The following is a 56,680-nucleotide window of genomic DNA, read 5'->3' as shown; positions in this document are numbered from 1 at the left end:
ACCGCGGCCATCCCCGTCGTGGCGCTCACGGCCTTCGCGATGGCTCGCGACCGCGAGCGAGTCATCTCGTCGGGCTTCGACGGATACCTCGAGAAGCCGATCAGCGTGCGTGACTTCCCGGACCAGGTGCGCCGGCACCTGCCTGACGACGGCGCGGGACCGTGAGCACCTCGATGGCCGAAGGGGTCCGGGTGCTCGTCGTCGACGACGTGCCGCAGAACGTCAAGCTCATGCACGCGGTCCTGGAGCCACGCGGGTTCACCGTGCTGTCGGCGTCATCCGGAGAGCAGGCCCTGGAGGTGCTCCAGGGCAGCACGGTCGATGTCGTCCTGCTCGACGTGCTCATGCCCGGCATCGACGGCTACGAGACGTGCGCCCGCATCAAGGCCGACCCTCGCACCGCGATGCTGCCGGTCGTCATGGTGACTGCCAGCGGGGAGCAGCAGAGACTCCGGGCTCTCGAAGTCGGCGCCGACGACTTCATCACCAAGCCGTTCGACCAGGCTGAGCTCCTGGCCCGAGTCCGCTCCCTCGCGCGAATGAAGCGGCTGCACGACACCGTCGTCGAACAGGCGAGCGCGCTGGAGGCGTGGAACGCGCAGCTGGAGTCGCGAGTCACCGAGCAGGTCGCAGACCTCGAGCGGCTTGGTCGGCTCCGCCGCTTCCTGTCGCCCCAGATCGCGGGCCTCATCGTCGAGTCGGGCGACGACTCCTTCCTCGACAGCCACCGTCGTGAGATCACCACGGTCTTCACGGACCTCCGCGGCTTCACCGCCTTTGCCGAGACGTCGGAGCCCGAAGAGATCATGACGGTGCTCCGGGAGTACCACGCAACGCTCGGCGAGCTGGTCTTCAAGTACGAAGGCACGCTGGAACACTTCGCCGGTGACGGGCTGATGGTCTTCTTCAACGACCCGGCGCCGTGTCCGGACGCCCCGCAGCAAGCCGTCAGCATGGCCCTCGAGATGCGCAGGCGCGTCGCAGCGCTGGGTCAGACCTGGAAGGGTCGCGGGCACGAGCTGGGCTTCGGCGTCGGCATCGCCCAGGGCTACGCGACGCTGGGACGCGTTGGGTTTGAAGGGCGCTGGGACTACGCGGCCATCGGCACGGTGACGAACGTGGCGGCGCGTCTGTGCTCCACCGCAAAGGCGGGTCAGATCCTTGTCTCTCCACGCGTGCGCAGTGCACTGGGCGACCGCTTCACCACGCAGTCGCTCGGCGCTGTCGAGCTCCGAGGCCTCGCGCGCCGCATCGAGGTCCACGCCGTGATCGGGGAGTCACCGATCGGAGAGCTCGCGACTCTCCACTCGGAAGTCGACCAGCCGCTCGCCGATGAGCCGGTGGCCGAGGAGTCAGGGGTCATGGGGGAGTGACCAAAGGAGCACACATGAGCACGCCTGTCCAGCAATCAGATTCAACCCTCACCCTCGCCGACCTCGACGAGGCGAGCAGGTACGACGCCTTCGATCGGCTACAGGCCCGTCTTCCGGACGTGTGGAGCCTGCAAGGCAGGGCCGTGCCCGGAGAGTCCGTGGTCGTCGTCCCGTCGATGACCGTCGACCGGCTAGGCCCCCGGGCCGCCGCAATGAACCAGGCACTCGAGGAACGGTTCCTGTTCCTGCTGCTGCTCCTTCGCCAACCACGGCTGCGCATGGTGTACGTGACCTCGATGCCGATCGACCCCCAGATCATCGAGTACTACCTGTCGCTCCTGTCGGGAGTGATCCCGAGCCACGCCCGGGCCCGCCTGTCCCTCATCGCGGTGGGGGACTCGTCACCGATCCCGTTGACCGACAAGCTGCTCGCGCGTCCGCGGGTGCTCGCCGAGATCTCGGCGCGGGTGCCGGACAGGAGCCGTTCACACCTCATCCCGTACACCAGCACGACGCGTGAACGTGACCTGGCGCTCTTGCTCGGCATCCCCATGTATGCCGCCGACCCTCGCCACTTCCACCTCGGCACGAAGTCCGGCTGCCGCCAGCTGTTCGCCGAGGCAGGCGTCCAGTTCCCAGCCGGCGCCGAGGACATCCACCGTGTCGGCGAGCTCGTCGAAGCCCTCGTCGACCTGCACGCGCAGCGGCCGCTTGCCGAATGGGCCATGGTGAAGCTCAACGAGGGCGCCTCCGGATCCGGAAATGCCGTGGTCGACCTGCGTGGCCTCGACGGACCTGACGACGCGGGGACGCCTGGCAGCCAAGGAAGCTCGCCGGCATACGGCAACGATCTCCGCGCACGCGTCGAGGACCGCGTCGGCGCGATGGCGTTCGAGGACAGCACGGCAACGCTCGGGGCGTACCTCGACAAGCTGGCTGAGCGCGGCGGGATCGTCGAAGAGCGGATCGTCGGCGACGAGGTGCGTAGTCCCAGCGTGCAGATGCGTCTTCTGCCGAGCGGCGAGCTGGAGATCCTCTCGACGCACGACCAGATCCTCGGTGGCCCCACCGGTCAGCTGTACCTCGGTGCGCGCTTCCCGGCCGATCCGGCATACGCGGTGACCATCACGCGCGCGGCGGAGGCCGTGGGGATGGCGCTGGCGCGAAAGGGAGTCATCGGACGGTTCGCCCTGGACTTCGTCGTCGTGCGGCATGGCCAGGAGTGGGAGGCCCATGCCATCGAGGTGAACTTGCGCAGGGGCGGGACGACGCACCCGTTCCTCACCCTTCAGTTCCTGACCGACGGCCGCTACGAGCCGGACGAGGGACGTTTCGTCACGCCGTCAGGGGCGGTGCGGTATCTCGTCGCGACCGACCACCTCGAGGCCGAGTCGCTTCATGGCCTGCGGGTCGCTGACCTTTTCGATGTGGTTGCCCGGGCCGGCCTGCACTACGACCATGCGCGCCAGGAGGGCGTCGTGTTCCACATGATCAGCTCCATCACCGAGTGCGGCCAGGTCGGCATGACCGCGATCGCGGACATGCCTGACTCCGCCCAGGATTTGTTCGACCGGGCGGAGTCGGCGCTTCTCGCCGAGGCACGAGACTCCCTGTCTCCCCTTCCCGTGCCTCGGTGATGCTCTATGTCTCGCGGGTTGGACGTCGTGGCTCACGGGGCGATCGACGCCGAGTGGATGAGGGCCCCGACGAAGGCCTGGTGCCAGGTGAGGGGTGTGACGGACGCGCGTCCTGAGGTCCCTCCGCAGCTGCACTCCCACGTCCAACCGGTGCGTCGGCCGGACGCCACGCGGCTCACGCGCGGGTGGTGGTGTGCGAGATCGGTGCGATGCCGAGGCTTCTCCGTGGTGCTCATCGTGGGCTCCTTCCCTTGTGCCGCAAGGACTTTCACTGACCACTTCGACGATCTCCCATCACGAGCTCCGCGTCTGTGCGCTGGGCGACACACCGTCCGTGCTCCTGGGCACGTGATCCGCGGAGGTGCCGGCACGTGACGATCGCCGTCGGCCTCTTGTCGGACCTCGAGCCGGAGGAGCGTCGGCGCGTCCTGGCCCGGATGCGCCGGCGGACGTATGCCGCCGGCGAGGTCGTGTTTCACGAGGGTGACCCGGCGGACGCCCTGCACTTCCTCGTCGAGGGCCGGGTGGTCGCTAAGCGTTTCTCTGCCGAGGGTGACCGGGTGGCGTACTCCGTCATCGGGCCCGGGCAGGCGTTCGGCGAGCTCGCCATGCTCGCGCGCGACGGGCGGCGCACAGCGACGATCCAGGCGATCGAGCCGACGACGACTCTCGTCCTGACGTTCAGCGACTTCGAGAGGCTGTGCGCCGAGCAGCCATCCGTGGCACGCCTGCTGACCCGGCTGCTGGCGGCACGGGTCGGACGCCTTACCGAGGCGCTCATGGAGGCTCTGCACACACCCGCCGACCTGCGCGTCGTGCGCCGGCTCGTCGACCTGTTCGGCCTCTACGCCCGGGATGGCGGCCGACCCAGCGCGCTCCCGCTACCGATCACGCAGACCGAGCTGTCCGAGCTGGCGGGCGTCACGCGCCCCACGGCCAATCGCGTGCTGCGTCGCCTGGAGTCTGCCGGGATCGTCAAGCTGGGACGCGGCACCATCACCGTGGTCGACGCAGCGGCGCTACGCGCCGCTGCGGATGGCTCGGCCCGGGCCTGAGCGGAGTGACCGGCATGCAGCCGTTGACGACCTGTCGGGGCGACGGCTGCGCTGCCCCAGGGCTCGGCTAGGCCATACGCTGCGAAGTCTTCTCGCTTCGCGAGGCATGCTGTGACCGGCGCGTCCAGGAGCGGATGGCCCCGACCCAGCGTCCGTGCCCCTGCTTCTTGGCCCGCTGGGTCCGGGCAAAGCTCGCGCGCTGCGCCCGTGCGATGTCCTCGGCGTTCTGCATCGCGAGCACCTGCAGCAGCAGTTCAGGGCTGTTTCCAAAAGTCGTGGGGATCATGGGGATCGACCTCCTGGAGGAGTTGGACTTCTTGATCACCACGACGATGGCGCCATCGAGAACGCCAGTCTGTGCCCGCGGCTACACAGTGGGCATGTTCCCCAAGGGCCAGGCGACACGTCGGCGTCGCCGCCCGGCCGGATCGCGTCGCGACGCCGAGCGACGCTGCGGCATGTCGCCGTCGGGTGCTCGCGTGTTCCGAGTGTGGGTCAGCGGCGGCGAGCGATGGTGAGGCCGTCGTATGCCGTCAGCACGACAGCCTCGACGCGGCCGTCGGTGGCGACGACGTCGTTGAACGCGCGGAGCGCGTCGGTGTTGCGGTCCGTGTCGGCCGGGTCGGCGATGCGCCCGCTCCACAGCACGTTGTCCGCGAGCAGCAGGCCGCCCGGGCGAACCCGGGGCACCAGCTCGTTCCAGTACGCGACGTAGCCCGGCTTGTCCGCGTCGATGAATGCGAGGTCGAACAGATCGTCCTCGGGCAGCGACCGCAACGTGTCCAGGGCCGGCCCGATGCGCAGCACGATCCGGTCGGCCAGCCCGGCGGCGGACCAGGCCTGTTCCCCGATCGCGGTCCACTCCTTGCTGATGTCACAGCACAGCAGCGACCCGCCGTCGGCGAGACCGCGGGCGATGCACAGGCTGGAGTAGCCGGTGAACGTGCCGACCTCGACGGCCCGACGGGCGCCGACCAGCATCGTCAGCATCGTCAGCAGCTGGCCCTGGTCCTCGCCGATCTGCATGGTCGCCGGGTCGCCGAGCGCGGCGGTCTCGGCTCGCAGCCCACGCATCACCTCGTCCGGTCTCCAGCTGCTGTGGTCCACGGCATACGAGCGGACCTGGTCTGTCACCAGAAAGCTACGCACCCCTCGACGCTACGACACCTGGCGCGGTCGGCGCAGGTGACAGGGCGGCCACTCTGTCCGTCCACTCGACAGCGGACAGAATTTCCCAAAACGCCACGAAACTCTGCAAAGGCTGCATACCGTCGCCGGGGGCTCACGCAGGGGGGCCCGCGACCACACGGGAGAGCAGATGCAGAAGAAGTTCACGACCGCCGTCGCCGCGGCGGTCGCCACTGGAGTCATGTCCGCGTTCGCCGTCGCGAGCGCGCCGAGCGCGAGTGCGGTGCTGCCGGCGATCATGATCTACAAGGTCCAGTACGACTCGCCGGGCAGCGACACGGGCAGCAACGCGAGCCTCAATGCCGAGTACGTCGTCCTGAAGAACACGACCCGCACCAACCGGGTCATCACCGGCTGGACGCTGAAGGACAAGACGGGCTACACGTACAAGTTCCCGACGTTCACGCTCAAGGCCGGGGCGGTCGTCACGATCCACACGGGCAAGGGCACCGCCACGACGGCCCACCGGTACTACAACAAGACCTGGTACGTCTGGAACAACACGGGTGACACGGCATACCTGCGCAACGCGTCGGGACGCCTCATGGACACCTGCGCCTGGACGACCAAGGGCGCCGGATACCGCTACTGCTGAAGGCCTGCGGCCGGCATGACGTAGACACGACCGAGGGCCCGTCCGATTCGGACGGGCCCTCGGTCGCGTCAGCCGGATCAGCCGGATGGCTGCGGGGTCGTGCAACCGATCTTCGGGTTGAGGCCGACATAGTTGAGCGGACCGGCGATGATCGTGACGGCGGTCGTGCCGACGCGGCTGCAGCTCGGTGAGGCCGAGCCGAAGTAGCCGCGCTGGAATGCCGCGATGACGCCGATGAGGAGCCAGACAAGGACGACGACAGTGCCGACGCTGACTCGGGAACTCGTGCGGACGCTCATGGTCACCTTTCGTGGAGGCTCGGCGCCGCCCGGATGACGGCGCCCCCGGGTCGCGCGATCGCCCGACTGTTTCTGCGACTCCGGTGCATCAGTCGACATACCCAGCAGAGCGGGCGCACGCTCAGAGCGCGGCACACTCAGCACCGGGCTCGCTCGGCGCGTGCACGGCATACGCTCGTGCTGCCGTAGGCTGTTCCCTCGTGGCTGTGGACTTCACCCAGGAGATCAAGGAACTGCGCACGACGATGGACTCCGTGCGCGGCGTCACCGACCTCGACGCTCTCGGGAAGACCATCGCCGACCTGGAGCAGCAGGCAGCCGCGCCCAACCTGTGGGACGAGCCCGAGAAGGCCCAGCAGGTGACCAGTGCCCTGTCCCGGGCGAACTCCGAGCGTGACCGGGTCGTGGGAATGGACGCCCGCATCGACGACCTCGAGGTGCTCGTCGAGATGGGCCAGGAGGAGAGTGACCAGGCCACCCTCGACGAGGCCGAGCGCGAGCTCCAGTCGCTTCGCAAGGACGTCGGCGAGCTCGAGGTCCGCACCCTGCTGTCGGGGGAGTACGACGACCGCGAGGCCGTGGTGACCATCCGTTCCGGCGCCGGTGGCGTCGACGCCGCGGACTTCGCCGAGATGCTGATGCGGATGTACCTCCGCTGGGCCGAGCGTCACGGCTACGCGACCAAGGTCATGGACACCTCCTACGCCGAGGAGGCCGGCCTCAAGTCGGCGACCTTCGAGGTGAACGTCCCCTACGCCTATGGTCACCTCGCCGTCGAGGGCGGCACGCACCGTCTCGTGCGGATCAGCCCCTTCGACAACCAGGGTCGCCGCCAGACCAGCTTCGCCGCCGTCGAGGTCATCCCGCTCATCGAGAGCGACGACTCGATCGACATCCCCGAGAACGAGATCAAGGTCGATGTCTTCCGCAGCTCCGGCCCCGGCGGGCAGAGCGTCAACACGACGGACTCCGCGGTCCGGATGACGCACATCCCGACCGGCATCGTCGTGTCGATGCAGAACGAGAAGTCGCAGATCCAGAACCGCGCCGCGGCCTTGCGAGTGCTCCAGTCGCGACTGCTGGTCCAGCGCAAGGCCGAGGAGGCCGCCGCGAAGAAGGAGCTCGCCGGCGACATCAAGGCCAGCTGGGGTGACCAGATGCGCTCCTACGTGCTCAACCCGTACCAGATGGTCAAGGACCTGCGCACCGAGCAGGAGACCGGCAACCCGACCGCGGTCTTCGACGGCGACATCGACGCGTTCATCGAGGCCGGGATCCGCTGGCAGATCGCCCAAAAGAAGTCCGAGGGCTGAGCAGCCCGGCCTGGTCCAGCGAATCCAACAGGACAACGGGCCCGTGACCCGGTAGACCTGTGCGCGGAACTACCGCGTCGGGTGGGTTGGCCGGGGCGAGCAGGGGTCCGCGGGAGGCGGGTCGCTGACCTCGTGTCGGTCGGAAGCACCATTCCGACCGCCCCGAAAGGACTCGCCGCATGTCTGCTCTGCTCCGCCGCACCCTGACCTCGCTCGTTGCCCTCGGCGCCGCAGCCGGTCTCGCCGTCGCCCCTGCCGCGGCCGCCCCCACCGCCGCAACCGCTGCCGCAACCACTGCCGCAACCACCGCCGCAACCACCGCCGCAACCACTGCCGCAACCACTGCCGCAACCACCGCCGCAACCACCGCCGCAACCACCGCCGCAACCATCGCCGCTCCCGCCGTCGAGGCCGCCGTCGTGCCCTGCAGCCACATCTCGCAGATCGGCGACAAGAAGGTCGTGTCCGACCTGGGCATGCAGGCTTTCACGGTCCGCCAGTTCATCGGGTGGTGCTCAGACTCGCGCGGCCAGGCGTGGATGAACTTCTCGTCGGTCTTCGTGTGGGACCAGTACCACGACCGCGGGTTCGCCTACCGGGTCTACTCCGGCGTCGTCGTGCGCGGCGAGCCCGAGGCACGTGGCTTCTCGACGAGCGCCAACCGTCAGCAGACCAGCTACAGCGCCCCGGTCCGCACCACCGCGCTCTGCACGCAGGGCTGGGGCAAGATCTTCCGCGCGGGCAGCGAGTCATCTCAGGGGCTGAGCGCGCTCGTCTGCTGACGCCCACCGGCGGCGCGCCACGCCCACGCGCCCGAATTCCCCCGGTAACCACCAGTCGGAGCCGTAGCCTCGTAGCCGATCCAGTGCTTTCCACGCCGTATGCCGGCAGCCCGGGTCCCAGCCCAAGAGCACTACCAGCCGCACCCGTGTACGAGGCGAGGTCCGACGCATGATCCTCTTCGAGAACGTCACGAAGACCTACCCGCGGACGACCCGTCCGGCGCTCGACGACGTCAGCCTGGAGGTGTCGCGCGGCGAGTTCGTCTTCGTCGTCGGCACCTCAGGATCCGGCAAGTCCACCCTGATGCAGCTCGTCATGCGGGAGCAGGACGCTAGTTCCGGCCGGATCCTGGTCGCGGGGCGTGAGCTCGACCGCCTCCCGGACCGCAAGGTGCCGGCCTTTCGCCGCGAGATCGGCTGCGTCTTCCAGGACTTCCGGCTGCTGCCCAACAAGACCGTTTTCCAGAACGTCGCCTATGCCTTGCAGGTGCTCGGCAGCAGCCGCGCCCGGATCCGCCAGATCGTCCCCGAGACCTTGGAGCTGGTCGGCCTCGAAGGCATGGAGAAGCGCCTGCCGCACCAGCTCTCGGGCGGCGAGCAGCAGCGTGTCGCGATCGCCCGCGCTTTCGTCAACCGGCCGCAGATCCTGCTCGCCGACGAGCCGACCGGCAACCTCGACCCCGACACGAGCCTCGAGATCGTGCAGCTGCTCGACCGCATCAACCGCGTCGGCACGACCGTCGTCATGGCCACGCACGACACTGTCACTGTCGACGCGATGCGCAAGCGTGTCATCCGTCTCGACAACGGCGTCATGGTCAGTGACATCGAGGCCAGCGACTACACCACCGGGTCGATCCCACCAGTTCGCTTGAACGGCAACGGAACTGGCGGTGGGCAGTCCGGTGGCCACGACCCGGCATACGGCGAGGGCGTCGACTCCGGCGACGGAGGAAGGGCTGAGGGCGCTGACGACCCTGACGCGCTGCCCCCGATCGGGCGGGACGCGGACCTGCCACGCCCACGCGGCGGGATCCGCAAGACCGACGCCGTCGAGCCGAGCCACCGCTGAGCCCCAGGAGACCCACCCATGCGACTCCAGTTCCTCCTCGGCGAGATCGGCAACGGCCTGCGGCGCAACCTGTCGATGGCCGTCTCGGTCGTCATCGTCACGATGATCTCGATGTACCTCCTCGGCCTGGGCCTCATGGGTCAGCGGCAGGTCGACACGATGAAGGACTACTGGTACGACCGCGTCCAGGTCACCGTCCTGCTCTGCGCCGAGAAGACCCGCTACACGAACTGCGCCGGCGAGCCGACGACGGACGCGCAGCGTCAGGCGATCAAGTCCGAGCTCGACGCGCTCAAGCCGACGGTCAGGGAGGTCTTCTACGAGACCCGCGACCAGGCGTACTCGCGGTTCAAGGACACGTACAAGAACTCACCGCTCGCGCGCGCCGGAGAGTCGTACTTCGCGGACTCCTACCGCGTGAACCTCAACGACCCCAACAAGTTCGACGTCGTCGCCAGCTCGATCAAGGGCATGCCCGGAGTGGCCGACGTGCAGGACCAGAAGAAGCTTCTCGAGAAGTTCTTCACCTTCATGAACACCGTCTCCTGGGCAGCCATCGCCCTGTCGTCGCTCATGGTGCTCGCCGCGGTCATGCTCATCTCGACGACGATCCGGCAGACTGCCTTCAGCCGACGCCGTGAGACCGGCATCATGCGACTGGTCGGTGCCTCGAACTTCACGATCCGGTTCCCGTTCGTGATGGAGACCGTCCTGGCCAGTGTCGCCGGGGCCGTGCTCGCGATGGTGATGCTCTGGGCGACGGTGCGCTACGGCGTCGTGGGCTTCCTGTCCCAAGCGCTCACCGACACGGCCTTCATCGGGGTCGCGGACGTCTACTACGTGGCGCCCTTCATCATCGCGGGCGTCATCGTGCTCGCGTCGGTCACCTCCTGGGTCACGCTGCGCCGCTACCTGCGCGTCTGAGTGCGGCGGCTGTGCGGCATCACCCCGGGCCCACTCGACGAACGACCGCTGACGCACGCGACTCGGCGCAGTCGTGGCCGTCTCGACGCAGGCTGGCAGATCCGGGTGATTTGCCCGGAACTCTCCCCAACTCACGTGACCTGTGGTACCAATGGAACATATGTGGCTCCTGAGGCGTAGAGAGAGGTTGTCTTTCGCGACCAAGCTGACGGCCGCGAGCCTCGTCATGCTGTGCAGCATCTCCGCCGGAGCCGCACTGAGCGCACGCGCCGACAACGTGTCTGACCAGAAGAAGCAGGCCGACCGCCGGATCGCCGCCCTGGGCCAGCAGCTCGAAGGCACCAACGCCGCCCTCGCTCGCGCCTACGTCAAGCTCGAGCGCACGAACGCAGCCCTCCCCGTCGCGCAGCAGCGCGTCTCGGCCGCGCAGGCCGCGCAGGCCCAGGCGCAGGCCGCTCAGGCCCAGGCCGAGGCCACCGAGGCCCGCGCCATCGACGCCGAGGCCCGGGCCCGCGCCCACAACGAGGACGTCGCCCAGAAGCTCGCGGTCGCCCAGGCCAACGAGCAGCGCGCCTCCGAGAGACTGGCCAAGAGCTCATCGGACCTGGTCAGCAGCCAAGACGCCCTCGACTCGTATGCCGCCGAGGTCTTCCAGGGCTCAGGGCAGGAATCCCAGCTCGGGCTGGTGTTCGGCTCGACGTCGCCGGAGGACTTCGCCAACCGGCTCGTCATGGCCGACACCGCCAGCGCGGTCGCGAGCGACACCATCGACAAGCTCGCGGCCATGACAGCCGACAACGTCTCGACCCGCGCCTACCTCACCTCCGTGCGTGCCGAGATCGCCGAGCTGAAGCGCCAGGCCGAGGCGGCCCTGCGCAACGCCGAAGCCGCGTCCGCCGCAGCCACCCAGGCCAAGAACCAGTCGATCGTCGCGAAGAACAACGCGGTGACCGCGGCCGGCAACGCGGTCGCAGCCCAGACGTCGCTCCAGCAGCTCAAGACGCAGCAGGTGACGCAAGCCGCCGACCTCGCCCAGCAGCGAAAGAACGTGGCCGAGGACCTCGCCGCCGCGCAGGCCGAGTCGGCCCGGCTGCAGGCGATCCTCGTCGAGCGCGCCCGCCAGGCCAAGATCCGTGAGCAGCAGCGCCTGGCCAAGCTGCGGGCAGAGCGGGCCGCCAAGATCCGCGCCGAGCAGGCCAAGGCGGCCGCGGCCCGCAGGAAAGGGCAGGTCTACGTCCCGAGGATCCCGCCGTCGGTGCCCGGCGACTCGACGCCTTCGAACTACCTGAGCCGCCCGGCGAACGGGCCGACCACCTCGGGCTTCGGCATGCGCTGGCACCCGATCCTGCACAAGTGGATGCTCCACGACGGGCTCGACTGGGGCATCCCCTGCGGGACGCCGGTGTATGCCGCCGCGCCGGGAGACATCATCCGCGCCGGCTGGCGCGCGAGCGGGTGGGGCAACCAGGTCGTCATCGACCACGGCATCCACCGGGGGGTGGACCTCGTCACGACCTACAACCACCTGTCGAGCATCGTCAAGTGGGGCGGGCACGTGAACCGCGGCCAGCTCATCGGCTACTCCGGCACGACCGGGTACTCCACCGGCTGTCACCTGCACTTCGGCGTGTACGAGGACGGCACCCCCGTCAACCCGCTGAAGTGGCTCTGACCCGGCGCGACGCGCGAAACTGGCTCTGAGAGGCCGACGCCTTCGGGGTACGGTTGGCCTCGCTGTCACGCCGCACGAGTCAGGAAGGACGGTCCGGTGCCCAAGGAGAAGGGGCGGTCGCTCATCGCGAGCAACCGCAAGGCTCGCCACGACTACCTCATCGAGGACACGTTCGAGGCCGGCATCGTGCTCTCCGGCACCGAGGTCAAGGCGCTCCGGATGGGCCGTGCCTCGCTCGTCGACGGGTTCGCGATGTTCACCGGCGACGAGCTGTATCTCGAGAACGTCCACATCCCGGAGTACCTCAACGGGACCTGGAACAACCACGCCCCGAGACGCAAGCGCAAGCTGCTGCTGCACCGGTCCGAGCTGGACAAGATCGCGCACAAGACGCGCGAGAGCGGGCGCACCATCGTGCCGCTGTCCCTCTACTTCAAGGACGGCCGGGCCAAGGTCGAGATCGCGCTCGCGACGGGCAAGAAGGAGTACGACAAGCGGCACGCCCTGCGCGAGCGGCAGGACCGGCGCGAGGCCGACCGCGCGATGAGCGCTGCCAACCGCCGCCGCTGAGCCACGAACCGAGCCCGACTGCGGAACCGGCAGACTGTCTGGCGCGTCCGGTGTCAGGATGCAGTGTGCAGCGCTTCGACCGCCTCGGGCCGGACGCCACATCCCTCGACGTGAAGGGGTACCGATGACCGGATCGACCGCATTGCGGACGCAGCGGCAGCGCGAGCGCGGCCTGCTCGGGGTGCACGGGATGCTCAACGTGCTCGGCGTGCTCGGCGTGCTCGGCCTCGCCGTCGCCGCGATGTTCCTGCTCGTCCTGCCGGCGGGTGCGGCGCACGCGGCGGAGTCGACCGGCGAGGCGATGCAGAAGTACGACGCCCTCTTCGAGCTGAAGCCGGACGGCAGCGTCGCGGTGACGGAGCAGATCACGTGGCGTTTCCCGCAGGGGGCCCAGCGGCACGGCATCGTGCGCAACATCGTCGTCCGCATGGGCTACAACAACGAGGAAGGCAAGTACCGCTACTTCGACATGACCGATGTCGACGCGTCGAGCCCCAGCGGCGCGCCGGCCGACTTCGAGGTCAGCGACATCGGCGCGGCCAAGCAGATCCGGATCGGCAACCCCAACGAGCTGACGAGCGGCACTCAGGTCTACGTCGTCAAGTACACCCTGCACAACGTCCTCAACCCGATCACGGCCGACGGGCAGCCGGCGACCGGCCAGGCGACGGCGCAGACGGTCGAGCTGTTCTACAACGTCTTCGGCACGAACGAGCTGACGCCGCGCGAGAACGTCCGGGTCACGGTCACCGCGCCGGCGGCCTCGACCGCCGTCCGCTGCTTCCAGGGCCCGAGTGGTTCGACTGATCCCTGCTCGGCCGCCTCCGGCAGCCCGGCGCTCTTCTCGGCGAGCAACCTGGCATCGGGCGACGCCATGACCGTGGTGGCGTCCTACCCGGCCTCGGCCTTCGGCAACGTGCACCCTGACGTCCGTGAGGGCGACGCCAGCTCTTCGATCGGTTCTGACGCTGCACCGGCCGCGAACGCCGCCGCCTGGGTCGGTGGCATCGGCGCCCCGGTGCTGGCCCTGGCCGTGATGGGCACGCTGGTGTGGACGCGCGGCCGTGACGAGCGCTACGCCGACCTCACTCCCGGCCTGTCTCCGGCATATGGCACAGGAGCCGTCGGCGACGGCACGCCGGCAGCGGCGACGGTCCGCGGTGGCCGCCCGACCGTGGCCGTGCAGTTCCAGCCCCCGGCCGGGGTTCAGCCGGGTCTGGTCGGCGTCATCGTCGACGAGACCGCCAACCCGATCGACGTCTCCGCGACCGTCATCGACCTGGCGGTCCGCGGGTTCCTGCGGATCGAGGAGAACGACTCGAGCGGCATGTTCAGCCGCACCGACTGGACCCTCACGCGGCTGGCCCCACCCGCGAACGAGGGGCTGCTGCCCTATGAGCGGCGCCTGCTCGACGGGATCTTCAGCAGCCGCGGCGACGTCGTGCAGCTGTCCGAGCTGAAGAACACCTTCGCGAGCACGCTGAAGTCGATCCAGTCGCTGATGTACAAGGAGGTCGTCACCCGCCACTGGTTCCGCAGCTCGCCGCAGACGCAGCGTGGCGTGTGGCAGGGCCTCGGCATCATCGTCGCCGTCATCGGTGGCGTCATCCTCTTCTGGGGCCGTCCGGCTCTCGATGCGATCCTCGGCGCGCAGTTCACCGGCGGCATCGCGCTCGGGGTCGGTCTCGTGGTCGCGGGCGGGATCGTGTGGTTCCTCGGCGGCAAGATGGCGGCCAAGACGGCAGAGGGCTCGGCCGTGCTCGCTCAGTCGCTCGGCTTCAAGGAGTACCTCACCACGGCCGAGGCGGGGCAGATCGAGTTCGAAGAGGCGAGCAACATCTTCAGCCGCTACCTGCCGTATGCCGTGGTGTTCGGTGTCGCGGACCGCTGGGCTCGCACGTTCGCCCAGGTCGCCGCGGCCGCCGAGGCGGCCGGGCAGCCGCTCCTCATGCCTACCTGGTACGTGTGGAGCGGCGCCACGTTCCCCGACTTCACGAGCATCGCCAGCGGCGTCGACTCGTTCTCGACCACCTCGACCGGCACGTTCACCTCCACGCCCGGCTCCTCGGGCGGGTCCGGGTTCTCCGGCGGCGGCTTCTCCGGCGGTGGAGGCGGCGGCTCGTCATCCGGCTCGTGGTGACAGCGCCCGACGCCGCACTCGCCCCGCTGACGCTCGCTGCTCCCGGCAACACACCCCGAAACCGTTCGCTGATGTGAGTTGCAACTGCCATCAGTTCACGGTTCCCGGGTGTGTTGCCAGCGGGGGTGGGTTGGGGTAATGGTCAGGCATGCCCAGGAGCGGCGAACCGCTGCACGACGCGCTCGAGCTCTACCGGCGCAAGCGCAACTTCACCCGTACTCCGGAGCCGGCGGGCGCTGTCGCACAGTCGGCGGAGGGTGCGCGGCGCTTCGTCGTGCAACGGCATCGCGCCCGCCGGCTCCACTACGACCTGAGGTTCGAGATCGACGGCGTGCTGGTCAGCTGGGCGGTGCCCAAGGGCCCTACGCTCGACGCCGATGTGCGCAGGCTCGCGGTTCACGTCGAAGACCACCCGATCGAGTACGAGATGTTCGAAGGCGTCATCCCGGCGGGCGAGTATGGCGGCGGAGATGTCATCGTCTGGGACCGGGGGACCTGGCTGCCTTACGGCACAGACGATCCCGCGGCCGCGGTGCGCGACGGCAGCTTCCACGCCGACCTGGATGGGGAGCGTCTCAGGGGCCGGTTCGTCCTCGTGCGCAGCGACGGTGACGGGGACCGGAGGGGTAAGGACCAGTGGCTCCTGCTCCACAAGCACGACCGGTTCGCCGTCAGCGGTTGGGATGCCGAGGACCACGCGACCTCGGTGCTGAGCGGACGCACCAACGAGCAGGTCCGTGCCGCTCCCGACCGGCTCTGGCGCTCGGATCTTCCTGCCGCCGAGGCCGAGATCGTCATCGGTGAGCCTGTCGACGGGCCGAGCGAGGATGAGCTCGAGGCCCTGGGCCGGCTCGAGCGGGAGGGCATCTGGACGGTCTTCGGGCGGCGGCTCCGAGTGACGAACCTCGACAAGGAGCTCTTCCCCGGCCGCGACGGTGAGCCTCCGGTGACCAAACGCGAGCTGCTGGCGTACACCGCGCGAGTCGCGCCCGTCGTCGTGCCATACCTGCGTGGCCGCGCGCTCAACCTCCACCGCTTTCCCGACGGCGCTGCGTCGAAGGGCTTCTGGCACAAGGCACTACCGGATCGCGCTCCGTCGTGGCTCCCGCGGTGGGAGAACCCCGACGCCGACCCGGGCGAGACTCGGACATACCTCGTCGTCGACGAGCCGGCCGCGCTCGTGTGGGCCGCGGGCTTCGGCGGCCTGGAGTGGCACCCATGGACCTCCATGACGGCTGCACCGGACTCGCCGACCTACGCCCTGTTCGACATCGACCCCGGGGAGCAGACGTCGTGGGAGGACGTCCTCGCGCTCGCCCGGCTGCACCGGGCGGCCTTCGAGCACCTCCGGGTCCGCGCCTACCCGAAGGTGACGGGGCGGCGCGGCATACAGGTGTGGGTGCCGATCGCGAGGGGACCGACCTTCGAGGAGACACGGGAGTGGGTCGAGCGCGTGTCGCGAACGGTCGGCGCGGTCGCGCCCGAGGTCGTGAGCTGGGAGTGGCAGACCAGCAAGCGTCAGGGGAGAGCTCGGCTCGACTACACGCAGAACGCGGTGAACAGGACCCTGGTCGCGCCGTACAGCCCGAGACCGGCACCGGGCGCGCCCGTGTCGGCGCCGATCGGCTGGGACGAGCTCGACGACCCCGACCTGCGGCCCGACGGCTTCACGATCCGCACCATCCTGGACCGCCTGGAGCGCGAGGGCGACCTTTTCCGGGGAGCACTGCTCCAGGACCAGCCCCTGCCGCATCTGCACTGACCACGACCCGCGCTGAACCCGGTGCGCGAACGCGGTGCTCGGTCTCGGTGGATCAGGTGATGACGACGAGGAGGTCGCCACCCTCGACCTGCTGATGGGTGCCGATGGCCACGCGCGACACGGTGCCACCGGTGGGTGTCGTGATGTTCGCCTCCATCTTCATCGCCTCGATGGTGGCCACGACCGCCCCGGCCTCGACGGCATCGCCCTCGGCCACAGCCAGGGACACGACCCCGGCAAACGGCGCTGCGACCTGGCCCTTGGCTCCGACGTCTGCCTTCTCCGCCGACTTCACGTCGGCCTCGACCGACCGGTCGCGCACCTGGATCGGGCGGAACTGGCCGTTGAGCGTGCACATGACCGTCCGCATGCCCTTGGAGTCGGCGTCGCTGATCGACTGGATGCCGAGCAGCAGCCGCTTGCCCTGCTCGATCTCGACTTCGTACTCCTCGTCCGGCTCCAGGCCGTGCAGGAACTCGACCGTGCCGAGCACCGACAGGTCGCCGTAGGACTCGCGCGAGCTCTCGAACTCGCGAGTGGGGCCGGGGAAGAGCAGCTGGTTCAGCGCGCGACGCGGGTCGTCGACCAGCGCCTTCTCCTGGTCGGCCGTCAGCTCGGTGAGCCGGGGCCGGGCCTGCCGGCCGGCGAGTGCCTTGGTGCGGAACGGCTCGGGCCAGCCGCCGGGCGGATCGCCGAGCTCGCCGTTGAGGAAGCCGATGACCGAGTCGGGGATGTCGTACTTCTGCGGGTCCTGCTCGAAGTCGGCCGGGTCCGCGCCCGCTCCGACCAGGGCGAGCGCGAGGTCGCCGACGACCTTGGAGCTCGGCGTCACCTTGACGACGTTGCCGAGGATGCGGTTCGCCGCGGCATACATGTCCTCGATGGCTTCGAACCGGTCGCCGAGGCCGAGCGCGATGGCCTGCTGGCGCAGGTTGGACAGCTGGCCGCCGGGGATCTCGTGGAAGTAGACCCGCCCGGTGGGGGAGTCGAGGCCGGACTCGAACGGCTTGTAGAGGTGGCGGACCGCCTCCCAGTACGGCTCGAGCGCGAAGACGTTCTCGATGTCGAGGCCGGTCGGCCGGTCGGTCCCGTCGGTGGCCGCGACGAGCGCGGACAGCGAGGGCTGCGAGGTGGTGCCGGCCATCGTTGCGGTCGCGGCGTCGACCGCGTCGACCCCGGCATTGATCGCCGCCAGCAGCGTGCCGATCTGGCCGCCTGCAGTGTCGTGGGTGTGCAGGTGGACCGGCAGGTCGAAGCGCTCGCGCAGGGCCGTCACGAGGCGGGTCGCGGCCGGGGCGCGCAACAGTCCGGCCATGTCCTTGATCGCGAGGACGTGGGCGCCCGTGGCGACGATCTGCTCGGCCAGACGCAGGTAGTAGTCGAGGGTGTAGAGCGTCTCGCCGGGGCTCAGCAGGTTGCCGGTGTAGCACAGCGCTACCTCGGCCACGGCGGTGTTCGTCTCGAGAACGGCCTCGACGGCGGGACGCATCTGGGCGACATCGTTGAGGGAGTCGAAGATCCGGAAGATGTCGAGGCCGGTCGCCGCGGCCTCGCGCACGAACGCGTCGGTGACCTGGGTCGGGTACGGCGTGTAGCCGACCGTGTTGCGACCTCGCAGCAGCATCTGCAGGGGGATGTTCGGCATCGCCTCGCGCAGCGCGGCGAGCCGCTCCCACGGGTCCTCGGCGAGGAACCGCAGCGCGACGTCGTAGGTCGCGCCGCCCCAGGCCTCCACCGACAGCAGCTGCGGTGTCAGGTAGGACACGTGCTTGGCGACGTGGAGCAGGTCGCGGGTGCGCATGCGGGTCGCAAGCAGCGACTGGTGCGCGTCGCGGAAGGTCGTGTCGGTGACCGCGACGTCCTTGGCTGCCCGCAGCTGGGCCGCGAACTCGGCCGGCCCGAGCCGGCGCAGGCGGTCCCTGGCACCCGCGGGCACCGGCGTGCTCGGCAGGGCCGGGAGCTTCGCGCGCGGCCGGACCCGCGTCGTCACGGGACCGTTCGGCCGGTTGACGGTGACGTCGGCGAGGTAGGTGAGCAGCTTCGTCGCGCGGTCGGCCGGGACGCGCGCGCCGAGCAGCTCGGGCCGCTGGTCGATGAACGACGTCGTCGCCAGCCCGGCCTGGAAGGTCGGGTCGTCGAGCACGGCCTGCAGGAACGGGATGTTCGTCGAGACGCCGCGGACACGGAACTCGGCCAGGGCTCGCTGCGCCCGCCGGACCGCGATCGGGAACGTCATGCCCCGACACGTCAGCTTGACGAGCATCGAGTCGAAGTGGGCGCTGATCTCGGCGCCGACGAACACGGTGCCGCCGTCGAGGCGGACGCCGCTGCCGCCGGCGGAGCGGTAGGTCGTGATCGTGCCGGCGTCCGGGCGGAAGCCGTTGGCGGGGTCCTCGGTCGTGATCCGGCACTGCATCGCGAAGCCCTTGGTGCGGATGTCCGCCTGCCGCAGGCCCAGCGACTCGAACGTCTCGCCCGAGGCGATCTGCATCTGGGTGACCACGAGATCGATGTCGGTGACCTCCTCGGTCACCGTGTGCTCGACCTGAATGCGAGGGTTCATCTCGATGAAGACGTAGCGGCCCTCCTCGCCGAGCAGGAACTCGACAGTGCCGGCGTTGACGTAGCCGATGGACCGGGCGAAGCTCACCGCGTCGGCACACATCTGCTCGCGCAGTGCCGGGTCGAGGTTGGGCGCGGGAGCGATCTCGATGACCTTCTGGTGCCGCCGCTGGAGAGAGCAGTCCCGCTCGTAGAGGTGCACGGTCTCGCCTGTGCCGTCGGCCAGCACCTGCACCTCGATGTGCCGCGGGTTGACCACGGCCTCCTCGAGGTAGAGCGTCGGGTCGCCGAACGCCGACTCGGCCTCTCGGCTGGCGACCTCGAGGGCCTCACGCAGCCCGTCGCGGGTCTCGACGCGGCGCATCCCGCGACCGCCGCCGCCGGACACGGCCTTGACGAAGACGGGGAACCCGATCTCGTCGGCCGCCGACTCGAGGGCGTCCAGGTCGGTGCTCGGGGCGGACCCGCGCAGGGTCGGCAGGCCGGCCTCGCGGGCCGCGGCGATCGCGCGAGCCTTGTTGCCGGTGAGGTGCAGCACCGATGCCGGCGGCCCGATGAAGGTGATGCCGGCGGCGTCGCACGCCTCGGCCAGGAGCGGGTTCTCGGAGAGGAAGCCGTAGCCCGGGTAGATTGCGTCGGCGCCCGCCTCGACCGCCTTGGCCACGATCGCCTCGTAGTCCAGGTAGGCGCGCACGGGATGGCCGGCATCACCGATCTGGTAGGCCTCGTCCGCCTTCATCCGGTGCTCCGACTTGCGGTCCTCGTACGGGAAGACGGCGACGGTGCGTGCCCCGAGCTCGGTCGCGGCCCTGAAGGCACGAACGGCGATCTCGCCTCGGTTGGCGACCAGGACCTTGCGGAACATCAGACCTCCAGGGGTGTGGGGGCGTGCGCTGGCAGCCTAGTGGCGCGGGCCGCTCGTCCGCGGGGGGCGACCCATTCTGAGACGGCGCCCTGCGGGAATGGCTTGGACCGCCCACACGTTCCTCAGGCATACTGTGGTTCGCAGCAGTAGCAGCAGTAGTTGACAACTGAACAGCGCGATGTGGACACCCTCATGGGGGTGATCGGTTTCGACGGTGGTTGACGCATCAGGGGAAGCGGGTCGAGGATGCAGGGTTATCTCGTAAACGCTCCTTGCAAACCAATAGGTGCCAACGTTAAGCGCACCGACCTCGCCCTCGCCGCCTGAGCGAGCCCCGAGGTCTGTCAGCCTGAGGTAGTTTCCGACTCAGTGCCTGGCATCAGCTAGGAAACTTGCTGCGCAGTCATGTTCGGGGGGCTGCGTGGGACTCCAACTCAACTGGGCCTGTCAGGGAACGTGTGCGCGCGAGCCCTGGGGCCGAGAAAAGCCATAGCGCACTGCACCCGGAGAAGTCCTGGTGTCTTGCCATCGGACGCGGGTTCAATTCCCGCCACCTCCACCACCTGTGCCCACATCGCGTTGTCCCAGCTGCATGACAAGAGGGCGCCTCCCCGTCGGGAGGCGCCCTCTTGTCGCATCTGTGGCAGGCGCCGCGGCGGGCGCAGCGTCGGTCAGGCCTCGGCGGCCGAGCCGGAACCCTGCGCGGCGAGCTGCTCCTTGATCGGAGCCATGTCAAGCGCCTTCACCTGGTCGATGACGTCCTGGAGCGCCGACTGCGGGAGTGCCCCGGGCTGGGCGAAGACGAGCACGCCTTCCTTGAAGGCCATGAGGGTCGGGATCGAGGTGATGTTCGCCGCGGACGCGAGGGCCTGCTCGGCCTCGGTGTCGACCTTGCCGAACACGATCCCCTCGTTGTCGTTGCTCGTCGATGCGGCGTCGTAGACGGGCGCGAACTGGCGACACGGGCCGCACCAGGACGCCCAGAAGTCGACCAGGACGATGTCGTTGTCAAGGACGGTCTTCTCGAACGTCTCAGCGGTCAGTTCAGTCGTAGCCATGTCTCTCCCAACGGCTGGGCCGGTTGCGCTATTCCGTGACCTTGCTCACCACCGTACGGGCGGGGTATGCCGTCAGGCGAGCGCCCAGGTCACCGTGACTGACGCGACGAGGTCGAGGTCGCCCCCTTCCACAGGCATGCCCCCGGCGTCCATCGCCATCGCCATCGTCTTCATCCGCCTGCCGGCCAGCGGCATCGCCCCGGACTCGGCCACCCCGAGAACTGCGCCGAGCTCGCTACCCGACAGGGCGGCATACTGCTCCGCCTTGGCTCTCGCGTCGGCGAAGGCCGCGTCACGTGCCTGGCCCAGCCCCTCGCTGCGGTCGGCGACGTCGAGCCGGACCTGGTCCACGAGCAGCGCGTTGCCGATCTCCGCCGCGGCGGCCTCGAGGATCTCGCCGACGGCCTCGAGCCGGCGCACGGTGACCGCGATCCGCTGCTGAGCGGTGAAGCCGACGGCCACGCCGGTGTTGTCCCAGCGCTGGTTGACCCCAGCGTCGAGGGTGCGGATGTCGGCGTCGGCGACCCCCTTGTCCCGCACGACCCGACCTACCGCGGCGATGCCCTTGGCCGCTCCGGAGAGTGCGGCAGCGACGTCGTTGGCGTCGTGGCCCACGCGCAGGTCGAGCCGCACGACGTCGGGCGACACCGACGCCCTTCCGGTGCCGGTGACGGTTACGGTTCGCTTGCCCATGAGTGGTCCCCTCGCTCCTGGCACGCGGTCGCGGGGAATGCCGGACCGTCCCAAGGAAACCTACCTACACTGCGAGCCCATGACGAGTGTCACCAGCGCGAGGTCGGCCACGGCCGCCCCGACCGGCCGCCTCGCCCGCGGCCTCGCCGTCGCCGCCGTGGTGGCCCAGCTCCTCGTCCTCTACTGGCCGGTCGTCACCGTCGAGGGACCCGTCAGCTGGACCGACAAGGTCGTCCACGCGCTCGTGTTCGCGATCCCGACGTATGCCGTCGGGAGGGCTTTCGGGTCTGTGCGGCTCGCGGTGGTGGTGTTCGCGATCCACGCCCCGGTGAGCGAGCTCATCCAGCATTTCCTGCTGCCAGGCCGCACCGGCGACGTGTGGGACGCCGTGCTCGACCTGGTCGGTGTGGCCCTCGGGGCCGCCGCGCTGATGGTCAGGGCACGGCGCCGGCGCTGATAGAATCGCTGAATCCGACTCCGAGGTCCCCTCGGATCACGACGGACGAGACGGCGCCGGTTGATGCCCGGCGGGCGTGTTGTCCGACGAGGTGACACCCCAACCGGAAGATCGCGCCACCGGCGCGGCCCGGCACCGACGCGGAGCGGATCCGATCACCGGACGGCACAGATGCCGGGCACCGGTACACACGGGCGCAGTCGCTGCGCCTGAGGCTCGTCTGCATGGTCGTGGTGTGACTCACGGCTCGAGACGAAGTCTGCTCGAGTCGAAAGAGTTGAACACGCATGTCCAAGAAGTCTGACTCCAGCGCGCCCAAGAAGGCCCGCTGGACCCCCGCCGAGAAGAAGGCTCGCGCCGCCACGGCGGCCAAGAAGCCGCATCGCGGCCAGAAGCCCGGGACCGCCGGCAAGAGCTCGCGTCCCATGTCGGCTGCCACGGCACACGTCGGCGGCCGTGAGTGGCGCGGCCCGCGCGACGAGCACCGCTCGTCCGACCGCGGCGACCAGCGCGGCTACGACCGCGGTTATGACCGTCGCGATGACCGTCGCGATGACCGTCGCTCGGTCGACCGTCGTGACGAGCGCGGCTACCAGCGCCGTGACGACCGCGGTTTCGAGCGTCGGGACGACCGCCGCTCGTTCGACCGTCGCGATGACCGTGGCTCGGTCGACCGCCGGGACGAGCGCGGCTACCAGCGCCGTGACGACCGCGGTTTCGAGCGCCGGGACGACCGTCGCTCGTTCGACCGTCGTGACGACCGTGGCTCGGTCGACCGCCGGGACGAGCGCGGCTACCAGCGCCGTGACGACCGCGGTTTCGAGCGTCGCGACGACCGTCGCTCGTTCGACCGTCGTGACGACCGTGGCTCGGTCGACCGTCGTGACGAGCGCGGCTACCAGCGCCGTGACGACCGCGGTTTCGAGCGTCGCGATGACCGTCGCTCGTTCGACCGTCGCGACGACCGCCGGGACGACCGCGGCTACCAGCGCCGTGACGACCGCGGCCACGACCGCGGTTTCGAGCGTCGCGACGACCGCCGTTCGTTCGACCGGCGCGACGACCGCGGCTACCAGCGGCGCGACGACCGCGGCCCCTCCGACCGCCGCGACGACCGTGGCTTCGGTCGGCCGCGCATCGACCGCGACACTGACCGGTTCGCTCCGGCGTCGTTCGAGGACGCCGAGGCCGAGCGCATCGAGGCCGACACCTGGACCAAGGCGACCCGGACCCCGGTGACCGAGGGCCCCGTCGAGGTGGGGGCCGACAACGGCTTCGCCGCCCTGGGCCTGCCCGAGCTGGTCGTCGAGCGCCTCGCGCGTGACGGCATCACCTCGCCGTTCCCGATCCAGGCCGCGACCATCCCGGATGCGCTTGCCGGCAAGGACGTCCTCGGTCGTGGCCAGACCGGCTCGGGCAAGACGCTCGCCTTTGGCCTGCCCCTCATCACCCGCCTCCTCGAGGCCGGCCAGAAGCGCGAGGCGCGCCGCCCGCGCGCACTCGTCCTCGTGCCCACGCGTGAGCTCGCGATGCAGGTCTCCGACGCGCTGGAGCCCCTCGTCCACGTGGTCGGCCTGCGCCACAAGCTCGTCGCAGGGGGCCTGAGCTACACGACCCAGATCAACGCGCTCAACAAGGGTGTCGACATCCTCATCGCCACTCCCGGTCGTCTCAACGACCTCCTCGAGCGTGGCGCCGTCGAGATGGACTCGGTCCGGATCACGGTGCTCGACGAGGCGGACCACATGGCCGAGATGGGCTTCATGGCCGAGATCACGACGATCCTCGACCGCATCCCGGCCGAGGGCGGTCAGCGCCTGCTCTTCTCCGCCACGCTCGACAACGGCATCGACAACCTCGTCGAGCGCTACCTGTCCGAGCCCGTGATCCACTCGACTGACGACGCGACGGCCTCCGTCGAGACGATGGAGCACCACGTGCTGCTCATCGACCCGATGCACAAGAAGGTCATCACGGCCGAGGTCGCAAACCGACCCGGCCGGACGGTGGTCTTCTGCCGCACCAAGCTCGGCGCCGACCGGGTCGCCGGCCAGCTGCGCGAGCAGGGCGTCATGGCGGCTGCGCTGCACGGTGGCCTCAACCAGGGTGCCCGCAACCGCGTGCTCGGCGCCTTCCGCGACGGGACCCTTCCCGTGCTCGTCGCGACCGATGTCGCGGCCCGTGGCATCCACGTCGACGACGTGTCGGTCGTCCTTCAGGTCGACCCGCCGGCAGACCACAAGGACTACCTGCACCGCTCGGGTCGCACCGCCCGCGCCGGTGACAAGGGCACCGTCGTCACGCTCGCCCTGCCGCACCAGCGGCGCACGATGGAGCGGCAGCTGCGCGACGCGGGGCTCGACATCGCGCCGGTGAAGGCGGCCCCGGGCGACGACATCATCGCGGCCACCGGCGCCACCGCCCCGTCCGGCGTGCCGATCGCCGAGGAGGACTTCCAGCGCCTGCTGGCCGGACCGAAGCAGCACCGTCGGGGCCCGGCCGGAGCCCGGGGGCCGCGGCAGGGCTCGCGCGGCGGTTTCCGCCCGCACCACGGGGCCGGCCACGACGAGCGCCGTGGGCGTCGTCACGACCGAGGCGGCGACCGGCTGGTCTCGCGCTGGGGCGACGACGAGCGCGGTCGCCGCGGGGCGCGCTTCTGATGGGTTGCCGGTGTGGAAGGCTTGGGCCGTGAGCTCGACGTTCCACACCGGCCGCCTCCTCGTGGCGACCCCGTCCGTCGGGGGCGACGTCTTCCACCGCTCGGTGATCCTCATGCTCCATCACGACGACGGCGGCGCCCAGGGCGTCGTGCTCAACAAACCGCTGTCGGCAGAGGTCGACTCGGTGCTGCCCGGGTGGCAGCGGGTCGTGACGGCACCGCACGTGCTGTTCCAGGGCGGGCCCGTGTCAACCTCCTCGGCGCTGGGCATCGTCACCGTGCCGGGCGACGAGCCCGAGCCGCTCGGGGTGAAGCGCCTGTTCGGGTCGATCGGGCTCGTCGACCTCGACGTCCCGACGCCGGTCGTCGCCGCCGAGCTCGCCGGGATGCGCATCTTCGCCGGCTACTCCGGCTGGGAGTCGGGACAGCTCGAGAACGAGATCCGGCGCGGCGACTGGTACGTCGTCGACGCCGAGGTGCGTGACGCCTTCACTGCCGACCCGCAGCACCTGTGGCGAGAGGTCCTGCGCCGCCAGCGGGACAGCCTCGCCTTCGTCGCGAACTTCCCCGACGACCCCTCCATGAACTGATGCCTGCCGCAACACACCCGGAAACCGCAAACTCCGGACAGTTGCAACTATCGGGAGGTGACGATTTCCGGGTGTGTTGCGGGGCGGGGGCGCGGCGGGTCGCGTTCGTCGACAGCGGGATCGGGCTGCTCAGCTACGCCGACGCTCTGCACACGCTTCGGCCCGACCTCGGGCTGGTCCTCGCGCTGGACCCGGACAACATGCCCTACGGCCCGCGCACCCCGGACGAGGTCAGGCGCCTCATCCTCGACTCGGCGCGCGCGACGCTCGACTACGAGCCGGACGCCGTCGTCATCGCCTGCAACACCGCCTCGGTGCACGGCATCGACGCGGTGCGGGCCGAGCTCGAGCCGCACGTGCCGGTCATCGGCACCGTGCCCGCCATCCGCCCGGCCGCGGCGGCCGGAGGGCCGGTCGCCGTCTGGTCGACCGCTGCGACCACCTCGAGTGCCTACCTGCGCGGGCTCGTCGACGCCTTCGCCGCCGACACCGAGACGTATGCCGTCGCCGCCCTCGGTCTCGCCGAGGCCATCGAGGCCGGCGACCTCGACCGGGTCGACGCCTGCATCGCAGCGGCCGCGGACCAGACCCCCGCAGAGGCTCGCGCCCTCGTCCTCGGCTGCACCCACTACGGACTCGTCGCCGACCGCATCGCGCGGGCCGTCGGCGATGCGGTCACGATCTTCGACTCGCCCCTCGCAGTAGCCCGCCAGACGCTTCGGAGGATCGGGCTGGAACCCGACGAGACGGCATACCCGGGCGGGGTCGAGGCTGTGCTCCTCAGCGGCCGGCCAGGCACCTTGCCCCGGGTCATGCGGGCGTACCCCGCGGGCGTGCGGCTCCTCGCGACCGCCGCCGAGCGGCATACACTCCCGACATGAGCACCATGCCTCCGGACCCCTTCGAGAACGAGCCGCAGCCGTTGCGCAGCACCAGCACGGCCACGATCGAGCGCGAGGAGGTCCGCGAGGAGCTCCAGGAGCCGGGCGACCACGAGCGCTTCTCCCACTACGTGCGCAAGGAGAAGATTCTCGAGAGCGCGCTGACGGGCGAGCCGGTCGTGGCCCTGTGCGGGAAGATCTGGGTGCCCAACCGCGACCCGCAGAAGTTCCCCGTCTGCCCGATGTGCAAGGAGATCTACGACGGTCTGCGCGACCCCGCGGACGGCGGGGGCGAGGGTGGCGGCGACGGCGGCGAGTCCTGACCGCCTGACGTGCGGCCCGGCGATCGTCCGATCGGCCGGGCCGGCGTATTTTCTTACGCACTCTTTACTCGGAGTGGTGTGCGTGCTGACCGTCACGTTCCTACAGTCCAAGAACGACGCCCCGACAGGGGGGCCGTTCGGTCGAGAAAGGTCACCACATGAAGCTCCGCTCCCTGGCACTTGCCGCGCCACTCGCGCTGGCCGCGGCGACGCTCGGCGCTCCGGCTCTCGCCTCACCCGCTGCCGACGGCACCGCTGCCCGCCCCTGCCTTGACCCGGCCGCCGTGGGCGCTCGGAGCATGCCCGGCACCGCAAAGGACCCACACGAGCTCAGCGACGCCCAGGTCAGGGCAAACGAGGCGGCGCTGACCCGAGCGCTCGCGGCGAAGGGCCTGACCCGGGACTCCGCCGGCAAGGTCGTCAAGGCAGGCGCGAAGGGCGCGCCGGGCACCAGCGCGTTCACGTCGGCGACCGTCAAGGTCTACTGGCACACGATCACCAACGGCTCGCAGGGCGCTGTCAGCGCCTCGACGATCAACAGCCAGATCTCGGTCCTGAACAACGCGTACGGCGGCACGGGGCTGAGCTTCACCCTGGCCGGCACCGACTCGACGAGCAACGCGTCGTGGTACACCGTGACCCCGGGCTCGTCGGCCGAGCGCTCGATGAAGACCGCGCTGCGCAAGGGCACCATGGCCGACCTCAACCTCTACTCGGCGAACATCGGCCAGGGCCTGCTCGGGTGGGCGACCTTCCCCAAGAACTCCTACGACGCCATGGACGGCGTCGTCATCCTCACGGCGTCACTGCCTGGCGGTAGCGCAACCAACTACAACCAGGGCGACACCGCGACTCACGAGGTCGGGCACTGGGTCGGCCTGTACCACACGTTCCAGGGTGGCTGTAAGGGCAACGGAGACTACGTCTCCGACACGCCGGCCGAGGCAAGCCCGGCCTACGGCTGCCCGACGGGCCGCAACACCTGCACCAGCCCTGGGCTCGACCCGATCAAGAACTTCATGGACTACACCTACGACAGCTGCATGAACACCTTCACTGCAGGACAGGTCTCGCGCATGCAAGCCCAGTGGACGGCCTACCGCGCCGGCAACTGAGCCGCACAAGAAATCGGAGTCAGCCGCGGCGCCGGCGTTGCCTGGACGTAGCGCAGCGAGTGAGGAACGAGCGAGCGGAGCGGAGGAAGGCAACGCCTCAAAGGCGCCGCGGCACGCGCCGCAGCGAAGCGAGGCGCCAAAGCCATAGCGAAGCGAGGCGCCAAAGTCATAGCGAACCAGCACCTCTCTTGAAACTGGTTCTGCCGCATACCATCTCGACCGGGGCCCCGCCAGCAGGCGGGGCCCCGGCATGTCGTCCGAGCGGAACGGCTACCGTGGACGGCCTATGAGTTCAGGGGCCGCCTTCCACCTTCCACCCGCCTTTCCGGAGCGGGCCGCCTGGGGCACCGCGAGCAAGCTGCGCGCGTGGCAGCAGGAGGCCCTGGACCGCTACCTCGCAGCCTCGCCACGCGACTTCCTCGCCGTCGCGACGCCGGGCGCCGGCAAGACGACGTACGCACTGCGCGTTGCCACCGAGCTGCTCAGCGCAGGCATCGTCCACCGCGTCACCGTCGTCGCCCCCACCGAGCACCTCAAGACCCAGTGGGCCGACGCCGCGGCCCGCGTCGGGATCAGCCTGGACCCGAAGTTCAGCAACAGCGTCGGGCGGCACAGCGAGGACTACCACGGCGTGGCGGTCACGTATGCCCAGGTCGCCTCGCGTCCGTCGCTGCACCGGGAGCTCACCACCTCGCGGCGGACGCTCGTGATCCTCGACGAGATCCACCACGGCGGGGACAGCAAGACTTGGGGCGACGGCATACGCGAGGCGTTCGAGCCGGCGACCCGGCGCCTTTCCCTCACCGGCACGCCGTTCCGCTCGGACACGTCGCCGATCCCGTTCGTGCGCTACGAGCTCGACGACGAGGGCACGCTCGTCAGCTCGAGCGACTACACCTACGGCTATGCCGAGGCGCTGCGTGACAGCGTCGTCCGGCCGGTGCTGTTCATGGCCTACGGCGGCACGATGCGGTGGCGCACCAAGGCCGGTGACGAGCTCGAGGCCAGGCTCGGGGAGCCGCTGACCAAGGACACCGTCGCCAACGCGTGGCGCACCGCGCTCGACCCGAAGGGGGAGTGGATCCCCGCCGTGCTCGCGGCCGCGGACACCCGCCTCACCGAGGTGCGGCGCCACGTCGAGGACGCCGGCGGCCTCGTCATCGCCTCCAACCAGACCCAGGCCAGGGCGTATGCCGCCCACCTCCGGGCGCTGACGGGTGAGAGCCCGACGGTGGTGCTGTCCGACGACGCCGGCGCGTCCCAGCGGATCGAGGACTTCGCAGCAAGCGCGTCGCGGTGGATGGTCGCGGTCCGCATGGTGTCCGAGGGCGTCGACGTCCCTCGTCTCTGTGTCGGCGTGTATGCCACGTCGACCTCGACACCCCTCTTCTTCGCCCAGGCCGTCGGGCGCTTCGTGCGGGCCCGCCGCCGGGGCGAGACCGCGTCGGTCTTCCTTCCCTCGGTCCCGGTCGTCCTCGACCACGCCGCCCGCCTCGAGGAGCAACGCGACCACGCGCTCGACCGCAGGCCCAACCCCGACGACATCGGCGAGATGTGGGCGGAGGAGCAGTCCCTCATCGACGAGGCCAACCGCGAGTCAGGCACTGTCGGCCTCGACGAGGGCTCGTTCGAGGCGCTGGAGTCCGAGGCGCACTTCGACCATGTGCTGTTCGACAAGCAGCAGTGGGGGATGCACGCCCAGGTCGGGTCGGAGGACGAGCAGGAGTATCTCGGCCTGCCGGGGCTGCTCGAGCCCGACCAGGTCGCCGCGCTGCTCCAGGAGCGGCAGACCAAGCAGGTGCGCAAGGCCCCGAAGAACGCCGGTGCTGGTGCAGAGCCGATCGCGGCCCACCGGGCCCTGGCCGCGCAGCGCAAGGAGCTCAACAAGCTCGTAGCCGCGTATGCGCGGCAGAAGGGGCTGCCGCACGCCACCATCCACGTCGATCTCCGTCGCGCCTGCGGTGGGCCCGATCTCGCCGCGGCCTCGTCCGACGAGGTGACCCAGCGGATCGCCAAGATCCGGCTGTGGCTCGTCGGTCGCCGCTAGGGCTCGCCTGAGACCCGTCGTTCGATGTATGGCCGGAACGTATGGGACGCGGCAATACATCGACCGGGGATTCGGTGGCGTGGAAGGTCCCGTTCACGAATCGGTCGCCCCCACGACCCCAGACTCATGGTCGGGCGGGCTATGGTCTGGTGCCTGCCCCGGTCACGGGGCACTGCCATGCACTCGGGGACGGCAGGCGAGAACCGTCTGCATCTACCGCCCGCGACCACCCTCGCGTACCGAAGGACGACATGACCACTGACCCGCACAGCAACCAGACCCCAGCGTTCATCTCCTCCCCGACGACCCGCCGCCAGCTCCTGGCGATGGCCGCTGTCGGTGGCGCCGGCCTCGCCACGGTCGCCGCCGCGTCGCCGGCCGGTGCGGCTGGGCTCGGCCCCGGCACCGACGGTGAGATCGTCACGCTGACGGTGCTGGGCACGACGGACCTGCACGGCAACGTCTACAACTGGGACTACTTCAAGAACGCCGAGTACAACGACAGCAAGAGCAACGACATCGGCATCGCCAAGGCGTCGTCGGTCATCAAGATGCGTCGCGCCGAGCTCGGTGCCGGCTCGTGCATCACGCTCGACGCAGGCGACACGATCCAGGGCACGCCCCTCGCGTACTACTACGCCAAGATCGACCCGATCACGGGCGGTTCCACCCACCCGATGGCTGCGGCCATGAACCAGGTCGGCTATGACGCCGCCGCGCTCGGCAACCACGAGTTCAACTACGGCATCGAGACGCTGCGCGCCTTCGAGAGCCAGCTGAACTTCCCGCTCCTGTCGGCGAACACCGTCGACTGGACGTCCGGTGCGCCGGCGTTCAAGCCGTGGGTCATCAAGACGGTCAAGCTCGAGGACCGCAAGCCGATCAAGGTCGGCATCCTCGGCCTCGTCACGCCGGGCGTCGCGATCTGGGACAAGGCCAACGTCGATGGCAGGCTTCGATTCCCGGGCATCGTCGAGCAGGCCAAGGTCTTCGTGCCTCGCCTCAAGGCGGCGGGCGCGGACGTCGTCATCGTGTCTGCGCACTCGGGCACGAACGGCCAGTCCTCGTGGGGCGACGCCCTGCCCTACGTCGAGAACGCCAGCAAGATCCTCGCCGAGGAGGTCCCCGGCATCGACGCGATCCTCGTGGGCCACTCCCACGTCGAGGTCCTCGACTGGGCCACGAACAAGGAGACCGGCAAGAAGGTGCTGCTGGTCGAGCCGCTCTACTGGGGCATGCGCGTGGCCGAGATGACGCTGAGCCTGCAGAAGGTCCGCGGACAGTGGCAGGTCGTGAACACCGCGGCCACGCTGTGGAACTCCAACGCGGTCCCCGAGGACCCCGCGGTGGCCAACGCCGTCGCGGCCGCGCACCAGAAGGTGCTCGGCTATGTCAACGGCGTGGTCGGCACGTGCGCCGAGGCGATGTCCGCGGCGACGTCCCGCTACGAGGACACCGCTGCGATGGACTTCATCAACTACGTGCAGGCCGGCGCCGTCAAGGCCGCGCTCGCGGGCACCCCGCAGGCGAGCCTGCCGGTGCTGTCGATCGCGGCGCCGTTCAACGCCCTTGCCGCCATCCCGAAGGGCGACGTGACCATCCGCGACGTCGCCGGGCTCTACATCTACGACAACACGCTGCTGGGCATCGTCCTCACCGGCGCACAGGTCAAGGACTACCTCGAGAAGAGCGCCAGCTACTTCAAGCAGGTCAGCGGCCCCGGCCCGTTCGCGGCATCCGCCGTCACGAACAACAACGGCACGCCCGACTACAACTACGACATCATGGGCGGGCTCGACGCCGACCTCACCTACGACATCGACATCGCCAAGCCGGTTGGCTCGCGCATCCTCAACCTGTCGTATGCCGGTAGCCCCGTCGCGCCGGACGCGCAGTTCGTCATCGCGATCAACAACTACCGCCAGTCCGGCGGTGGCGGCTTCCCGCACGTGACGGCGGCGCCCGTGGTCTACAACCGCCAGATCGAGATCCGGCAGATGCTCATCGACTGGGCGACGGCCAACAAGGTCATCGACCCGGCGAAGTTCGCGAGCATGGACTGGAAGCTCGTCAGCAACGGTGCCCCGGTGACGATCACCCCCTGAGGTCCTAGGGCTCGGGCCGAATCAGAACGACCACTCGACTGGGGAGCTCCCCGGTCGAGTGGTCGTTTTCATACGCCCACCAACGTCGAGTGGCCGCGTTGTCACGCCGGTCGGGTGTGAATGCGGGGCCACTCGACGTTGTGTGGCCGCGGGTCAGACGCCGACGAGGACGCGGTAGCCCCACGCCGGGAGGGTCATCCGGTCGTCCCGGCCCAGACTGACCTGCGTGCCGTCGAACGCGTCGACCCACACGCCTACCTGCGGGCCGTCGCCCAGTGTGACCGTCTGCGGCGCGGCACTGAGGTTGAAGGCCGCGAAGACCCGGTCACCATCGGCCGCGCGCACGAAGCTGAGCACCGACTTCTCGTCAGTGTTGGGCACGCGGACCATCCGCCCGCCCCAGGAGCCGTTCCACAGCGCGCGGTGCGCTTTCTTCAGCGCGAACAGGCGCCGGTAGAGCTCGCCCTGCGGGTCCTGCCGCCACTCGATCTCGTCCTTGTCGAAGAAGGCGAGCCGCTTGTCCGAGCCCGCCTCCTGGCCGTTGTAGATCAGCGGCATACCCTCGCTGACGACGGACAGCACGATGGCCGGCTCGAGCGCGTCGCCGAACTGCTCGTACTCCGTGCCCTCCCAGGCGTTCTTGTCGTGGTTGCTCACGAAGAGCATGCGGTAGGCGTCGCGCTGGTAGAAGCGGTCGTTCCAGGCGTAGTACACCTTGAGGGCCTCGACGTCGGTGACGCCCTTGGCGATGCGGTGCATCGTCTCGTTCCAGCTCCACGCGTAGGTCATGTCGAAGGCGCCGACGTGCAGGTCGCGGGCCTCCCACTCGCCGAGCATGAAGACGGGCTTGATCTCGTCCAGCTCGCGGCGGACGTTGTCCCAGAAGTCGACCGGGACGAATCCGGCCACGTCGCAGCGGAACCCGTCGATGTCCGCCTCGCGGACCCAGTACTTCATCGCCTCGGTCATGTACTCCCGAAGCCCGGGCTGGGAGAAGTCGAGGTCGATGATGTCCTCCCAGTCCCACCACGGGGTGGGCCGGAAGTCGCCCCTCCAGTCGCGGGCGTACCACTCCGGGTGCTCGGTGACCAGGTGGTTGTCCCACGCGGTGTGGTTGGCGACCCAGTCGAGGATGACGTGCAGGCCCAGGTCGTGCGCGGTCGCCACGAAGTGGCGAAGGTCTTCGAGCGTGCCGAACTCAGGGTTCACCGCGAGGTAGTCCTTGACGGCATACGGGCTGCCGAGCGGGCCCTTGCGGTTGACCTCGCCGATCGGGTTGACCGGCATGATCCACACGATGTCGACGCCCAGGTCCCGCAGCCGGGGCAGATGCGCCTCCGCAGCGCGGAACGTGCCCTCCGGGGTGAACTGCCGCTGGTTGATCTGGTAGATCGTCGCGCTCCGGCTCCACTCGGGATGGGTGACGCGGATCTCGGGGGCCGGCTCGTAGGCGTTGAGGGGCACGGGCTCTCCTGGGGTTCGGTGGTCCGGACGGGGGCTCAGTCTGTCGTGTCGAGCAGGTGCTCCACGAGTGGAATGGTGCGATGGTCCAGGCGGGTCGCGAGCGAGATCACGGTCGACGCGCGGGTGACGTGCTCGTCGTCGACGACCTGGTCGATGACCCGCTGGAGATCAGCGTTGTCGCGGCCGACGATGCGGATCAGCACGTCGCCCGAGCCGGTGATCGTGTGCGCCTCGAGGACCTCGGGGATCGCCGCTAGGTGCTCGACGACAGGGGAGTGCCCGCCGCGGCCCTGGCGGATCTCGAGGGTGCAGAACGCCGTCACCGGATAGCCGAGCGCCGCCGGGTCGACGTCCGGCGCCATGGACCGCAGCACGCCGCGCTGTTGGAGCCGGTCGAGGCGAGCCTGCACGGTGCCCCTGGCCACGCCGAGGCGGCGTGAGGCGCCGAGCACCCCGACGCCCGGCTCGCGCAGGAGCAGCAGCAGGATGCGGCAGTCCAGCGCATCGACGGCGACGCGGGAGGGCTGGGACGACATGGACAAAGTGTTCAGCACGAGACGGCATACGGGCAACACTTTGTGCATGGTGCCCAGCCACATCGGCTTCTGTTGACCACCACTGGACGGTCCCGGCACGCTCGGGGCATGACTGACACGATGCCGTCTCAGGCCGCCCACATCGAGCTGACCGACCAGGAGCGCGAGGCCAACCTCGACCTCGAGCAGCTCAAGCAGCTCGTCGGACTCGTCGAGTACGACGAGGAGAAGGACGTCTTCCCGGTCACGGGCTGGGACGCCATCGTCTTCGTCGTCGGCAACGCGACCCAGACCGCGCACTACTACCAGAGCGCGTGGGGGATGGAGCTCGTCGCCTACTCCGGCCCGGAGAACGGCAACCGCGACCACAAGGCCTTCGTCCTCAAGAGCGGTTCCATCCGGTTCGTCGTCAAGGGTGCGGTCGACCCCGAGAGCCCGCTGGTGACGCACCACGCCGCGCACGGCGACGGCGTGGTGGACATCTCCCTCGAGGTCCCGGATGTGGACCGCTGCATCGCCCAGGCCAAGAAGGCCGGCGCCACGGTGCTCGTCGAGCCGCAGGACCACACCGACGAGCACGGCACCGTCCGGATCGCCTCGATCGCGGCCTACGGGGAGACCCGCCACACGCTGGTCCAGCGCAGCGTCGGCGGCCACGTGTATGCCGGCCCGTACCTCCCCGGGTACGTGCCCTCCCAGTCCACCTTCGTCAAGCGCGAAGGCTCCCCGAAGCGCCTCTTCCAGGCCCTCGACCACATCGTCGGCAACGTCGAGCTGGGCCGGATGGACGAGTGGGTCTCCTTCTACAACAAGGTGATGGGCTTCGTGAACATGGCGGAGTTCATCGGGGACGACATCGCCACCGACTACTCCGCGCTCATGAGCAAGGTCGTGGCCAACGGCAACCACCGGGTCAAGTTCCCCCTCAACGAGCCGGCGATCGCCAAGAAGAAGAGCCAGATCGACGAGTACCTCGAGTTCTACCGCGGCCCGGGCGCCCAGCACCTGGCGCTCGCCACGAACGACATCCTCGACACAGTCGACCGACTGCGCGCCGAGGGCGTCGAGTTCCTCGACACCCCTGACACGTACTACGACGACCCGGAGCTGCGCGCCCGGATCGGCGAGGTCCGCGCCCCCATCGAAGAGCTCAAGAGGCGCAAGATCCTCGTCGACCGCGACGAGGACGGCTACCTGCTCCAGATCTTCACCAAGCCGCTCGGCGACCGTCCGACGGTCTTCTTCGAGATCATCGAGCGGCACGGCTCGCTCGGCTTCGGCAAGGGCAACTTCAAGGCGCTGTTCGAGTCGATCGAGCGCGAGCAGGACAAGCGCGGCAACCTCTGACCCGCCGGGCCGCGCGGGTGCAGAGCTGTTGCGCGGGGCGGTTCCTCGCGCGAGGTGACGATGCGCCACAACGATCCTGATTCGATCGTCCCGGCGGGTGCGGACGCGTCCGCCGGGCGTGGCAGAGTTGGGGTATGAGCCAGCAGCCCTCTGGGTGGTACGACGACCCCAGCAACCCCGACATGCTTCGTTACTGGGACGGCGTCACATGGACCAACCACACCGCGCCGAAGAAGTCGCCGACCGCGTCGCAGAGCACCATCGGCCTGCCCTACCAGGGGCAGGTGCCGCCTGACGCCGGGACGACCCAGGGCGTGCCGACACCGACCAGCTCGATGCCGCAGGGGAGCGGCTGGCAGACCCAGCAGCCGCAGCAGTACCAGCCCTACCAGCAGGCGCCGCAGTACCCCGGTGCTCCGCAGAACGCCCAGTGGATGTACAACGTCAAGACCACGGCGGACGGCGTGCCGCTCGCCTCTTGGGGCAAGCGGGCGGCCGGATGGCTCATCGACGGTGTCATCCTGGCCGTCATCGGCCTGCCCATAGCCTGGGCCGCAACGCCGAACCTGGGCAGGGCGATCAGCAACTACGTGGACGCGGTCTCCAACGGCAACGAGACCGCGGCGGCCAACCGGCTCTCGCAGGAGATCATCGGCCCGACCTTCCAGTTCAACATCGTCTTCTGGCTGATCGTGACGGCCTACTGCGTCGTCTTCTGGACGACCGTCGCGCAGACGCCGGGCAAGATGGCACTCGGGATCAGCGTGCGCCGGATGGACCAGCCCGGCCCGCTCAGCATCGGCACCTCGTTGGCGCGCCGGCTCGTCCCGCTCGCCGGGCTGTTCGTCTCCGTGCTGACCCTGATCGACTACCTCTGGCCGCTCTGGGACGACAAACGGCAGGCGCTGCACGACAAGGTGGCCAAGACGCAGGTGGTCGAGGGCAAGCAGCCGAAGAAGCAGGGCTGACAAGTCGTTTGCACCGTTGTCGGGGGTGCGAGGCAGAATGTTGTCTTGCGCGGGTCACACCGCAGCCACGGCAACGACGCCGTTCCACCTTCCGTTGATCAGGGGAGTCAACCCGTGTCCACATCTGCTCCACCGATAAATACCCAGTATCCCGAGAAGATCGACGGTGCCGTCCTCAAGGTCGCGGGCGTGGTCGTGCTCGGCGCGATCATGTCGATCCTCGACATCACGGTGGTCAACATCGCGCTGACCCGGTTCCAGACCGTGTTCGCGAGCGACCCGTCGCACCCTCTCGACTACTCGACAGTCGCATGGACCGTCACCGCTTACACGCTGGCCCTGGCGACCGTCATCCCGCTCACCGGATGGGCCGCCGACCGGTTCGGCACCAAGCGTCTCTACATCATGGCGGTCGTCCTGTTCACGGCCGGCTCGGCTCTGTGCGCCACCGCCGGCTCGATCGAGATGCTCATCGGCTACCGGGTGCTCCAGGGCCTCGGCGGCGGCATGCTCATGCCGCTCGGCATGACGATCATGACCCGCGCGGCCGGACCCGCCCGGATGGGCCGCCTCATGGCGGTGCTCGGCATCCCGATGCTGCTCGGCCCGATCTTCGGCCCGATCCTCGGCGGCTGGCTCATCAACAACTACTCGTGGCACTGGATCTTCCTGATCAACGTGCCCATTGGCATCGCTGCCGTGATCTACGCACTCTGGGCCCTGCCGTCCGACCGGCCCGAGCCCTCCGAGTCGTTCGACTTCATCGGCATGCTGCTCATGTCGCCCGGTCTGGCGCTCTTCCTGTACGGCATCAGCTCGATCCCGGGTGAGGGCACGTTCTTCTCGACCAAGGTCCTCATACCGACCCTGGTGGGCCTGGCCATGCTGCTCGCCTTCGTGATCTACAGCTTCAAGCCGAAGCATCCGCTGCTCGACCTGCGGCTGTTCACGAACCGCAACCTCACCGTCGCGGTGATCGTCATGTTCCTGTTCGCCGCGGCGTTCTTCGGTGGACTGTTGCTGGTCCCGCAGTACCTCCAGCAGGTTCGCGGCGAGGACCCGCTCCACGCGGCGTACCTCATGGTCCCGCAGGGCATCGGTGCCATGATCACGATGCCGATCGCCGGCGCCCTGGCCGACCGCCTCCCGGTCGGCCGCATCGCGCCGTTCGGCCTCATCCTCATCACGGGCGGCATGTTCGCCCTGACCCAGGTCGGACCGGCGACGTCCTACTGGGGCTACATCATCCCGGTGCTGTTCATCATGGGTCTCGGCATGGGTGCCACGATGATGCCGGTCATGACCTCGGCGCTGAAGACGCTGCGTGCACACCAGGTGGCCCGAGGCTCGACGTTGCTCAACATCACCCAGCAGATCGCGAGCTCTATCGGTATTGCGGTCATCTCGGTCGTGTTCACCAACTACGTCAAGGAGTCGCAGCTCGCAGGGGCCGCGGTGGCCGCGCACTCCAACCCTGCGATCGCCGAGCAGCTCGGCCCGAAGGGCATGCTGGCAGCCATCACGGCGCTGGCCAACGTCTTCGGCAGCACCTTCCTCGTCGCAGCGGTGCTTTGCGCCGTCACGTTCGTGGCGTCGCTCTTCCTGCCGCGCAAGCACGAGGAGTCGCATCTGCTCGACGATGAGGTCGAAGTAGCCGCGCCCGCCGTCCTGCACTGACGAGCCATCGGCCCGTTCCGACGGCCGGTCTGGTCCCCGCGACCAGGCCGGCCGTCGCTCTTTCGTGCGTCGGTACTGCGTGTGACTGATGGGACGGGGCGCCCACTCGACCCAGGGAACCCACCCGGTCGAGTGAGCGCCCGGTCACACGAGCACCACCGGTCACAACCACCGGTCACGTGACGCATGGGACGGGGCGCCCACTCGACTGTGGGGAGCCACCCCGTCGAGTGAGCGCCCGGTCACACGAGCACCACCCGTTACGTGACCACCCGTTACGTTACGCATGGGACGGGGCGCCCACTCGGCTGGGAGGAGGGCGGTCTGGCCGTGTGCTCGGCTCGGCGGGTCTGCCTCAGGTGCTACGACTTTCGAGAGCGGCGAGGTCGCGCTCGGCATAGCGGCGGTGCTCCCACTCCTCGTTGAGGACGATGAGGAGGCACTCCCGCACCGGAAAGCTCTCGGCAGGAGGCCAGCCCGGCCCGTCCACGGGCACGGTGTGGGCGGCGAGGGACTCGTCCGTGAGCCCGTCGACGACCTGGCGGACCGTGGCCATGCGACCGCGACGCAGCTCCAGCACCTCCTCGAGCGACGGGCGCACCTCCCGGTCGCGTGGGATGCCCGGAGTGTCGCGCATCTCGTCCCACGGCAGGTCGAGCGGGTCCCACGGAGCCGGGTCGCCCAGGATGCAACGGCGCACCCAGGCGTCGGTCGCGAAGGACAGGTGTCGAAGGGTCTCGATGAACGACCATTCGCCGTCGACGGACTCATGGAGCTGGTCCGGGTCCCGTCGCCTCGCGTGCTCGATGGTCCCCGTCCAGAGCCGCTCGACAACGTCCCAGGCCTCACGGAAGCCGTCGGCGTCGGTGGGGCGCATCTTGACGCGCTCGGGGTCACGTCGGTCGAGCTCGGCCTCGACCAGAGGCCCGATCTCAACCCCGTTGACTCGCACATCGAGCAGCTCGCCCGTGATGTCGACATCCACGAGCTCGACGCCGCGCATGAGCACATGTCGGAAGTCGACGTTGCGGAAGGTGGAGCCGGTCAGGTCGGTGGACCGGAACGTGCTGTCCCGCAGATCGACCCGCTCGAACCGCGATCCACTGAGATCTTCGTTGCTGTGTTCGGCCATGGGGCGACCGTAGCGCCGGTTCCGGACGATCGGCGGCCGGAGAATCGCACGCGGACCGGTCGGCCAAGCCGCACCACCGTGGCCACACGACTGCGCTGCACAGGTCGAGTGGTCCGTCTGACACGCCCCAGCCCGGTGACCCACCTAACCATTCGGCCCTGGGACTCAGCGGCCGTCTGGCCTCATGGCCGCGGCGGCTCTGGACGAGTCAGGACGAGTCAGGACGCCGGCTGGATCGTGCCGGTCACCTCGCCCAGGCCGATCCGTGCGCCGCCCGGACCAGGGGCCCAGGCGGTCATCGTCACGGTGTCCCCGTCCTCGAGGAAGCCTCGGGTCGACCCGTCTGACAGGGTCACGGGCTCGGTGCCGTTCCAGGTCAGCTCGAGCAGGCTCCCGCGCGAGTCCTTCTCCGCGCCGCTCACCGTGCCGGAGCCGAAGAGGTCGCCGTTGCGCAGAGATGCGCCGTTGACGGTCAGGTGGGCGAGCATCTGCTCGGGCGACCAGTACATCGTCGAGTACTCCGGCCGCGAGACCACGGTGCCGTTGAGGCTCACCTCGAGGTGGATGTCGATGCCGCGAGCGCGCCCTTCGAGGTAGCGCAGGACCGGCGGATCAGTCTGTCCCGGAAGGGAGACGCGAGCCGGCTCGAGCGCGTCGAGCGGGGTGACCCAGGCGGAGACGGAGGTTGCGAACGACTTGCCCAGGAAGGGGCCGAGCGGCACGTACTCCCAGGCCTGGATGTCGCGCGCGCTCCAGTCGTTGAGGATGACGACGCCGAACAGGTGGTCGGGCGCCTCGTCGACGCTGACCCGCGAGCCGAGGGGTGTCGCGCCACCGACGATGTAGCCGAGCTCGGCCTCGATGTCGAGGCGGATGCTCGGGCCGAACACCGGGGCCGGGTCCGTGGGGCTCTTGCGCTGCCCGGTCGGCCGCACGACGTCGGTGCCCGACACGACGACCGTTCCGCTTCGCCCGTGGTAGCCGATCGGCAGGTGCTTCCAGTTCGGGGGCAGCGCCGCGTTGTCGGGCCGGAAGATCTTGCCCACGTTGGTCGCGTGGTGCTCGCTGGCGTAGAAGTCGACGTAGTCGGCCACCTCGACCGGCAGGTGCAGCTCGACGTCGTCGAGCGGATGCAGGTGCGGCTCGACCCCGCTCCGGTGGACCTCGTCGATGAGGATCTCGGTGAGCCATTGGCGTGCCACCGTCCAGGCGGGCCGGCCCAGGGCGAGGAACGCGTTGAGGCTCGGGGTCAGCCACGCCGTGGCAAGGTCGGGGCCGTCTCCGACCAGGCCGGCGTCACGGCCGATGGCCGCGACGGCGCCGGCGTCGAGCACCAGGTCACCGATCCGCGCACCGACCCTCTTGTCGCTGCCGCCACCGCGGCGGCTGAACACGCCGTAGGGCAGGTTGTCGATGCCGAAGCGATGGTCGGCGGGGATGTCGAGCCAGGTCACGCCTTCACTCCCGGGGTCAGCAGGCCGAGTGCCTCGAGCTCGGTCAGGGGGTCGAGGACTCCACAACAGCCGTATGCCGTGAAGCTGCGCCGGACCCTGACGGCGTCGTCGGCGTGGATCGCCGACACGGCGGAGGCGACGATCTCGGTGTCGCGGCGCGCCAGGATGCTGGCCAGCTCTGGGGCTTCGGCACCGTCGAGGCCGTGCTGGGTCGCGATGAGGACGTTGAGCAGCCCGTGCATCGGCTTGCCGGAGTGGTCGCGGCGCACGGCGTGGTGCAGGCCGCCGGTGAGCTTGAACGGCAGGCCCCGCAGGATCACGTCGTCGAGGAATGCGGCGAGCGCGTGCTCGTCCGGCCAGGGCCAGGCCGGCGTCTCCCCGGTGCGGAACTTGGCCATCACGTCGTGCTCGTCGTCGACGGCTTCGGCGATGTCGTCGAGCGCGGCGTCCCGGCTGGTCCCGACGCCGACCTCGACCACGAGCGGGAGGTCGGTCGCGAGGGCCCGCCGCCACTCGCCACTCCAGCCGAGCTCTGCCTGCGTGATCAGGACCCTCGGCTCGTCGCGGAGCAGCTCGACCGCGTCGAGGAGCGGGTCGATCGGGCTGTCGGGCCGGACGACGAGGCCGACCTCGAGCGGCTCGCGGGCCGCGCGGTCATCCCGTGCCGCGTGCTCTGCGAGCTCACCGGCGGCTGTGGCCGGCACGAGCAGCGGCCCGATGTGGGCGGCATACGGTCCCGAGCGGCGGTCGAGATGCTCGTGGACGGCGACGTCGACCGGCGCGAGTCCGGGCGGGAAGACGGCGGCGTCGTCGACGAGCCGGTCGAACAGCGGCGCGAACGGCGTCCTTGACATGACCGGGAGCGTACTCCACTGTTGCATTAGTGATACACACACGTCCGATAATCGGACACGCGGTGAGGAAGGGCTTGGCACATGGCGCACTACCACGCGGTCGGCAGCATCCCGCCCAAGCGGCATACCCAGCATCGCCGACCTGGCAAGGGCAAGGCGCCAGGCGAGCTCTACTACGAAGAGCTGATGGGGGAGGAGGGCTTCTCCTCAGACTCGTCGCTGCTCTACCACCGCAACATCCCGTCCACGACCGTCAGCGCGGCCGTCTGGGAGCTGCCCGACCAGTCCACGACTCCGAACCATCCCCTCACGCCCCGCCACCTCAAGCTGCACGACCTGTTCGACGCCAAGGCGATCCGGCGCACCGACGTCGTGACCGGCCGGCGCCTCGTGCTCGGCAACGGCGATGTCCGGATCTCCTACGCGGTGGCCGCCGAGCCAAGTCCGTGGTACCGCAACGGGATCGGCGACGAGTGCGTCTACGTCGAGCGCGGCCGGGCACGCGTGGAGACGGTGTTCGGCTCGTTCGAGGTCGGCGAGGGCGACTACGTCATCATCCCGAGGGCGACGACGCACCGGTGGCTGCCGCGACGATCGACGAAGGACCCGCTGCGCACCTACTGCATCGAGGCCAACAGCCATATCGCACCGCCGAAGCGGTACCTGTCCAAGTACGGCCAGCTCCTCGAGCACGCCCCCTACTGCGAGCGCGACCTGCGTCAGCCCGAGGGGCCGCTGCTCGCGGAGGACGTCGGTGCGCGTCCCGACGAGGAGACCGAGGTGTACATCAAGCATCGCGGGAACGGTCCGGGCGGGGTCGTCGGGACCGTCCACACCCTCCCGTTCCACCCGCTCGACGTCGTCGGCTGGGACGGCTGCCTCTACCCGTACGTCTTCAACGTCCGCGACTTCGAGCCGATCACCGGCCGGATCCACCAGCCGCCGCCGGTCCACCAGGTCTTCGAGGGCTGGAACTTCGTCGTGTGCAACTTCGTGCCGCGCAAGGTCGACTACCACCCGCTCGCCATCCCGGTGCCCTACTACCACTCGAACGTCGACAGCGACGAGATCATGTTCTACGTCGACGGCGACTACGAGGCACGCAAGGGCTCGGGCATCGGCAAGGGCTCGATCTCGGTGCACCCCGGTGGCCATGCCCACGGTCCCCAGCCCGGCGCCACCGAGGGGTCGCTCGGCGTCGAGCGCTTCGACGAGCTGGCCGTCATGGTCGACACCTTCCGGCCGCTCGAGCTCGGCGAGGCGGGCCTCGCCGTGGACGACGGTCTCTACGCGATGTCGTGGTCCAAGGGGATGTCGCGGGCGAGCGCCGAGCCCGGCCGCGGCGTCCACTCCGAGGGCTGAGCCCGGGTGGTCGCCCAGGCATCGCGCCGATCGGGCTCGCCGGGCGCGGCACGCCAGCCGAGCACATCGAGCACATCCGACACTTCGGGGCCTGGGCGGCCCGAGGCGTCACAGACGCTCGACCGTGGGATCCGCGTGCTCGAGCTGCTGGCCCGTCCCGGGTATGCCGCTGGGTCCACGATCACCGAGCTGGCCGCCCTTCTCGGCGTGGGCCGTCCGGTCGTCTACCGTCTCGTGGCGACGCTCGAGGAGCACCATCTCGTCTCTCGCGACGCGGACGGAAAGGTCCGGCTCGCGCTGGGCATCAGCCGGCTGGCAGCCGCCGTGACGCCCATCGTGCGCAACGAGGCCCGCCCGGTGCTGCGCGAGCTGGCGGACGCCGTCGGTGCCACCGCACACCTGACCATCGCCGAGGGGGACGAGGCCCTGGCACTCGTCGTCGTCGAGCCGTCGTGGACCGACCTGCATGTCGCCTACCGGTCCGGAGCACGGCACCGCCTCGACCAGGGTGCGGCCGGACGCGCGATCCTCGCGGGCCGCGCCGGCCGGTCCGGTGTCGTCGCGACCGACAGCGAGCTCCAGGCCGGCGCCCACGGGCTCGCCGTCCCCGTCGTGGCGATCTCCGGCCAAGCGGCCGGGCCCGGTGAGCGGCCCGCTCCGGCGGTGGAGGCCTCTGTCGGGGTCGTGTCCCTCGAGCCGCTCGACGCGCGTACCGTCGGCCCACGGCTGCAGCGCGCCGCCCGTGCACTGCGATCCGTCCTGCGCTGAGCGGGTCCCGCCTCGAGCGCCCTGCCGCGTGCGACCTTAAAGGTTTGGTCAGGGTTTCGCTCCCGTGGCAACCGTTTGGCCTCGAGCGGTGTCCTATGCATGCAGGCGTTCAACGACGAGCGCCCCGATCGGCAGGGGATACACCATGAGGGGAAGACACATTTTCGTAGCGGCCGTCACGGCCGCACTACTCGTCCCGGCGGCGGCGACCACGGCCCTGGCCGCACCGCCCGGTAACGACACGCCGTCGGGGGCGGTCGCCATCACCAGCGTCCCGACGACGAAGAGCCAGTCCACGACCGAGGCGACGACGGATGCACTCGACGCCAGCCTCAACGCCAACTGCGGAGCACCCGTCACGAACGGCAGTGTCTGGTTCACCTACACCGACACGACCGGGGCGGGCCTCGTCGTCGACGTCAGTGGCTCGGACTTCTCGGCCGGAGCCATGATCGTGCAGGGTGACCCGACGAGCGGTGGGGAGCTCGTGGCCTGCGGTCCCGGCGTCACCGCAACCGTCGGTGGGCCCGCCGGCACGACCTACTACGTCATGGCGTTCTCCGACACGCCTGGCGTCGTCGGCGGCAACCTCGTCGCAACGTTCGACAAGGCTCCGCCGTCGCCTACGGCGGCGCTGACCGTGTCATCGCGCGCGTCGGCATACAAGGACGGCAGCATGCTGCTGTCCGGCACCTACGCGTGCACCAACGCCGACTTCTTCAGCGACCTCTCGGGGCAGGTCGTGCAGCGGGTCGGCCGGGTCAAGATCACCGGGTTCTTCGACCTCTTCGGCCTCGAGTGCGACGGAGCCACGCACCCGTGGCAGGCCCTCGTCACCAGTGACAACGGGCTCTTCGCGGGGGGCAAGGCGGCGAACGTCAGCATCGTCTTCGCCTGCGGCCTGATCGAGTGCGCCGAGCAGTTCGTCGAGCAGAAGGTCCAGGTCAGCCGCAACGGGAAGTGACGTCGCGGTCGCTCCTGTGAGCGACCGGGCAGGCGCGCCGCGATCAGGGGGTCGCGGTGCGCCTGGCCCGGGCGGCCACGACGGGTCAGCCGGCCACGACGGGTCAGCCGGCCACGACGGGGGAGCCGAGCAGGTGCACTCCGGCCTCGCGCAGCTGTGACAGCGCATCGTCGGTCGTGGCGCGTGCGACTCCGGCGGTGAGGTCGAGCAGGACTGTCGTGTCGAAGCCCTCGCGCTTCGCGTCGAGCGCGGTCGCGCGGACGCAGTGGTCCGTGGCGATGCCGACGACGTCGACCCGGGACACGTGTCGCTCGCGGAGCCAGGTCGCAAGGCTCGCTCGTTCGGCGCCGTCGCTGGTCCCCTCGAACCCGCTGTATGCAGCCGCGTGCTCACCCTTGCGGAAGACCGCCTCGACGTGGCCGAGGGCGCCGGCCAGACGCGGGTGGAACTGGGCTCCGTCACTGTCCGCGACGCAGTGCGCCGGCCAGGTGTCGACGAAGTCCGGCGTCGGGCTGAAGTGCGGTCCGGGGTCGATGTGCCAGTCAGCGGTCGCGACGACGTGGTCGTAGTCGGCCGCGTGCCGGCTGACGTGCTCGGTCACCTCGCGGGCGATGTCGGCGCCGCCGGCCACGGCGAGCGAGCCGCCTTCACAGAAGTCGTTCTGGACGTCGACGATGATGAGCGCGCGTTCGCCCATGGTTCAGTCCTCCTGCTCGTAGATGGTCGGGATGACAGGCTCGCCACGGGACAGCTGGGCGGCGACCCGGGGCAGCTCGGCACGCGAGACGGCGTGACGGTCGCGGGCGGCGTGGATGTCGGGTCGCTCGACGAGATCGCCGTTGCGGACGAGCTCGACCATGAGCGGACGGTCGTTGTCGTCGCCTGCCGGCCGGTCGCCGATCCCGATGACCTCGGCCTGGGCGACCCCGGAGTCGCTGAGCCGTCGCATCGCCCACTTGCGCCCGCCGACGGACATCTTGTCCTTGCTCTTCTTGGCCACGCCCTGCATCGCGCCGGTCGCGTCCTCGCGCTGGACCAGCTTGTAGACCATGGACGCCGTGGGTGCACCTGAGCCGGTGACGAGGGCGGTGCCCACGCCGTAGCCGCTGACCGGGCTCGCCGCGAGCGCCGCGATGGCGAACTCGTCGAGGTCGGAGGTGACGATGATCCGTGTGTCGCGGTTGCCGGCGGCGTCGAGCTGGGCGCGCACCTCACGGGCCTGGATCAGCAGGTCGCCGGAGTCGAGCCGGACCGCGCCGAGCTCGGGGCCGGCGATCTCGATCGCGAGGTCGACCGCGGTCTTGACGTCGTAGGTGTCCACGAGCAGCGTCGTCCCGCGACCGAGTGAGTCGACCTGGGCGGTGAACGCCTGCTTCTCGGAGTCATAGAGCAGGGTGAACGCGTGTGCCGCGGTGCCCGTGGTCGGCACGCCGTAGGCGCGCCCCGCCTCGAGGTTGCTGGTCGCGTCGAAGCCACCGATGTATGCCGCCCGGGCAGCCGCGACGGCTGCGTCCTCGTGGGTGCGGCGTGAGCCCATCTCGATGCAGGGCCGTCCGCCCGCGGCGGTCGTCATCCGGGATGCCGCGGATGCGATCGCCGTGTCGTGGTTGAGGACCGACAGCGCGAGCGTCTCGAGCACGACCCCCTCTGCGAAGCTCGACTCCACGACGAGCACCGGTGACTGCGGGAAGTAGCACTCGCCTTCGGCGTAGCCACTGATGGTCCCGGAGAACCGGTACCGCTCGAGCCAGTCCACGGTGGCGCGGTCGACGACCTGGTTGTCGGCGAGGAACCGCAGCTCGTCGTCGCCGAACCTGAAGCTCTCGAGCGCCTCGAGCAGGCGCCCGGTGCCGGCGAGCACGCCGTACCGCCGCCCGTCCGGGAGCCGGCGCGCGAAGGCCTCGAAGACGCACCGGCGGCCGGCCTCGCCCGAGGCGAGCGCGGCCTGGACCATGGTCAGCTCGTAGTGGTCGGTCAGCAGCGCCGTGCTCGCGGCGCGAGGGCTCGTCGGGCTCACGTCCCAAAGCCTATGCATGCCCGGTCGGCTCGGCGCGGAGGCAAGGGCAGCCACCACGCAGGGGTCCGTTGTGATGCACCCCCATTAGGGTTGGCCTGTGACGTCATCCACCCTGTCGCTCGCTCCCGTCGAGCAGAAGGAGGTCGCGACCGAGGAGGTCGTGGCCCCTGCCCTGCCGTGGGTCACGATCGTCTGGAACGACCCGGTGAACCTCATGACGTACGTGACGTGGGTCTTCGAGACCTACTTCGGCTACGCCCGTGCCAAGGCCGAGAAGCTCATGCTCGATGTTCACACCAAAGGTCGCGCTGTCGTGTCGAACGGCCCGCGCGAGTCGATGGAGCGCGACGCCGAGGCCCTGCAGGGGTTCGGCCTGTGGGCGACGTTCGAGAAGGACGAGTGATGGCTCGAGCCTTCTTGCACGAGGACGGCCGCTACGTGGCGATCCTCGACGACACCGAGCGCACCGTCCTCTTCGGGCTCATGCAGCAGACGCGCATCCTGCTCTCGCCGGAGGTCGAGCCGACGGGCGACGTCTTCGACGATCTCGCCGCGTCGATTGGCATCTCCCTCGACCCGGAGGCGGCGGCGGCACAAGCCGATCCGGATGTCATTGGGATGCGCGACCCGGCACTCGACCGGCTCCTGCCCGACGCCCACCGCGGCGACGACACGATCGCCGCGGAGTTCCGCCGGCTCACCGAGGAGGGGCTGCGCCAGCGCAAGAGCGCCAACCTCGACGTCGCACTTGCCCGCCTGTCGGCGTCGACCAAGGACCGCGTCGAGCTCGACCCCGACCAGGCCCAGTCGTTCCTCATGGCGCTCACCGACGTTCGGCTGCTGCTCGGCGAGCGCATGGGGATGCGCACCGAGGAGGACGCCGAGGCGCTGCACCGGGCCATGGAGGTCATCGACGACGACGACCCGCTCGGTTACGCGATGGCCTGGTACGACTTCCTCACCTGGCTGCAGGAGACCCTGACGCACGCGCTCATGGGCACTGACCTGTCCGACATCGGGGCGACGTTCGCCGACGACGACGAATGGGACGACCGGTCCGACGACCTGTCGGACGATGGGGTGGACGGCGGCCTGGACGACGATGGCCGGCTGGGCGACACGCGCATGTGACACACGAGACGCCCAGGTCCGCCGTGGGCGGGGCGTGAGCCACCTAGGCTTCACTCCGTGGATGTCACGATCGTCGGCTGCTCCGGCTCCTTCGCCGGGCCCGACTCACCTGCGTCGAGCTACCTCGTGCGCGCCGAGCACGAAGGCCGCACGTGGAGCATCCTGCTCGACCTCGGCAGCGGAGCGCTCGGCTCGCTCCAACGGCATATCAAGCCCTATGCGGTGGACGCGGTGCTGCTCAGCCATCTGCACGTCGACCACTGCATCGACATGTGCGGCCTGTACGTGATGATGAAGTACGTCCCGGGAGGGCCGGGCCGCGACTCGATCCCCACCTGGGGGCCCTCCGGCACCGGGGCCCACCTCGCTCGCGCCTACGGCAGCTCCGACGGCGAGGATGTGCTCGGGGTGTTCGACTTCCACGAGCTGCGCGACCGCGAGCCGATCGGCGTCGGGCCGTTCACGGTGACCCCGGTGCGCGTCAACCACCCCGTGGAGGCGTACGGCTTCCGGGTCGAGTGCGACGGCCGGGTGCTGGTCTACACCGGCGACACCGACGACTGCGACGCCCTGTCCGACCTCATGGCAGGAGCGGACCTCGTCCTGGCTGACGCCGCCTTCATCGACGGCCGGGACCATGCGCAGGGCGTGCACCTGTCCGGTCGACGTGCGGCCGAGGCCGCCGTCCGCGCCGGCGGCGTCAAGCGCCTCATGCTGACCCACCTGCCGGCGTGGAACGACCCAGACGTGTGTCTGGCCCAGGCGGCCCAGGTGTGGCCAGGCGAGGTGGAGCTGGCCGAGGCCGGAGACACCCACCGGCTCTGACCGCTTGGCGCTGGCGCCCCCGTTACGGCCTGCTTACAGCTTGCCTGGCCCCGGGTGTCCTGGGCGCGGTTCCGACTTAGCGTGAAGCCATGGCTAGCCTCTTGGGCATGACCACTCGACATGACGGACGTGCCCCCGACGAGACGCGCGAGGTGCGCATCACGCGCAACTGGCTCGACCATGCAGAGGGAAGCGTGCTCGTCGAGTTCGGTCGCACGCGCGTGCTGTGTGCGGCCTCCTTCACCGAAGGCGTCCCGAGGTGGCTCAAGGGCAAGGGCACCGGGTGGGTCACGGCGGAGTACGCCATGCTGCCCCGGGCGACCAACACCCGGTCCGACCGGGAGAGCGTCAAGGGCCGGATCGGCGGGCGCACCCACGAGATCTCCCGGCTCATCGGCCGGAGCCTACGGGCCGTCATCGACACCAAGGCCCTCGGTGAGAACACCATCGTGCTCGACTGCGACGTGCTGCAGGCCGACGGCGGCACGCGCACGGCCGCGGTCACGGGCGCTTGGGTGGCCCTCGCCGACGCGATCGAGGACGCCCGCGCCAAGGGGCTCATCGGCAAGGACGCCCAACCCCTGACCGGCTCGGTGGCCGCGGTGTCGGTCGGTCTGGTCGGTGGTCGCCCGGTCCTCGACCTGGACTACCCGGAGGACTCCACCGCCGAGACCGACATGAACGTCGTCATGACCGGTGACGGCCGGTTCGTCGAGGTGCAGGGCACCGCCGAGCGGGACCCGTTCGACCGAGAGCTGCTGGGTCAGCTGCTCGACCTCGCGACGAAGGGGTGTGCCGACCTCACAGCCCGCCAGCAGGCGGCCCTGGCCGAGCGTGCCGACGGGGGGTCGGTCGCGTGACCAAGGTCGTGCTCGCCACCCGAAACGCCCACAAGGTCGAGGAGCTTCGGGCGATCCTGTCCGATGTGTGCACCGACCTCGGTCTCGACATCGTCGGGCTCGACGGGTTCCCTGACTCCCCAGATGTGGTCGAGGACGGGGTGACGTTCGAGCAGAACGCGATCCTCAAGGCCTCGGCGGCCGCCCGGTCCACGGGCCTGCCCGCGCTCGCCGACGACTCCGGTCTGGCAGTCGACGTGCTCGGTGGGTCTCCCGGCATCTTCAGCGCACGCTGGTCCGGTGGCGGAGGCGACCGGGCCAACCTCGAGCTGCTGCTCAGGCAGCTCGAGGACGTCCGCGACGAGCATCGCGCTGCGGCCTTCGTCTGCGCCGCCGCGCTCGTGCTCCCCGACGGCCGGTCCGCAGCAGAGCTCGGCCGGTTCTCCGGCGCCGTGGGCCGGGAAGCCCGTGGCACAGGCGGATTCGGCTATGACCCGATCTTCATCCCGGCCGACCAGCCTGACGGCAACGGTCGTACGCTCGCGGAGTACGACTCTGCCGAGAAGAACAGTGTCTCGCACCGCGCCCTCGCCTTCCGTGCGCTCGTGCCACATCTGAAGGAGCACCTGAGGCCATGACCACAACCAGTCCCGCCACCCGTCCCGAGACCGCTCCGGCGGCACGAGCGCCCGTCTGGTGGGGCGCCATCGACGGGCTCGTGGCGGGGCTGCTCACCATCGGCCTCGCGACGCTCGTCGCCGCGGTCTTCACTGGCCTCGGCTGGTCATCAGGGCAGCCGGCGCCGATCGCGGCAGTCAGCGAGGCGTTCATCGACCGGACTCCGCCGTGGCTCAAGAACTTTGCCGTGTCGACCTTCGGCACCAACGACAAGCGAGCCCTGCTCGTCGGCGTCGTCGTGGTGCTCACCCTGGTCTGCGCCGGCATCGGGATCCTCGCACGTCGTCGCCTGAGCCTGGCCCTCGCGGCGTTCGCCGTGCTCGGCGTGGTCGGTGTGGGGGCGGTCCTGTCCAGACCCGGATCGGGACCGGTCGACATGCTGCCCACCGTCGTCGGCACCGTCGCAGGCCTGTGGTTCCTGAGCCGAAGCGCGTCCAGCGCTGGGACGGACGACCCGGCTGGCGCAAGCGCGCCACCCTCCGCCCCGACCCGGCGCTGGCTGCTCGGAGGAGCGGTCGGGGTGGTGACGGCATACCTCGGCACTTTCATCACCGGCGACTCGGCCGCGGCCACGTCCTCGCGCGATGCGCTGAAGAATGTGCCGGTCAAGGCCACCGGACTCACGATCCCCGAAGGTGCCGACCTCAAGATCCCGGGGCTGACGCCCTACGTCGTGCCCAACGCCGACTTCTACCGGATCGACACCGCGATCGTCGTACCCCGCGTCGACGCGAGCACCTGGAGCCTCAAGGTGACCGGCATGGTCGACCGTGAGGTCGTCATCGACTGGAAGACGTTGCAGGGCAAGCCGATGAAGGATGCTCTGATCACGTTGACGTGCGTCTCCAACGAGGTGGGCGGTGACCTCGCGGGCAACGCGGTCTGGACGGGGTGGCCGGTGCGCGAGCTGCTCGCCATGGCGGGCCCCAAGCCCGGGGCCGACATGGTGCTCCAGACGAGCGTCGACGGCTTCACCGTCTCGACGCCGCTCGGCGCGCTGACCGACGACCGCAACGCGCTGCTCGCCATCCGTATGAACGGTGAGCCCCTGCCCTTCGAGCACGGCTTCCCGGTGCGGGTCGTCGTGCCGGGGCTCTACGGCTACGTGTCCGCGTGCAAGTGGGTGACCGAGCTCAAGGTGACGACGTATGCCGCCGACGTCGCCTACTGGACGCCGCGCGGCTGGTCACCGATGGGTCCCATCAAGACGGCCTCGCGGATCGACGTGCCCCAGGCGGGGGCGACCGTCAAGGCCGGCACCGTCGCGGTCGCCGGAGTCGCGTGGGCACAGCACCGCGGCATCTCGAAGGTCGAGGTGCAGGTCGACGAGCAGCCTTGGACCGCAGCACGACTCGCGGCCGACGCGAGCATCGACACGTGGCGGCAATGGGTCTACGAATGGGACGCGACCCCTGGAGACCACGACATCCGGGTTCGTGCCTACGACGGGAAGGGCGAGGTGCAGTCGCCTCTCGAGGCGCCGCCCGCGCCGGATGGCGCGACCGGCATCCACGTCGTCAACGTCAGGGTCGACTGACGACCGCGTCCGCCTCGATCTCGACGAGCAGGTCCGGGTCGATCAGTGCGCCCACCTGGACCATCGTGGCCGCCGGCCGGATGTCGGCGAACACCTCGCCGTGCGCGCGGCCGACAGCCTCCCAGTCGGACATGTGGGTGACGAAGATCCGCGTGCGCACGACGTCGGCGAGGTCGGCACCGCACTCGGCGAGCGAGGCGGCGATGATCTCGAGCGCGACACGGGCCTGGGTGTAGGGGTCGCCGCGTCCGACGACGTCGCCGTCGCGCACCGCGGTCGTGCCCGCGACATGAACGGTGTCGCCGACCCGGACCGCCCGCGAGTAGCCGACGGCCGCTTCCCAGGCGCTGCCCGAGTCGACGTTCTGGCGCATCCCACGAGGGTAGCCGTCGGCGGTCGGCCTCACCCCTGCTCGTGGTGGGCGACTCGCCAACTACAGTGGGGGCGCACCGGTTGGCGGACGTGGTGGAACTGGTAGACACGCAGGATTTAGGTTCCTGTGCCTCAGGTGTGCGGGTTCGAGTCCCGCCGTCCGCACGAACGAGACCATCCGTCGACGACGAAGGAGCATGCCGTGAGCGCCCGCCTCGAGCCCGGGGACAAGGCCCCCGACTTCAGCCTGCCGGACGACACCGGCGCCACCGTGAGCCTGTCGGACTTCGCCGGGCGCAAGGTCATCGTCTACTTCTACCCGGCTGCGATGACGCCCGGCTGCACGACGCAGGCCTGCGACTTCAGCGAGTCTCTGGACTCGCTCAAGCGCGACGGCTACGACGTGGTCGGCATCTCCAAGGATGCGCCGGCCAAGCTCGCGAAGTTCCGTGAGCGCGACCATCTCACGCTCCCCCTGCTGTCGGACCAGGACCTCGCGGTGCACCAGGCCTATGGCGCGTACGGCGAGAAGAAGCTCTACGGCAAGACGGTCGAGGGCGTGCTGCGCTCGACGTTCGTCGTCGACGAGGACGGCACGCTGAGCCACGCCTTCTACAACGTCAAGGCGACCGGCCACGTGTCGAAGCTCCGCCGCGACCTCGGCATCGCCGACTAGAGTCGGACCAAGCCGATAGGAGGGCAGATGACCGACACCGCGCGCATCGAGCAGGACATCCAGACCGCCCGGGCACGTCTCGAGGGCACTGTCAACGAGCTGGCGTACCGCAGCCAGCCTCAGGTCATCGCGCAGCGCCAGGCCCAGTCGCTGAAGCTCAAGCTGGACGCGGCCACCCACACCGAGGACGGCGAGCTGCGCGTCGAGCGGGTCGTGGCTGTGGTCGCCGCGGCGGTTGCCGTGGTGGTCGTCGTCGGGCTGTTGCGCCGGCTCCGCCGCTGATCGGGGCGAGGTCGAACACCCTGTGACCAAAGGCAGTTCCGGCGGGTCGACGGCCGCGAAGCTCCCCATCCGCATGCTTCACGACCGGGTGCTCGTCTCCGTCGAGTCCGAGGGGGAGCGGCGTTCGGGCGGAGGCATCCTCATCCCGGCGACGGCGTCGGTCGGCAAGCGCCTCGCCTGGGCCGAGGTGGTCGCCACGGGCGCCAACGTGCGCCAGGTGCAGCTCGGCGACCGGGTCCTCTTCGACCCCGAGGACCGTGCCGAGGTCGAGCTCCACGGCCAGGACTACATCCTGCTCCGCGAGCGCGACCTCCACGCCGTCGCAGCCCAGCGCATAGAGGACGGCCAGACCGGCCTCTACCTCTGAGCTGCCCCTTCGGCCGGGCCGCTTCGGTCTATGCCGCCGCTTCCCGGACAGTGGAGTCCCATCGCCAGCTCGTGCGGCGAGGGCGGTCAGCCAGCGGGGTGCGACCGGTGCACCAGAGCAGGACAGCCGAAGGATCGCCGACCGGCGCCTCGGGAAAGAGCCGAGCCACCACGGCGGCACTGACCTCGGCCGGCGGCGCCCAGTCGAGGCCGAGACCCCGCGCGATGTCGTAGGTGTGGACCAGCGTCTCGGTGATCCCCATGGCCGCGAAGCCCTCCGGGTCCGACGTGCCGTAGGGATGCCAGGCCCGTGACGCCGCCGGCGCCGCGGTGACGGCGAGGCGAAGGAGCTCGCCACACATCGCGATGCACCGGACGAGCTGCTGCGGTGTCGCCGCAGGGTCCACGGCCGCTTCGATGGGCAGGTAGATGTCCCGGGGCTCAGCGACGACCTGCGAGGCGTACGAGAAGAGGTCGTCGGCGATGTGCGCGGCCGTATGCCGGCAGGTCCACTCGAGGTCGCCTGCCGTGACGCTCCAGTCCCCGTCGAGAACGGGATCCAGCGCGCGCTGCGTCGCGGTCGTCGCGGTCGTGATCAGGTCGGCCAACAGGCTCATGCGGTCCCCTTCAGGGCGTGGGCGAAGTGCGCCCAGTCTCGCGGATGATCCGGACGATGCCCGACCGGAAGGCTCTGGCAGTCGGCCGCCCTACTATGTTGTCGAGTGTCTCCAGCAGTGTCGCGGGTATGGGCCTCCCGAGCCCGCGGTGGGGATGCGGGCACAGGGCAGTAGAGGAGCAGCGCGCAGACCCTCGCCTCTCGACCAGGGTTTGCCGTGGTGCAGACCAACTCTCTGGGAGGGGCGGTAGTGGACGCGCAGGAGACAGCCGCTACGGCGGGACCGAGGACGCAGCAACCCGAGCCTGAGGCGGAGCCGCTCGACCGGCGCCGGATGAACCTCGTGTTCATCACGATCATGACCGGGATGCTGCTCGCGGCCCTCGACCAGACCATCGTCTCGACGGCCCTGCCGACGATCGTGGGCGATCTCGGGGGAGCGGACCACCTGTCGTGGGTCGTCACGTCGTACATGCTCGCCGACACGATCGCCACGGTGCTCGCCGGCAAGTTCGGCGACCAGTTCGGTCGCAAGCTCATGTTCCAGGGCTCGGCCGCGCTGTTCGTCGTGTCCTCGGCCCTGTGCGGGTTCTCCGCATCGATGACGTGGCTGATCTCCTGGCGTGCGGTGCAGGGCTTCGCCGCCGGGATCCTCATGGTCACCGCGACCGCCGTGATCGCCGACATCATCCCCCTGCGCGAACGAGGCAAGTACCAGGGCGCGTTGGGCGCGGTCTTCGGGGTGACGACGGTCATCGGCCCCTTGCTGGGCGGCCTGTTCACCGACCACCTGTCGTGGCGGTGGGCCTTCTACATCAACCTCCCGGTCGGGATTGCCGTGATCCTGCTCGCCGCGGCCACCATGCCCTCGATCCGCGCGAAGGGCCGGGTCGTGATCGACTACCTCGGGATCGTCTTCGTCTCGCTCGGCGCGGCAGGCCTGACGCTTGCCCTGTCGTGGGGTGGGACGCAGTATCCGTGGGCCTCGGCGACGATCATCCTCATGATCATCGGCTCGGTGATCTCGCTGGGCATCTTCGTGCTCGTCGAGCGCCGGGCCGCCGAACCGATCCTGCCGCCGCGGCTGTTCCTCTCGCCCGTGTTCACCATCTGCGTGGTGCTGTCCTTCATCGTCGGCTTCGCGATGCTCGGCTCGATGACCTTCCTGCCCACCTATCTGCAGTACGTCAAGGGCTCCTCGGCGACCGAGTCCGGCCTGCAGACCCTGCCCATGGTGGTCGGGCTCCTCGTCATGTCCATCACGTCCGGCACGATCGTGGGCAGGACCGGGCGCTACAAGATCTTCCCGGTGGTCGGCTCGGTCGTCATGGCGCTGGGCCTGTTCCTGCTGTCGCGGGCCGACGCGTCGACGCCGTATGCCCAGCTCGCGCTCGGAATGTTCGTGCTGGGCTTGGGGATCGGTTCCTGTATGCAGGTGCTGACCATCGTCGTCCAGAGCACCGTGGCCTTCGAGGACCTGGGTGTGGCGACCTCAGGCGTGACATTCTTCAGGACGCTGGGCAGCTCGTTCGGTGCTGCCGTCTTCGGCACGGTGTACGCGAACGTGCTCAGCAACCAGCTCCCCGCCGCAGTCGCTGCCTCGCCCGGAGTGAACCCGCAGGCGATCTCCACACCGGAGGCCCTGCACGCCTACCCACCCGAGCAGATCGCGCCCATCGTCGACGCCTACGCCCATGCGATCCACATCGTGTTTCTCGCCGCCGTCCCGGTCCCGCTCGTGGCGTTCGTCCTCGCGCTCTTCCTCAAGGAGGTGCCGCTGCGAGGAACGGCCCGCAGCACGGCAACGGACGTCGGCGAAGGCTTCGCCATGCCCGAGGCGGCCGACGCGCGGCTGCAGCTGCAGCTCGTCATCGCCCGGCTGGTGCGCCGAAAGGGCCCGGCGGCGCTGGCGGCGGTCCGGGAGAGCTCCGGGTCGGCCCTCGACAGCTCGGACGGCTGGGTCGTCGGGCAGGTCTACCTGCGCACACGCCTGGGCCACACCGCAAGCCTCGAGGACATCAGCCGCCGGCATCTGGTGCCCGACACGGTGCTGCAGCCTGCCGTCGACACCGCCACCGGTCACGGCTACATCGAGGGGCCCAGCGACCGCCTTTCGCTCACCGCGGCCGGCGAGGCCGAGATGGGCAAGCTCGTCGACGCCGTCTACGCCTGGCTCTCCGACGAGCTCGGCGACTGGGGCGTCGCCGACGCGGACCTGCGCGACGCCCTGGGCGACCTGGCCGAACGCTTCGTGCAGCAGGAGACCGAACCAGGGTCGCATCTGCTGATGCCCCTGGTCGGAGCCGTACCCCAGGGCGGCGGCCGCACCTGAGGGCGGCCGCTCCGGTCACTGGTGTGGGTAGGCGGGCCCGAGCGACGGCACGCTGAGATCGAGTGCGCTGGTCACCTTGTAGAAGCCTCCACCCTGCGGATCCCAGGCGAGCAGGTCCTCCCCGCGCTCACCGCTCGACATGAACAGCACATAGCGCCCGCTCGGGTCCCAGCCAACCACCTCGGCCCAGAACCTCTGCGTGAGCAGCACTGCGTGGACGACAGGCCGAGACGCGCCGTGAGAGGTGTCGACGACCACGAGCTTCGGCAGGTCGACGGTCTTCGGGTTGTCGCCGGCCGGGGGGCGGCCTGTGGTGAACGCGAGCAGGCTGCCGGACACCACCGGTTGGTGAGCAAGCCCGGTGTCGAGCGGGATGCGGGTCGGCGGCCCGAGCCAGCTCGCGTCCAGCGTGATCGAGGTGGCAGGTCCTCCGGTATGGGACCGAAGGAGCAGGCTGGCGTGGCCTCCGGTGCCCGCGGCCACAGTCCACCGGCCGGCCGATACGCCCGGTGCCCGGGTCACGACGCCCGTGTCCGGATGGACGAGCCAGGACGTGGATGCCGAACGCACGACGATGGTGTCGGGGTCGGTGGCCGACCACCCGGCGTCCGCTATCGCGTTGTCGGGCACTGCAACTCGGCTCACCCGCCTGGTGCTCAGGTCGAAGACGACGACCTCGCGATGCTGCGGGAACACGATCCGGCTCCCGCTGGCCGAGACCGCCTGTGGTCCGGCCAGGAAGGTGA

General features: G+C 69.7%; 54 protein-coding genes, 1 tRNA gene and 1 other RNA gene (2 of these 56 only partly in view). 39 read left to right on the top strand and 17 right to left on the bottom strand.

From position 1 onward, the window contains the following. The 3 genes in view from ACYVLP_RS22230 to ACYVLP_RS22220 are tightly spaced (at most 14 nt apart) and all read left to right on the top strand, a layout consistent with a single transcriptional unit that may run on beyond the window. On the top strand, positions 1-165 hold the end of the coding sequence (locus ACYVLP_RS22230; protein WP_460629480.1) for a response regulator. 225 nt of this gene lie to the left of the window's left edge; 165 of the gene's 390 nt are visible here — the last part of the coding sequence; the start codon falls outside the window, past its left edge; its stop codon occupies positions 163-165. After that, positions 162-1,373, top strand: coding sequence for a response regulator (locus ACYVLP_RS22225; protein WP_460629479.1), 1,212 nt, complete (start codon positions 162-164; stop codon positions 1,371-1,373). Before ACYVLP_RS22230 ends, ACYVLP_RS22225 begins: the two co-directional genes overlap by 4 nt. 14 nt (positions 1,374-1,387) lie before the next feature. Continuing rightward, positions 1,388-3,010: a peptide ligase PGM1-related protein gene (locus tag ACYVLP_RS22220; protein WP_460629478.1), complete on the top strand. Its 1,623-nt coding sequence runs from the start codon at positions 1,388-1,390 to the stop codon at positions 3,008-3,010. A 32-nt stretch (positions 3,011-3,042) separates the two neighbouring features. On the opposite strand, the gene ACYVLP_RS22215 is transcribed toward ACYVLP_RS22220, so the two are convergent. Further along, positions 3,043-3,246: a hypothetical protein gene (locus ACYVLP_RS22215; protein ID WP_460629477.1), complete on the bottom strand. Its 204-nt coding sequence runs from the start codon at positions 3,244-3,246 to the stop codon at positions 3,043-3,045. Positions 3,247-3,381: 135 nt separating this feature from the next. Between ACYVLP_RS22215 and ACYVLP_RS22210 the strand changes: the two genes are divergently transcribed. Then, positions 3,382-4,065, top strand: a complete 684-nt coding sequence (locus ACYVLP_RS22210; RefSeq protein ID WP_460629476.1) for a Crp/Fnr family transcriptional regulator — start codon at positions 3,382-3,384, stop codon at positions 4,063-4,065. A 67-nt stretch (positions 4,066-4,132) separates the two neighbouring features. Here the strand turns inward: ACYVLP_RS22210 and ACYVLP_RS22205 are convergent, their stop codons facing one another. Both ACYVLP_RS22205 and ACYVLP_RS22200 read right to left on the bottom strand, forming a co-directional pair. Beyond that, positions 4,133-4,351 (bottom strand): hypothetical protein, encoded by a 219-nt coding sequence (locus ACYVLP_RS22205; protein ID WP_460629475.1) that lies wholly within the window; start codon positions 4,349-4,351, stop codon positions 4,133-4,135. Positions 4,352-4,560: 209 nt separating this feature from the next. Further along, the gene (locus ACYVLP_RS22200) at positions 4,561-5,214 is read right to left on the bottom strand and encodes an O-methyltransferase (protein WP_460629474.1); all 654 of its coding nucleotides are present in this window, start codon (positions 5,212-5,214) and stop codon (positions 4,561-4,563) included. 169 nt (positions 5,215-5,383) lie between these two features. Between ACYVLP_RS22200 and ACYVLP_RS22195 the strand changes: the two genes are divergently transcribed. Next, a complete protein-coding gene (locus tag ACYVLP_RS22195; protein WP_460629473.1) occupies positions 5,384-5,848 on the top strand; it encodes a lamin tail domain-containing protein in 465 nt (154 codons plus the stop codon). A gap of 77 nt (positions 5,849-5,925) precedes the next feature. Here ACYVLP_RS22195 and ACYVLP_RS22190 read toward each other — a convergent pair whose 3' ends face one another. Then, positions 5,926-6,147 carry a hypothetical protein gene (locus ACYVLP_RS22190; protein WP_460629472.1) on the bottom strand — a complete coding sequence of 74 codons (222 nt, stop codon included), beginning with the start codon at positions 6,145-6,147 and terminating at the stop codon, positions 5,926-5,928. A gap of 200 nt (positions 6,148-6,347) precedes the next feature. Here ACYVLP_RS22190 and prfB point away from each other — a divergent pair, with 200 nt between their 5' ends. The 8 genes from prfB to ACYVLP_RS22150 all read left to right on the top strand — a co-directional run bounded on the left by prfB (position 6,348) and on the right by ACYVLP_RS22150 (position 16,382). After that, positions 6,348-7,460 (top strand): peptide chain release factor 2, encoded by a 1,113-nt coding sequence (gene prfB, locus ACYVLP_RS22185; protein ID WP_460629471.1) that lies wholly within the window; start codon positions 6,348-6,350, stop codon positions 7,458-7,460. Between the two features lie 179 nt (positions 7,461-7,639). After that, entirely contained in the window at positions 7,640-8,242 is a 603-nt protein-coding gene (locus ACYVLP_RS22180) for a hypothetical protein (RefSeq protein WP_460629470.1), read from the top strand. 169 nt (positions 8,243-8,411) lie between these two features. Further along, a complete protein-coding gene (gene ftsE, locus ACYVLP_RS22175) occupies positions 8,412-9,314 on the top strand; it encodes a cell division ATP-binding protein FtsE (protein ID WP_460629469.1) in 903 nt (300 codons plus the stop codon). 18 nt (positions 9,315-9,332) lie between these two features. Beyond that, on the top strand, positions 9,333-10,238 hold the full coding sequence (ftsX, locus tag ACYVLP_RS22170) for a permease-like cell division protein FtsX (RefSeq protein WP_460629468.1): 906 nt from the start codon (positions 9,333-9,335) through the stop codon (positions 10,236-10,238). 187 nt (positions 10,239-10,425) lie between these two features. Further along, positions 10,426-11,910, top strand: a complete 1,485-nt coding sequence (locus ACYVLP_RS22165) for a peptidoglycan DD-metalloendopeptidase family protein (RefSeq protein ID WP_460629467.1) — start codon at positions 10,426-10,428, stop codon at positions 11,908-11,910. A gap of 96 nt (positions 11,911-12,006) precedes the next feature. Next, a complete protein-coding gene (gene smpB / locus ACYVLP_RS22160) occupies positions 12,007-12,480 on the top strand; it encodes an SsrA-binding protein SmpB (RefSeq protein ID WP_452269675.1) in 474 nt (157 codons plus the stop codon). Positions 12,481-12,604: 124 nt separating this feature from the next. Further along, positions 12,605-14,620: a DUF2207 domain-containing protein gene (locus tag ACYVLP_RS22155; RefSeq protein ID WP_460629466.1), complete on the top strand. Its 2,016-nt coding sequence runs from the start codon at positions 12,605-12,607 to the stop codon at positions 14,618-14,620. Between the two features lie 148 nt (positions 14,621-14,768). Beyond that, on the top strand, positions 14,769-16,382 hold the full coding sequence (locus ACYVLP_RS22150) for a DNA polymerase domain-containing protein (RefSeq protein WP_460629465.1): 1,614 nt from the start codon (positions 14,769-14,771) through the stop codon (positions 16,380-16,382). A gap of 52 nt (positions 16,383-16,434) precedes the next feature. Here ACYVLP_RS22150 and ACYVLP_RS22145 read toward each other — a convergent pair whose 3' ends face one another. Further along, positions 16,435-19,809 carry a pyruvate carboxylase gene (locus ACYVLP_RS22145; protein WP_460629464.1) on the bottom strand — a complete coding sequence of 1,125 codons (3,375 nt, stop codon included), beginning with the start codon at positions 19,807-19,809 and terminating at the stop codon, positions 16,435-16,437. 194 nt (positions 19,810-20,003) lie between these two features. On the opposite strand from ACYVLP_RS22145, the gene ssrA reads away from it, so the two are divergent. Continuing rightward, positions 20,004-20,371, top strand: a transfer-messenger RNA (tmRNA) gene (gene ssrA, locus ACYVLP_RS22140). A gap of 109 nt (positions 20,372-20,480) precedes the next feature. On the opposite strand, the gene trxA is transcribed toward ssrA, so the two are convergent. Both trxA and ACYVLP_RS22130 read right to left on the bottom strand, forming a co-directional pair. Next, positions 20,481-20,867 carry a thioredoxin gene (gene trxA / locus ACYVLP_RS22135; protein WP_460629463.1) on the bottom strand — a complete coding sequence of 129 codons (387 nt, stop codon included), beginning with the start codon at positions 20,865-20,867 and terminating at the stop codon, positions 20,481-20,483. Between the two features lie 72 nt (positions 20,868-20,939). Further along, positions 20,940-21,560, bottom strand: a complete 621-nt coding sequence (locus ACYVLP_RS22130) for an SIMPL domain-containing protein (protein WP_460629462.1) — start codon at positions 21,558-21,560, stop codon at positions 20,940-20,942. A gap of 79 nt (positions 21,561-21,639) precedes the next feature. Here ACYVLP_RS22130 and ACYVLP_RS22125 point away from each other — a divergent pair, with 79 nt between their 5' ends. The 8 genes from ACYVLP_RS22125 (at position 21,640) to ACYVLP_RS22090 (ending at position 31,737) form a co-directional block, all read left to right on the top strand. Then, positions 21,640-22,017 carry a VanZ family protein gene (locus ACYVLP_RS22125; RefSeq protein ID WP_460629461.1) on the top strand — a complete coding sequence of 126 codons (378 nt, stop codon included), beginning with the start codon at positions 21,640-21,642 and terminating at the stop codon, positions 22,015-22,017. A 287-nt stretch (positions 22,018-22,304) separates the two neighbouring features. Next, on the top strand, positions 22,305-24,677 hold the full coding sequence (locus tag ACYVLP_RS22120) for a DEAD/DEAH box helicase (RefSeq protein WP_460629460.1): 2,373 nt from the start codon (positions 22,305-22,307) through the stop codon (positions 24,675-24,677). A gap of 28 nt (positions 24,678-24,705) precedes the next feature. Continuing rightward, positions 24,706-25,266 (top strand): YqgE/AlgH family protein, encoded by a 561-nt coding sequence (locus tag ACYVLP_RS22115; RefSeq protein ID WP_452269667.1) that lies wholly within the window; start codon positions 24,706-24,708, stop codon positions 25,264-25,266. Between the two features lie 71 nt (positions 25,267-25,337). Then, positions 25,338-26,147: a glutamate racemase gene (locus ACYVLP_RS22110; protein WP_460629459.1), complete on the top strand. Its 810-nt coding sequence runs from the start codon at positions 25,338-25,340 to the stop codon at positions 26,145-26,147. Next, positions 26,144-26,470 carry a DUF3039 domain-containing protein gene (locus tag ACYVLP_RS22105; RefSeq protein WP_460629458.1) on the top strand — a complete coding sequence of 109 codons (327 nt, stop codon included), beginning with the start codon at positions 26,144-26,146 and terminating at the stop codon, positions 26,468-26,470. Before ACYVLP_RS22110 ends, ACYVLP_RS22105 begins: the two co-directional genes overlap by 4 nt. A 158-nt stretch (positions 26,471-26,628) precedes the next feature. Then, positions 26,629-27,585, top strand: a complete 957-nt coding sequence (locus tag ACYVLP_RS22100; protein WP_460629457.1) for a zinc metalloprotease — start codon at positions 26,629-26,631, stop codon at positions 27,583-27,585. Between the two features lie 286 nt (positions 27,586-27,871). Further along, positions 27,872-29,632 carry a DEAD/DEAH box helicase gene (locus tag ACYVLP_RS22095; protein ID WP_460629456.1) on the top strand — a complete coding sequence of 587 codons (1,761 nt, stop codon included), beginning with the start codon at positions 27,872-27,874 and terminating at the stop codon, positions 29,630-29,632. Positions 29,633-29,883: 251 nt separating this feature from the next. Further along, entirely contained in the window at positions 29,884-31,737 is a 1,854-nt protein-coding gene (locus tag ACYVLP_RS22090; RefSeq protein ID WP_460629455.1) for a bifunctional metallophosphatase/5'-nucleotidase, read from the top strand. Positions 31,738-31,890: 153 nt separating this feature from the next. Here ACYVLP_RS22090 and ACYVLP_RS22085 read toward each other — a convergent pair whose 3' ends face one another. Both ACYVLP_RS22085 and ACYVLP_RS22080 read right to left on the bottom strand, forming a co-directional pair. Then, a complete protein-coding gene (locus tag ACYVLP_RS22085; RefSeq protein ID WP_460629454.1) occupies positions 31,891-33,201 on the bottom strand; it encodes an alpha-amylase family glycosyl hydrolase in 1,311 nt (436 codons plus the stop codon). Between the two features lie 35 nt (positions 33,202-33,236). Continuing rightward, positions 33,237-33,737 carry an Lrp/AsnC family transcriptional regulator gene (locus ACYVLP_RS22080; RefSeq protein ID WP_460629453.1) on the bottom strand — a complete coding sequence of 167 codons (501 nt, stop codon included), beginning with the start codon at positions 33,735-33,737 and terminating at the stop codon, positions 33,237-33,239. A gap of 108 nt (positions 33,738-33,845) precedes the next feature. On the opposite strand from ACYVLP_RS22080, the gene hppD reads away from it, so the two are divergent. From hppD to ACYVLP_RS22065, 3 genes are all read left to right on the top strand, one after another. Beyond that, entirely contained in the window at positions 33,846-35,084 is a 1,239-nt protein-coding gene (gene hppD, locus ACYVLP_RS22075) for a 4-hydroxyphenylpyruvate dioxygenase (protein ID WP_460629452.1), read from the top strand. A gap of 134 nt (positions 35,085-35,218) precedes the next feature. Then, the gene (locus tag ACYVLP_RS22070) at positions 35,219-36,052 is read left to right on the top strand and encodes an RDD family protein (protein WP_460629451.1); all 834 of its coding nucleotides are present in this window, start codon (positions 35,219-35,221) and stop codon (positions 36,050-36,052) included. Between the two features lie 114 nt (positions 36,053-36,166). Next, positions 36,167-37,729, top strand: coding sequence for a DHA2 family efflux MFS transporter permease subunit (locus ACYVLP_RS22065; RefSeq protein ID WP_460629450.1), 1,563 nt, complete (start codon positions 36,167-36,169; stop codon positions 37,727-37,729). A gap of 355 nt (positions 37,730-38,084) precedes the next feature. Here the strand turns inward: ACYVLP_RS22065 and ACYVLP_RS22060 are convergent, their stop codons facing one another. The 3 genes from ACYVLP_RS22060 to ACYVLP_RS22050 form a co-directional block, all read right to left on the bottom strand. After that, positions 38,085-38,861, bottom strand: coding sequence for a DinB family protein (locus tag ACYVLP_RS22060; protein ID WP_460629449.1), 777 nt, complete (start codon positions 38,859-38,861; stop codon positions 38,085-38,087). A gap of 218 nt (positions 38,862-39,079) precedes the next feature. Beyond that, on the bottom strand, positions 39,080-40,315 hold the full coding sequence (gene fahA / locus ACYVLP_RS22055) for a fumarylacetoacetase (RefSeq protein WP_460629448.1): 1,236 nt from the start codon (positions 40,313-40,315) through the stop codon (positions 39,080-39,082). Continuing rightward, the gene (locus tag ACYVLP_RS22050; RefSeq protein WP_460629447.1) at positions 40,312-41,169 is read right to left on the bottom strand and encodes a hypothetical protein; all 858 of its coding nucleotides are present in this window, start codon (positions 41,167-41,169) and stop codon (positions 40,312-40,314) included. Before ACYVLP_RS22050 ends, fahA begins: the two co-directional genes overlap by 4 nt. 81 nt (positions 41,170-41,250) lie before the next feature. Between ACYVLP_RS22050 and ACYVLP_RS22045 the strand changes: the two genes are divergently transcribed. The 3 genes from ACYVLP_RS22045 (at position 41,251) to ACYVLP_RS22035 (ending at position 44,263) form a co-directional block, all read left to right on the top strand. Then, positions 41,251-42,531, top strand: a complete 1,281-nt coding sequence (locus ACYVLP_RS22045; RefSeq protein WP_460629446.1) for a homogentisate 1,2-dioxygenase domain-containing protein — start codon at positions 41,251-41,253, stop codon at positions 42,529-42,531. 6 nt (positions 42,532-42,537) lie between these two features. Further along, positions 42,538-43,299 (top strand): IclR family transcriptional regulator, encoded by a 762-nt coding sequence (locus tag ACYVLP_RS22040; RefSeq protein ID WP_460629445.1) that lies wholly within the window; start codon positions 42,538-42,540, stop codon positions 43,297-43,299. Positions 43,300-43,444: 145 nt separating this feature from the next. Continuing rightward, positions 43,445-44,263, top strand: a complete 819-nt coding sequence (locus ACYVLP_RS22035) for a DUF6299 family protein (RefSeq protein ID WP_460629444.1) — start codon at positions 43,445-43,447, stop codon at positions 44,261-44,263. Between the two features lie 103 nt (positions 44,264-44,366). Here the strand turns inward: ACYVLP_RS22035 and ACYVLP_RS22030 are convergent, their stop codons facing one another. Both ACYVLP_RS22030 and ACYVLP_RS22025 read right to left on the bottom strand, forming a co-directional pair. Further along, a complete protein-coding gene (locus ACYVLP_RS22030; protein ID WP_460629443.1) occupies positions 44,367-44,960 on the bottom strand; it encodes an isochorismatase family protein in 594 nt (197 codons plus the stop codon). A gap of 3 nt (positions 44,961-44,963) precedes the next feature. Continuing rightward, positions 44,964-46,280 carry a nicotinate phosphoribosyltransferase gene (locus tag ACYVLP_RS22025; RefSeq protein ID WP_460629442.1) on the bottom strand — a complete coding sequence of 439 codons (1,317 nt, stop codon included), beginning with the start codon at positions 46,278-46,280 and terminating at the stop codon, positions 44,964-44,966. 97 nt (positions 46,281-46,377) lie between these two features. Here ACYVLP_RS22025 and clpS point away from each other — a divergent pair, with 97 nt between their 5' ends. The 6 genes from clpS to ACYVLP_RS21995 all read left to right on the top strand — a co-directional run bounded on the left by clpS (position 46,378) and on the right by ACYVLP_RS21995 (position 51,290). Further along, positions 46,378-46,683, top strand: a complete 306-nt coding sequence (gene clpS, locus ACYVLP_RS22020; protein ID WP_452269645.1) for an ATP-dependent Clp protease adapter ClpS — start codon at positions 46,378-46,380, stop codon at positions 46,681-46,683. Continuing rightward, positions 46,683-47,411: a DUF2017 domain-containing protein gene (locus ACYVLP_RS22015; RefSeq protein ID WP_460629441.1), complete on the top strand. Its 729-nt coding sequence runs from the start codon at positions 46,683-46,685 to the stop codon at positions 47,409-47,411. The genes clpS and ACYVLP_RS22015 overlap by 1 nt, the downstream gene beginning before the upstream one ends. A gap of 57 nt (positions 47,412-47,468) precedes the next feature. Beyond that, on the top strand, positions 47,469-48,236 hold the full coding sequence (locus ACYVLP_RS22010) for an MBL fold metallo-hydrolase (protein ID WP_460629440.1): 768 nt from the start codon (positions 47,469-47,471) through the stop codon (positions 48,234-48,236). Between the two features lie 107 nt (positions 48,237-48,343). Further along, the gene (gene rph, locus ACYVLP_RS22005; RefSeq protein WP_460629439.1) at positions 48,344-49,096 is read left to right on the top strand and encodes a ribonuclease PH; all 753 of its coding nucleotides are present in this window, start codon (positions 48,344-48,346) and stop codon (positions 49,094-49,096) included. Continuing rightward, a complete protein-coding gene (gene rdgB / locus ACYVLP_RS22000; RefSeq protein WP_460629438.1) occupies positions 49,093-49,713 on the top strand; it encodes an RdgB/HAM1 family non-canonical purine NTP pyrophosphatase in 621 nt (206 codons plus the stop codon). The genes rph and rdgB overlap by 4 nt, the downstream gene beginning before the upstream one ends. Continuing rightward, positions 49,710-51,290: a molybdopterin-dependent oxidoreductase gene (locus tag ACYVLP_RS21995; protein ID WP_460629437.1), complete on the top strand. Its 1,581-nt coding sequence runs from the start codon at positions 49,710-49,712 to the stop codon at positions 51,288-51,290. The genes rdgB and ACYVLP_RS21995 overlap by 4 nt, the downstream gene beginning before the upstream one ends. Here ACYVLP_RS21995 and ACYVLP_RS21990 read toward each other — a convergent pair. Continuing rightward, positions 51,277-51,663 carry a RidA family protein gene (locus ACYVLP_RS21990; RefSeq protein WP_460629436.1) on the bottom strand — a complete coding sequence of 129 codons (387 nt, stop codon included), beginning with the start codon at positions 51,661-51,663 and terminating at the stop codon, positions 51,277-51,279. The genes ACYVLP_RS21995 and ACYVLP_RS21990 overlap by 14 nt on opposite strands. Positions 51,664-51,746: 83 nt before the next feature. Here ACYVLP_RS21990 and ACYVLP_RS21985 point away from each other — a divergent pair. From ACYVLP_RS21985 to ACYVLP_RS21970, 4 genes are all read left to right on the top strand, one after another. Beyond that, positions 51,747-51,827: transfer RNA gene (locus ACYVLP_RS21985), tRNA-Leu, on the top strand. 37 nt (positions 51,828-51,864) lie between these two features. Continuing rightward, a complete protein-coding gene (gene bcp / locus ACYVLP_RS21980) occupies positions 51,865-52,338 on the top strand; it encodes a thioredoxin-dependent thiol peroxidase (protein WP_460629435.1) in 474 nt (157 codons plus the stop codon). Positions 52,339-52,365: 27 nt separating this feature from the next. Next, entirely contained in the window at positions 52,366-52,620 is a 255-nt protein-coding gene (locus ACYVLP_RS21975) for a DUF3618 domain-containing protein (protein WP_460629434.1), read from the top strand. A 73-nt stretch (positions 52,621-52,693) separates the two neighbouring features. After that, complete coding sequence (locus tag ACYVLP_RS21970) at positions 52,694-52,987, top strand: GroES family chaperonin (RefSeq protein ID WP_460629585.1); 294 nt, start codon at positions 52,694-52,696, stop codon at positions 52,985-52,987. Positions 52,988-53,015: 28 nt separating this feature from the next. Here ACYVLP_RS21970 and ACYVLP_RS21965 read toward each other — a convergent pair whose 3' ends face one another. Continuing rightward, on the bottom strand, positions 53,016-53,603 hold the full coding sequence (locus ACYVLP_RS21965) for a maleylpyruvate isomerase N-terminal domain-containing protein (RefSeq protein ID WP_460629433.1): 588 nt from the start codon (positions 53,601-53,603) through the stop codon (positions 53,016-53,018). A gap of 219 nt (positions 53,604-53,822) precedes the next feature. On the opposite strand from ACYVLP_RS21965, the gene ACYVLP_RS21960 reads away from it, so the two are divergent. Next, positions 53,823-55,934, top strand: a complete 2,112-nt coding sequence (locus ACYVLP_RS21960) for an MDR family MFS transporter (protein WP_460629432.1) — start codon at positions 53,823-53,825, stop codon at positions 55,932-55,934. Positions 55,935-55,949: 15 nt separating this feature from the next. On the opposite strand, the gene ACYVLP_RS21955 is transcribed toward ACYVLP_RS21960, so the two are convergent. Further along, positions 55,950-56,680, bottom strand: partial view of a sigma factor-like helix-turn-helix DNA-binding protein gene (locus tag ACYVLP_RS21955; protein ID WP_460629431.1) — the end only. It continues 1,105 nt past the right edge of the window; the window shows 731 of its 1,836 coding nt (coding positions 1,106-1,836); its start codon lies beyond the right edge, outside the window — the gene reads right to left on this strand; its stop codon occupies positions 55,950-55,952.

The organism is Intrasporangium mesophilum, assembly GCF_054783095.1.
The sequence above is the reverse complement of the archived record's forward strand: the minus strand, read 5'-3'. Positions and strand labels throughout refer to the sequence as shown.

Coding starts and splice junctions, on each gene's coding strand:
- ACYVLP_RS21965 (WP_460629433.1), bottom strand. CDS start 53,603: ATGAGCCTGTTGGCCGACCTGATCACGACCGCGACGACCGCGACGCAG.
- ACYVLP_RS22105 (WP_460629458.1), top strand. CDS start 26,144: ATGAGCACCATGCCTCCGGACCCCTTCGAGAACGAGCCGCAGCCGTTG.
- ACYVLP_RS21990 (WP_460629436.1), bottom strand. CDS start 51,663: ATGCGCCAGAACGTCGACTCGGGCAGCGCCTGGGAAGCGGCCGTCGGC.
- ACYVLP_RS22190 (WP_460629472.1), bottom strand. CDS start 6,147: ATGAGCGTCCGCACGAGTTCCCGAGTCAGCGTCGGCACTGTCGTCGTC.
- ACYVLP_RS22120 (WP_460629460.1), top strand. CDS start 22,305: ATGTCCAAGAAGTCTGACTCCAGCGCGCCCAAGAAGGCCCGCTGGACC.
- rph (WP_460629439.1), top strand. CDS start 48,344: ATGACCACTCGACATGACGGACGTGCCCCCGACGAGACGCGCGAGGTG.
- ACYVLP_RS22150 (WP_460629465.1), top strand. CDS start 14,769: ATGCCCAGGAGCGGCGAACCGCTGCACGACGCGCTCGAGCTCTACCGG.
- ACYVLP_RS22130 (WP_460629462.1), bottom strand. CDS start 21,560: ATGGGCAAGCGAACCGTAACCGTCACCGGCACCGGAAGGGCGTCGGTG.
- ACYVLP_RS22090 (WP_460629455.1), top strand. CDS start 29,884: ATGACCACTGACCCGCACAGCAACCAGACCCCAGCGTTCATCTCCTCC.
- ftsX (WP_460629468.1), top strand. CDS start 9,333: ATGCGACTCCAGTTCCTCCTCGGCGAGATCGGCAACGGCCTGCGGCGC.
- ftsE (WP_460629469.1), top strand. CDS start 8,412: ATGATCCTCTTCGAGAACGTCACGAAGACCTACCCGCGGACGACCCGT.
- ACYVLP_RS22070 (WP_460629451.1), top strand. CDS start 35,219: ATGAGCCAGCAGCCCTCTGGGTGGTACGACGACCCCAGCAACCCCGAC.
- ACYVLP_RS22035 (WP_460629444.1), top strand. CDS start 43,445: ATGAGGGGAAGACACATTTTCGTAGCGGCCGTCACGGCCGCACTACTC.
- ACYVLP_RS22195 (WP_460629473.1), top strand. CDS start 5,384: ATGCAGAAGAAGTTCACGACCGCCGTCGCCGCGGCGGTCGCCACTGGA.
- hppD (WP_460629452.1), top strand. CDS start 33,846: ATGACTGACACGATGCCGTCTCAGGCCGCCCACATCGAGCTGACCGAC.
- ACYVLP_RS22205 (WP_460629475.1), bottom strand. CDS start 4,351: ATGATCCCCACGACTTTTGGAAACAGCCCTGAACTGCTGCTGCAGGTG.
- ACYVLP_RS22220 (WP_460629478.1), top strand. CDS start 1,388: ATGAGCACGCCTGTCCAGCAATCAGATTCAACCCTCACCCTCGCCGAC.
- ACYVLP_RS22030 (WP_460629443.1), bottom strand. CDS start 44,960: ATGGGCGAACGCGCGCTCATCATCGTCGACGTCCAGAACGACTTCTGT.
- ACYVLP_RS22215 (WP_460629477.1), bottom strand. CDS start 3,246: ATGAGCACCACGGAGAAGCCTCGGCATCGCACCGATCTCGCACACCAC.
- ACYVLP_RS22155 (WP_460629466.1), top strand. CDS start 12,605: ATGACCGGATCGACCGCATTGCGGACGCAGCGGCAGCGCGAGCGCGGC.
- ACYVLP_RS21975 (WP_460629434.1), top strand. CDS start 52,366: ATGACCGACACCGCGCGCATCGAGCAGGACATCCAGACCGCCCGGGCA.
- ACYVLP_RS22180 (WP_460629470.1), top strand. CDS start 7,640: ATGTCTGCTCTGCTCCGCCGCACCCTGACCTCGCTCGTTGCCCTCGGC.
- ACYVLP_RS22145 (WP_460629464.1), bottom strand. CDS start 19,809: ATGTTCCGCAAGGTCCTGGTCGCCAACCGAGGCGAGATCGCCGTTCGT.
- ACYVLP_RS22045 (WP_460629446.1), top strand. CDS start 41,251: ATGGCGCACTACCACGCGGTCGGCAGCATCCCGCCCAAGCGGCATACC.
- trxA (WP_460629463.1), bottom strand. CDS start 20,867: ATGGCTACGACTGAACTGACCGCTGAGACGTTCGAGAAGACCGTCCTT.
- ACYVLP_RS22100 (WP_460629457.1), top strand. CDS start 26,629: ATGAAGCTCCGCTCCCTGGCACTTGCCGCGCCACTCGCGCTGGCCGCG.
- ACYVLP_RS22050 (WP_460629447.1), bottom strand. CDS start 41,169: ATGTCAAGGACGCCGTTCGCGCCGCTGTTCGACCGGCTCGTCGACGAC.
- ACYVLP_RS22095 (WP_460629456.1), top strand. CDS start 27,872: ATGAGTTCAGGGGCCGCCTTCCACCTTCCACCCGCCTTTCCGGAGCGG.
- ACYVLP_RS22015 (WP_460629441.1), top strand. CDS start 46,683: ATGGCTCGAGCCTTCTTGCACGAGGACGGCCGCTACGTGGCGATCCTC.
- ACYVLP_RS21995 (WP_460629437.1), top strand. CDS start 49,710: ATGACCACAACCAGTCCCGCCACCCGTCCCGAGACCGCTCCGGCGGCA.
- ACYVLP_RS22125 (WP_460629461.1), top strand. CDS start 21,640: ATGACGAGTGTCACCAGCGCGAGGTCGGCCACGGCCGCCCCGACCGGC.
- ACYVLP_RS21970 (WP_460629585.1), top strand. CDS start 52,694: ATGCTTCACGACCGGGTGCTCGTCTCCGTCGAGTCCGAGGGGGAGCGG.
- ACYVLP_RS22080 (WP_460629453.1), bottom strand. CDS start 33,737: ATGTCGTCCCAGCCCTCCCGCGTCGCCGTCGATGCGCTGGACTGCCGC.
- ACYVLP_RS22060 (WP_460629449.1), bottom strand. CDS start 38,861: ATGGCCGAACACAGCAACGAAGATCTCAGTGGATCGCGGTTCGAGCGG.